The organism is Paenibacillus sp. BR2-3 (assembly GCF_046529485.1).
Lineage (GTDB): Bacteria > Bacillota > Bacilli > Paenibacillales > Paenibacillaceae > Paenibacillus_AQ.
Map to the genome: position 1 here is coordinate 3,114,262 of NZ_CP126311.1, position 57,671 is coordinate 3,171,932.

The following is a 57,671-nucleotide window of genomic DNA, read 5'->3' on the forward strand; positions in this document are numbered from 1 at the left end:
GCTGTTCGAGGACGAAGCAGGCGCTATGGTTTGATTGCTCCAGCTATAGGCAGGCTCACGCAAACCATTTAATTCACTCACCGCAGTCTGTACAGCCCGGATGCCTTGGGCCGTATTGGTCAGTTTGAGTTCGCGGGGAATGCTCATCGCGCTTCGCCAAGGCGTCGTCAAGGCGTCATTGGCATATTGCCAATTGCTCATCCACCCCAGCCACAAACGGCGTCCGTCCGCTGCAGGCACATCGCTCCAGGATACGGCGGCGTAGAAATCCTTGCCGTAATCGCTCCACAGTACATTACCGGCAGGGTTGCTGTTTACAAAGGTTTTACCGTCAAACGTTCCAACAAAATACTGCATGCCCGATCCGCCGCCCGGATTGCCGTTGCCAATGCTGACCTGCATCACCCATTTTTTGTTCTGGGGATTGCCGTCAACCGGCAGTTCAAACAAATCCGGGCACTCCCATACGCCGCCGTGCGAGCCCTGACCGACACCGAAGTCACTTTCAAAGGCCCAGCTTTTTAAATTGGCGGAGCTGTAAATTTTGACCCGGTCCCCCGCGGCCAGCAGCATAACCCATTTACTTGTCGGCTCATGCCAGAACACTTTCGGGTCCCGGAAATCCGCGATTCCCGGATTCGGAATCACCGGGTTGCCGCTGTATTTGGTCCAGATTCTACCCTTATCCGTACTGTAGGCAATGCTTTGCACCTGGGAATTGGAAACGCCGTCTTTATTCTGGGTATACATGGCGATCATGGCTTCCTTGCCAAAACCCGCCGTATTGTTCCAGTCAATCACTGCGCTCCCCGAGAAAATATCTCCCTTGTCATCCGGGTACAGCGCCATCGGCAGCTGCTCCCATTTCACCAAATCCTTGCTGACCGCATGTCCCCAATGCATCGGGCCCCACTGCAGACCGTAGGGATAGTATTGATAAAATAAATGATACTCTCCCGCGTAATAGACCATCCCGTTCGGATCATTCATCCAGTTCGCTTCCGGTGTAAAGTGAACCTGCGGACGATATTCCTCATCATAATAACCGGCATCCTTTGCATAGAGCTGTCCAGAGAACAGGGGAAGCAGGCTTAACAGAGCTGCAAGAACAGTAAGAACTAGCCTTTTTCTCAACATTGCACTTCCTTTCGCGGCTGTTTATTTTTTTGATAGCGTTTACAAATCCTGCAAAAAAACATCCCTGCCCAGACCCCTAAGTACGATGAAAGGCTGCGGCAAGGACGTGTTACGATTTAGTTGCGAAGCTTATCGAGCAGAACGGCAATAACGATGACCAGACCTTTGACAATCATTTGCCAATAGAAATCGACATTCAATAGAGTCAAGCCATTGCTTAGTACAGCCATAATCAGTACACCAATGATCGTGCCCTGAATTTTGCCGACGCCGCCGACAAAACTCGTTCCTCCCAGGATAACGGCGGCAATTGCATCCAGCTCGAAGCTGATGCCGGCATTCGGCTGACCGGAAATAACGCGTCCCGCCATAACCACGCCTGCTATTCCCGCCATCAGACCACTGATGGAGTATACATTGATTAACGTTCTCTCCACCTTGATGCCAGTCAGACGGGCCGCTTCCTCATTTCCGCCGATCGCATAGACATGGCGGCCGAACATGGTATACTTCAGGACGAAGAACATAACGGCATAGACTACGGCCATGATGTAGATGGGAGTCGGTATGCCGAGAATGGTGCCTGCTCCGAAAAAGATAAAGAATTTGCTCTTCAGTACGAGCGGCAGTCCTCCGCTGATTACAAAGGCGATCCCGCGTAAAAAGGTCATGCTCCCGAGCGTAACGACGAACGCGGGCAGCTTTGTTACCGCCGTAAAGTACCCGTTAATCACTCCTGCGAGATATCCTACACCTGCTCCGGACAGCATTGCGATCAGGGGCGGTACGCCGGCATTGGAAAGCATGACGGAAATAACACCCGATAACGCCAGAGTGGATCCGACCGAGAGATCGATTCCCCCTGTGAGTATAACCACAGTCATCCCGGCAGCCAGTACTGCGGTAATAGACGATTGCTTCAGAATATTGAGTATATTGTTGACCTCTGTAAAATACGGAGCGAATAACGCCATAATGATGCAGAGCAGAATCAATATAATGAGCATTCCAAGCTGGTTCCAGACCGGAAGCACTTTTTGTTTAAGCGTTAAGGGGCTCCCGGAGCTCAATTGAGTATTTGTATTCATTTTTTTATCTCCCCTGTTGCAAAGTACATGATTTTTTCTTGAGTGGCCTCTTCCCTTGACAGCTCGGCCTTCAGCTTGCCTTCATGCATCACCAGAACCCGGTCGCTGACCGCCAGTATTTCCGGGAGTTCAGAGGAAACCATCAGGACTGCCAGTCCTTTTTCCGCCAACTGACAGATGATTTTATGAATCTCCGTTTTTGCACCGACGTCTACTCCGCGGGTAGGCTCATCCAGCAGCAGCACCTTCGGGCCGATGGACAGCCATCTGGCGATAACGACCTTCTGCTGATTTCCTCCGCTGAGCCCCATAACATTTTGCTCGGGAGATGCCAAGCGGACACCCAAATTCTTAATGTACTTGTCAATTTCAGGATTCATGCTTTCATACCGAAGCACTCCCGCTTTCCGGTACGTATGCATTTGGTTCATGATAATATTCTCTTTGACCGACAAATTCGGGAATAAGCCTTGTTCCTTCCGGCTTTCCGGGACGTGGGCGATGCCGAGCTCCATAGCTTCAATCGGAGATTTGATCGTTACGGGACTGCCGTTCAGCCGGATTTCTCCGCTGGTCATTTTTCGGATCCCGAATATGGTCCGGAAAAGCTCCGTCCGTCCCGCACCGACCAGCCCTGCCAATCCCAAAATCTCTCCGGGATAAATTTTAAGCGATACCTTGTCCACGAAGCCATTATCCGATACGTTTATCAATTCAAGCACCGGTTCCCTGACCGAAGAATCCAGCGGGGTAAATGTCTTCTGAAACAAGTCGTTCAGTTCCCGTCCTACCATTTGCTTAACCAACTGCTCCGGATTAGTCTCGGCGATAGGATGGCTGGAAATCCACTGACCGTCGCGCAGTACCGTACACCGGTCTGATATCTTGAAAATTTCATCCATGCGGTGAGAAATATAGACGATGGCAACGCCTCTTTTTCTGAGATCGTTTATAATGACAAACAGCTTGTCGATTTCTTTATCCGTAAGCGATGCCGTCGGTTCATCCATGATTAATACTTCGGAGTTAAAAGAAAGCGCCCTGGCAATTTCAACAATTTGCTGCTGAGCAACACTCAAGTCGGAAACCTTTGTTCTCGGGTTCAGTGTAGAGCCGATGGATTCAAGAACGATTTTTGCCTGCTTGTGAATAGCGTCCCATTGAATAAGTCCCCATGAATTTTTCGGAAATTTGGTGCCCATCAGGATATTTTCACCTATCGTTAAATTGGGCGACAGGCTGATTTCCTGATGAATTACACTGATTCCTTTGCCTCTGGCCTCGAGTGGACTGTGCCAGACCATTTCCTGTCCCTGATAGATGATTTTCCCGGAATCCGGACGGTAAATCCCGGCCATGATTTTCATCAGGGTGGATTTACCGGCACCGTTTTCCCCCATCAATGCGTGAACTTCCCCTTTGTACAAATCGAGATGAATATCCCGCAGTACTTTTACGCCTGAAAAGGATTTATTGATAGAGTCCATCGTCAGTATTATTTCTTTCGCCTGGCCGCAAGGCGGCTTCCGGCCCGTTCTTGATTCCACAACAGAAGACACAGTTTATTCCTCCTTCACTCCCATGCTGCTTCTATAAACAATTTGGTTTCAGACCGGGAAGAAGGGGGATGGCTCCCTCCATAAGCAAAACCATCTCCCCGGGCTTCAGCCCGGTCTGAAGGATTACAGGAAATTACCAGCCTCTGTAAGAATCCACATTATCTTGTTTGATAAGCTCAACCGGAATAAGTATTTGCTCTTCTACTTTTTCGCCGTCAAGTACTTTCAGGCCGATTTCAACCGCTTTCAAAACCATTTCGTTAGGGAACTGGGCAGAAGTAGTAGCGAAAGAACCTTTAGCCTTAAGAGCTTCTACCGCTTCAGGAGCTCCGTCAACACTCGAGATAAAGAATTCGTCGCCGCGTCCCGCCTGTTCTGCTGCGATTTGAACGCCTACGCCTTCCTGGTCGTTAATTGTAAATACGGCATTGATATCTTTGTTAGCCTGAAGAATGTTCTCCATAACGCTCAGCGCCTTCTCACGGTTGCCTTCGCCGTTTTGCTTCGCGACTACTTTAATGTCCGGGAATGCCTTCATGGCTTCTTCAAATCCTTTGATGCGATCGGTTACTGCGGATACCGGAGGGCCATCAATTACAACAATGTTACCTTTTCCACCAAGACGTTCTGCCATATATTCTCCGGCAAGCTTACCAGCCATTACGTTATCGGACATAACTACGGAAGTAATGCCGCCTTCAGCGGAACCGTCGACAGCGATAACGGGAATACCTGCAGTTTTAGCCTGCTGCACGGCTGCCGCGATTCCTTTGGAATCGAAAGGGCTAAGAAGGATCAAATCCATCTTCTTCGTAATAAAGTCCTCGATTTGAGCTGTTTGCTTCGCCAAGTCATGATCCGCGCTCACGGTTGTAACTTCGGCGTTATATTTGGTGGCCACTTCCTGAGCCCCTTTGGACATCGCTACAAAAAAAGGATTGCCAAGTGTAGGAACGGTCAAGCCGATCTTCAGCTTCTTGTCTGCTGTGGCCGGTTCGGCATTGTTCGCAGGTGCTGCTGTCTCTTTTGATTTATTACCGCTATTACTCGCGGCTGTGTTTGTATTATTCGAAGAACAGGCGGACAGTACAAGCAAGAGAATTGCGGAAAGAATAAGCAGAAATGATTTTGATTTTTTCAAATGAATTACCCCCAAAAGTATAGTGTGTTCATGCGACCATCTTACGGAATCAGCCGTGAGTGAAGCCAGACGATATCTATTTAGCCGTAGTTCGTCAGGTTCGCTCTCTACCCTTGTACCATCCCCCTTCTAATCATTTTGTACTGCAACCCCCCGGAACGTTCCATGATTGTGTTTTTTTGAATCACCTCCTTAAAGATACTCCTCAGTATAGCGCTTACATTTTAGAACTTTGAATAAATGCCTTTCACTCGCCATGCTGGGTTAATGAATTGACATATTGATCGTTTGTGCGTGTATTTGATTGATTTAAACCATTTAATCGATTACCATGCTTAATTCGAATTATAATTTCCTTATTTTAGTCTGTCAATCAAAATTATCAGTCAAAAACTTTCAATTTCCTCTGATGAGTTGAATAATTTCTTCATAGCCCGGCATGGCAGGAATAGCTCCTTTTCTGGTGGTGGCCAACGCTCCCACGGCATTGCCGAATCGGACCATTTCTACATACTCATTTACGCCGGCCACTGCCGGGTTCACACCCTTTTCCATGAGCATATTCAGAAAACCCGCCAAAAAAGCATCGCCCGCGCCGGTCGTATCGATGGACTCTACCTTATAACCTAGTACAGAAGCCGTCTCTTCGCCAAACCGGATAAAGCAGCCCTGTTCGCCCAAAGTAACAAGAATAACCGGCAAATTTTCACAATGTCCGCATATTTCATACCTTTGGCTATGGCATCCTTAGCGGAAGTTTTGTCAGGCCAAAGATCACTGCGGAAATTAGGGTCGAACGAAATTAGCAACCCGTTGTCCCGGGCATACTTGCACGTTTCCAGAGTAGCCGAGGCTGCAGGTTCATGGGTCAAAGAAATAGATCCGAAATGAAACACCTTTCCGCCGTCGAATAGTTCCGTGTTCACCTCAGTGATCTCAAGCTCCATGTCAGCCCCGGGATTACGGTAAAAGCTGAAGCTCCGCTCTCCCTCGTCGTCCAGATGAACAAAGGCAGTGTCGTCCGGGTATCCTTCGAATACACGACTCCCGATGTCTCAATTTGGTTCAGCTTCAGGCAATGCACCAGAAATCTGCCAAATTCATCCTGGCCTACCTTTCCGATAAAAGCAGTCTTTCTCCCAAGTCTCGATAAAGCCGCCAGCACGTTGGCCGGGGCTCCTCCGGGGTTTCGCTCAAACCGGACATTCCCGTTCTCAGCCATCCCTGCGGGGGAAAAATCAATGAGTACTTCACCCAATGCAATTACATCAAACAAAGTTGTTAACCGCCTTCCTATATATAAATGCTTGTTAATCGATTACGTAATCGATTTCTTGCATTATAAATTCTTTCTTCCCCAAGTGTCAATCCATAATTTGCAAAAAAGCGGCGATACTCCCTGCAGTTGAACAGGAAAGCATCGCCGCCTAGTTTTAGGTTGCCGCAAGCAGTTCTATGTCTTCAATTGCCGCGAGGGAAGCAATCGCTCCTTTTCGTGTTGTAGCCAGAGCACCTGCAGCGTTGGCAAACGACAGCGCCCTCTTTATTCCCTCTTCCGTCCATTCTGTTACCGGCCGCCCCGCTTCAAGCATCTGATAAATAAATGCTCCCATAAAACCGTCGCCAGCTCCAGTCGTATCCACGGTTTGGACAGGATATGAGAGTACTCTGCCCGATAATGCCCGCGTACTGTAATAGGTGCCATTCGCCCCAAGTGTGACCAGCAGAAGCTTTACCGGAAACTGTTCAAGCAGCAATTCAGCCCCTTCTTCCAGATTATAGCTGCCTGTCAGAAAAACAAGCTCTTCCTCAGAAACCTTGACAATGTCTGCCGCTGCGAGTCCTGTTTCCATCGCCTGTTTACCGTGCAAATCATTCTTCCACAGTGCGGGCCGCCAGTTAGGATCATAAGTAATCCATGCTCCATGAACTCCAGCTTCCTTCACCGCTCGGATTGTTGCGCTGTAAGCAGGTTCTGATGTCATCGAAACCGACCCAAAGTGAAATACCTTAGTGTCGTGCAGAAGCGAAGCATCGATCTCCTCATAGGTAAGTCCTTCATCCGCACCGGGCTGGCGGCAGAAATGAAACGATCTTTCTCCCTGCGAATTCAGATGAACGAATGCCATGGTGGTATGTGCATGATCCGTAAGAACCAACCCTCTATCGTCAATTCCTTTCGCAATTAGCGTGTCCTTCAAATAATGTCCGAACGGATCATTTCCTACTTTACCAATAAAAGCTGTCTTTTTACCTAGCCGGGAAAGCGCCGCGAGTACATTTACCGGCGCTCCCCCCGCATTCCGCTCAAACAAAGGGTTTCCTGCGGGTGACAGGCCTCCCGGAATGAAATCAATCAGGAACTCACCGATTGCCACTACATCATATGCCATATCTATATCTCCCTATCTTTTTAGATTGAGCAGCTTTATAAAGTGAACTAAAGATTCTGGCAAAAGATGTTTGGTGATTGGCCGTAACTACGGAGAATGTTTGGACTTCCGGCCGCTGCCCATCCCCAGATGTTTTGGATTAAACCGCTTGCTGCGGTAAACATCAGGGGACAAAGGCGGTCGCTATCGCTCCTACAGTTCCAAAATTCCCCTCCGTTACTTTTTCACGCTGCACATCTTTTGTTTAATTCTTTAGTTCTTAATATATAGCCGCTCCTTTTAGCCCTTTACACCTGACATGGTGATTCCCTGAATGTAATAACGCTGCAGGAATAAGAACAGGACCACTATTGGAACCGTTGAGATGGTGCTTGCCGCCAGGATCTTCGACCAATCTGTTCCTTCCGCCGACGAGAATGCGGCAATCGCCACCTGAATCATCTGCTTCTTGTCGTCATTGATCACGATTAGCGGCCACAGATAGGAATCCCAGTTTCCAAGAAAGGTCATCAGACCCAGCGTGATCATCGGAGGAACGGCCGCCGGCAGCACAATATTGGCAAAGGTGCGCGGCATCGACGCTCCGTCGATTTTGGCTGCTTCAAGGATTTCATCCGGAATTTCCGCAAAAAACTGCCGGAGCAGAAAAATACCAAAGACAGACAGCATGGATGGAATAATCAGCGCCTTATAGGAGTTAAGCCAGCCGAAATTATGCATAAGAAGATAGTTGGGCACGAGCGTCACTTCACCCGGAATAATCATGGCTGACATGAACAGGGCGAAAATTACCGCTTTTCCCCGGAAACGCAGCTTGGCGAAGGCAAAGGCCGACATAGAGTTAATCAGCAGTACCATCACAGTAACAACCGAAGCCACCAGTAACGTGTTTAAAATATAACGGATGAACGGGTTGCGCTCATTGAAAATGACATCCTTGAAGTTTTGCAGGGTCGGATGCACAGGTACGAATAAATGAATATTGAAGCTGTTTGCGTATTTGAACAATTCCTCATAAGGACGTATCGCGCCTGTTATCATCCATATGATCGGAATGATGGAAATGACGGCCAGTACGATCATCACCGTATATTTAAAAAAGCTTTCGAAGCGATTCATGTCATTCCCTCCTCTTAATCCTCATTTCTGAACAGTCTCATCTGAACCAGAGAGATCGCCAGCACAATAGCGAACAGGACAAAGGCCGCAGCCGTTCCATAACCCATTTGCATTTGCTGGAAGGCCATTTTGTAGATATAGTACACTGCGGTTTCGGTCGATCCGTTGGGCCCGCCTGCGGTCAGTACGAACACAAGACCGGACATTTTAATGGCGTCAATCGTGGTAATGATGACCACAAACGCTGTGGTGCGTTTAAGCAGCGGAAGCGTAATGCGGAAAAATTGCTGTATTTTGGTTGCTCCGTCCACTCTTGACGCTTCATATAAATCCTGGGGAATGTTGTTCAGCCCCGCCAGAAAAATAATCATGAAAAATCCGACGGCTTTCCACATCCCGAGCATGATGACCCCGTTCATCGCCGTATCCGGATTGGACAGGAAATTGGTCGTCGGCAGATGGACCAGCTCCAGGAAATTGTTCAGAAGTCCGTATTCCTTGTTGTAGATCAGCTTGAATACCGTCGCCGCCACCGCCGTCGAAATGACCACAGGGATGAAATACAATGTGCGGAACAGGCCCGTCATAATGACCTTCTTCTGAATCAGAATCGCCATCCCCAGGGAAATGCAGGTCTGAATCGGGATGACGATAATCGCAAAATAGAAGGAATGCTTAAGGCTGTTAAGGAAATCCATGTCGGTCATCAACGACTTGTAATTGTCCAGGCCGACAAAAGTTTTCGTGGAGCCTACCAGATTATAGTTCTGAAAACTGATAAAAAACGCTTGCAGCATCGGATAAAACACAAAAATAAGCAGCAAAGCGAGAGAGGGAAGTACAAACCACCAGGCTGTCCATTCCTCACTTTTCAAAAAACGGAACGATCTTCCCGATGAGGCTTCTGTATTCGGTTTGGCTGCCGTTGCGCTACTTGCCATATAGTTCTCATCTCCAATCCGTCCTCGGCACCGGCGGTGCATTCCTGTACGTTCAAGAACACCCCGCCTGTGATAAGGACTTAGTTGCCGGAATTTACGGCTTATATACGAACACATTCATAGTGGAAAATACTTTGCCATCCGGTGTATATGCCTTAATCTCAGCCTCTCCTTCTTTCAGGCCCTTTACGATGGCGGTTGTTCCTCCGTCACTCTCTACCTTCGCGGTCGTATCATCGCTGGATTCCCAGACCAGCTTCTGCGGAGCCGTAAGCGGCAGTACCGCTGCCAGCGCTTCAGCGCTGCCGCCGGATGGAACGTCGATACTGCCTTTGTTCAGCAGCACCCGCAGCGGTTCCATACCATCCGGAGTCTCATCCCGCCAAACCGTCTTCATGGGATAGAACGTTGCTCTATCCAGCGTGACGCTTCCCTTGGACAAGAACAGCTCTAATCCGCTGCTGGTGGCATCCGGGAAAATAATGCTGGAAAGCACCGTTGTCCCGTCTCCGGAGAACACTTCCAGCGTAGATTCGTCCACATAGAAGCGCAGCTTGATTTTACCGTTCTCTGCCTTCAGAGGCATGCTGATCTGTTCCGCAAATCCCGCCTCAAAAGAACTGTCGCCCGATTGGGTGCGATCCACCGTCAAGGTTGAAGAGGCGGCGTCATAAGAGATAACCGTCTCCTGCCCGCCTCCTTTTCTTACCTTGAATCCGAACAACGCATCGGCTCCGACCGTAAATTCAGTATCCAGCTCATAGGAAGTGCCGCGAAGAGCGGAAAGGGGATTGCTGTCCTTTGCCAGCTCCTGGGTCCCCAATTCTATCGCCTTGCCGCGCAGGCTCTCCAGTTCCTTAACCGGTTCCTGTGCCAGCCGCAGGCCTTCGTCCGGAACATCCTTCAGCGTCAGTACACGCGGCACCGACATATTGCCTTTCCATGGATCAGTCGGCATGTTGAAGGGATAACGCCAGTTGGACATCCAGCCTACATAAATCCGGCGGCCATCCTTCTCCGGAATGTCAGAGTAGGAAACGGCGGCGTAGAAATCTTTTCCGTAATCGGTCCAGAGCACCTTGGATGAGTCATTCTCATTCTTGAAGGTCTTTCCGTCAAAGGAACCGACGAAATATTGCGCCGTCGAGCCTTTCGTCGCCGTATTGTTGCCAATGCTCACGGCGAGCACCCATTTCTTGTCCGAGGTTCCTTCAACCGGAAGCTCGAACAGGTCCGGGCATTCCCACACCGCGGCATGCGAGCCCTGATCCTCGCCGAATTCGCCGGTCAATTCCCAGGTCTTCAGATCCGGGGAGCTATAGAACTGAACCTTGTTGTCCACGGAGACGACCATTACCCACGATTTGGATTTCTCATACCAGAATACCTTCGGGTCCCTGAAATCTTTAAGACCGGGATTTGGGATGACAGGATTGCCCTCATACTTGGTCCATGTCCGTCCTTTATCGCTGCTGTACGCGAGACTCTGCGACTGCGTCCCGCCCTTGAAATGGGTGAATACCGCAACCAACCCCGACTTACCGCCAAAAAATCCGCTCGTATCGTTCCAGTCCACAACTGCGCTGCCCGACCAGATTTCCCCGAACGAATCGCGCAGAAGCGCCACCGGCAAATGCTGCCAATGAATAAGATCCGTACTTACTGCATGTCCCCATTGGCCGCTGTTCTGATAAAACTGGTGATACTCGCCTTCAAAATACACCATACCGTTCGGATCGCTCATATTCCCGGTCTCGGGGGACAGGTGATATTGTGGCCGGTACAACTCCGTATAATAATGGGGATCAGTATTATATTGAAATGCTGCCACCGCTTCGGACGGTTCCCCGTTGCCTCCATCTGCCGTATTCTGCTTTATCTGATCCCCATTCCCGCAGCCTGACAGAACAAGAAGCAGTACTGCGATGCTGAAAAGCTTGCTACGATTTCCGCTCATTCCGACCTCCTCCTAACTCCGGGTTAAACTCCAAATGTTCAGCGATTGCAATTTCACCGCTCCACCCTCGGGCTTTAAATGCAGCCCACCCCTAAGTGCAGCCGGGTATACACGGCTCGTCATAACAATGTCACCGTCATTAGCGAATACTTCCACGGAAGATCTGTCTACGAACACCTGAAGCTTCAGGTTCCTGCCGCCAGATTCCGGCAAGATGGCCTCGCTGACCTGAACGTCACCGCGGCCGGACCGGGTGCAATCCAGAATTAGCTTGCGCTCTCCCGGTACATAAACGATTACTGTCTCCTCGCTTCTGTCCTCGGCTGCCAGAAATGCGATCTCCAGCCGCTCTGCATCGCTTTCACACCAATCAAACTCCGCCAACCATTCGAATCCCTGGCCTTCCGCCGCCTGCCATGAGGCGGTTTGTCCGTCCTCCAGCAGCTTGCCGGAAACGGACTCGCCTTTCTCCCGCAGCTTCTCCAGCTCTGGCACCGGCTTCTGCGCCAACGTTCCATCCGGCTTCAGCAGCAGCTCACGGGGCAATGTCATCGCTCCGTACCAGCCGCGCGATTCTTTCGCCATCGCTGAACCCCATCGATCCATCCAGGCAATCAGGATTCTTCTGCCCTGGTCATCCACGAGCGTCTGTGCGGCATAGAAATCCGGCCCATGATCCAGCATCGCCTGCACCTGCGGCTTAAACTGGCCGGTGGCGTAATCCATTTCCCCGGCCATATATAAATTCTTCGCGCCTTCCATGTTCATCGGCGATAAGATCAGGGCATGCTTGCCTCCCAGTGGGAACAGATCGGGACATTCCCACATATCTCCTTGGGTTCCGTCGCTTTCGGCAGCGATCCCTTTGTAATCCCATTTCTCCAGATCCTCTGATTGGTACAACAGCGCCTTGCCTCTGCTTGACTGGCCGGAGCCGATAACCATATACCAGGTTCCTTCATGCCGCCACACTTTGGGATCGCGGAAGCCGACGTTTCCTTCATCGGGAGAACCGGGAATTACCGGGTTGCCGGAACGTTTGCGGAAAACAACGCCATCTGCGCTGCTGGCCGCGCATTGCACTTCCAAGGGCTGCCTTCCGTCAACATGTCCCGTATAGAACAGAGTCAACTCTTCGTCATGAACAACGGCACTGCCTGACCAGCAGCCGTAGCCGCCTGTTTCACCCAGCTCATACGGCTCCGTTGGAGCCAGAGCGACCGGTAAGTGGCGCCAATGCACAAGGTCTTTACTCACTGCATGCCCCCAATGCATCGGTCCCCATTTATCGCTGTAGGGATGGTGCTGGTAAAACAAATGGTATTCCCCTTTGAAATAGACTAGCCCGTTAGGGTCATTCATCCACCCCGACTGAGGCATAACATGATAGTGAAGCCTGTATTCGTCGCGTTCCGCCGTCTCCGACGCGGCAGCAACCGCCCCATCCGCCAGCCGGATTTGTTTCAGATGTTCTTGTACCTGATTTGAATCGTTCATGTTGTATGCTCCTATCCATTGATATTATTGAGATTATTGTAGCCGAACGGCATGCGGAAATATTTCAATATCATCGGGTGTTCACTTGCAATATCTTGATGTGTTATTCGGAAATTCCGGCATAAAAACAAAGAAGCCTTCCCTATAAGCAGTTAACGCTGCTAAAGGAATGGCTTCTGTAAGTTTCAATCGTGCGGTGAACATCCACATGCCGTTACCGTGTCTTCCGCAAGTAATCCACCCGGTATTCCTTCGGGCTTTTACCGGTGCTTTTCTTAAAGCATGTGCTGAAATAACTGGAGGTGGAGTAACCGACCAGCATCGCAATGTCGGTCAGCTTCAATTCATTCTCCTTAAGCAGCTGCTCGGCCTTCCCTAGTCTGAGACTGGTGACATACTCGCTGAAGGTAGTCCCTACATGCTGCTTGAACAGACCCGATAAATACGTTTCGTTCATATGGAACATGTCCGCCAGGGAGGAGAGGGTCAGCTCGTAACAGAAATTCTCCTCTACGTATTTACGAACCGCCTCTATCATATGCTGTCCGCTTGAAAAGCGCGTTTTTTTGACCTCATCCATCACCAGTCTGGAAAGCTCGTAGATTTGGCCCATAACCTCTTCCCGGGATTGATAATCCGAAATGGTCATTTGACAGTTCCATAAATATTTCTGCAGCGAGGACCCGCCGATTTCAAATTTCTTGGCTACAGAGCTGAACAGAAGCAGGAGCCGCAGCGCGAGAAAGGTAAAGGCGAACATGGGGGTGTCGCTTTCCGTGGAAAAGATGGCCTGAAGCTGCTGGCGAAAAGCGTTCATATCCAGGTTCTCGATGGCCTGAACAAGCCTGCGTTCCGCTTCCGGTGTAAAGGCATGCGTGAGCTCCAGAACTCCGTTATGTTCGTTTTCTCCCTGCTTATGCACCGTACTTTGGCTCCAGGACAGCATGCAAGAGGCATAACCGTTCTTCAGGCGATTCAGTCCCACCATGGTCTCCCCGATTCCAAGTACGCTTTCGAGCTTCAAATAATCGGAGATATTCCGCTTCAGTTCAGCCGCAAATTTCTCGGAGTGAGTGTTGTCCTGTTCGCCGTCCTCCCTCACAATCAGGAAATACATCATGGAAGAATGGGCGATATCAAGGAAGGGATAGATCCCTCCCCATTTGGAAGCCGTCTCCCGGCAGAGCATCTGGAAGGCCAGATGGAGCAAATCCCGGCGGTCCTGAGATTCGCTTATTCTGCCGGAAGGAATTCTCATTTCGACCGCCAGAAATTGAGCCTTTAAACCGTCAATGGCAAGCGATGCCAGTTGAAGCTGCTGCAGCCGTTCCTTGACGGCGAGCAGGCTGTACCATTCCTCTTTCACCAGCTGCAGCAAAAAATGCTCTTGCAGCCTACGCAGCTGCTCGTTCTTTTGAAGAAGCTCCAGCTGAGAGGCGTGATCATTTGCATGCTCTGTGCGGATATCGCCGGCCAGCTTCCCGAGCATCTCAGTCAATTCACCGCGGACCACGGGCTTCAGCAAATAGTCCTTCACTCCAAGCTGAATCGCCGCTTGTAAATATTCAAAATCCGAATAGCCCGAAAGCACGGCTGTCCGCAGACCCGGATAACGCTGCTTGCAAATTTTAATAAATTCAATTCCGTTCATCTGCGGCATGCGAATATCGGAGATGACCACATGCGGCAGCGGACCTTCTTCCAGAAGCTTCAGCGCTTCGCTTCCGCCGGAAGCCTCCGAGATAATACGGAACCCCGCTTCTTCCCAGTTGATTTTGGCCTTTATGCTGTTACGGACGCCCTTCTCATCATCGACAAGCATGATTGTATACATCACTTTCAACTCCTTATCTGCGGCAGCACCAGTGTAATGGATGTTCCTCTGCCTTCTTCCGATTTCAGCACCGCTTCAAATTGACTACCATAATACAAACGGCAGCGGGAGAGCACATTTCGCAGACCAATGCTGTTGCCTTTATCGCTTAGAATTCCGATGCTTCCCTTCAGTTCCGTATCCGCAAGTACACTGCGGATCAGCTCCTGCGGCATGCCGATTCCATTATCCTTCACCGTTAAGTAAAGACGCTCCTTCCGAAGGTTTGAAGACAGGGAAACCTCAGCCGTCCCTCCCTTTTCCAGACTGTATTTCACCGCATTCTCTACAAGCGGCTGCAATATGAATTTGGCAATATGAAGCGAATCGGCCGCAGGGTCCTGGGTAATATCAAGGATAAGATGATCCTCATGACGCAGCTTAAGAATGAATAAATAATCGCGGATATAGCCCATTTCCTCGTTTAACCTGACGAGATCGCTGTCCAGATTGAGAGCATATCTCATCATTTTAGCCAGCGCTTCCGTCGCATCCATGACCAGATCTTCCCTCTTCATCGCCGCCAGACCGCTGATAATTTCCAGGGTATTGTTATAAAAATGGGGATTGATCTGCAGCAGAAGCGCCTTGTATTCGGCATTTTTCCGACGAAGGTTCGTTTCAAATTCGGTTTCGATCAAATACTTCAGCCGGTGGGTCATCTGCTCAAATACGCTCGCCACATAATCCACCTCACTATGTTTGGCTTTGGCTTTCGGCATGTCTTTCAAGGCGAGATCGAACCGTCCATATTTAACATGCCTCATCGAACGCGCCATAGCACTCAAAGGTTTCGTGATTCCGGTAGACAGCCACAGCGCAACGATAATGACAATAATAAGAAGCACAAAGCTGGCATACAGCAGTGTCTCCTTAATATCGGTAATCGTGGCGTACAACTCCGCTTTTGGCACTTCACCAATGATTATCCAGTTTTGGGCCGGAAGCTTGCGATAAAACAGCAGGTAGTCCTCGTCCTTTTGCCGAAGTGGAAAAATTCCGCTCGTTTGACCGCCCGCATTCGCCTTCACATAAGCAAGTCCCTCAGTCAGTACTCCCTCATTTCCCTTGAGATCCTGATTCAACACGCTAATCCCTTCATCGGTTAACAAAAAGGCTTTGCCGCTGTCCCCGAATCTGATCTTATCTATGTCGCCGCGCAGAAGGCTGGTCGGATAATTGATCTTGATGACCCCGACATTGCTTAATGATTGAAGCTGGACGAGCGGAATAACAAGACTGTTCACCTCGCGTGTCCGCATGCTGTCGTCGCTTTGGTCTGTATCCGTGTGCGCCTGCGTCCAGCGTATATTCTTCTCCCTGTACTGCTTGTACCAGGCACTGCTCAGATAGCTCCGGTTCTGTGTCCACAGTCCTCCGCTTTCATCCCTGAAGGTGGAAATAGAGAGCAGATTGGAATTATTGATTGCATAGGAGGATAAATACTCGCGCATCCGCTGTTTGACCAAATACCGCTCCCCCGCCGGGCTCTCGCCGTTCAAATCGGTAGTAATCCAATCCTGGGTGATCCGGCTGCTGAGTACTTGTTTTCCCGCATCCTCAATCTGTATAAACAGCGTCCCGGCATGTGATGCGAACTGATCAATCGTTTGCAATGTGGAGGTCTCTATGGACGATTGAATCAGCGTCGCCGATTCCTTGCTAAGTATAAACACGACGGCGGTAAAAGGAATAATCAGCAATATCGAAAAAGCCAGCATCAACCGGCTTCGCAGCGAGTACAACATAGAAGCTTTGCCCCTCCTGACCATCATAATTATCTATTGGGCAATCTTAAGTCAGTATAGTAGTTAATTTACCCGAAGGGAATGTTTAGATAAGACGGTTTGCCTCATAAGCTTCAAAAAAGCCCAGAAAGAGACGCCCGGGTAACCGGTCGTCTCTTTGATAAAATCACCACCTGAAACATCAGTTATTTCTGCGGCAGATCGGCATAAGCCTTGTCGATTTTGTTGATCGCGTCGGATACGGCTGCATCGATGTTTCTTCCGCTGATCGTTACTTCTTCAATCATTTTGTTCACCGCTTCGGACATTTGCGGGAAGATTGGGGTAATCGGACGCGGTCTGCCGAATTTTTGGTTTTGCACCACAAAGATATTTTTCGGATATTCGTTCAACTCCGGGAATTCCTTGGCTACAGAGTATCGAGCCGGAATATCCTTGGTGATGGAGCAATAGATCTTCGACCCTTCTTGCCCGGTTACCCAGTTTACAAACTGCCAGGCGGCATCAGCATTCTTGCTTTTGGACGAAATGGCCAGCGACCAGCTTCCATTCGCCACGGCCTGGGTTACTACTTTTGGCAGCGGAGCAATATCATAATCTACGCCAAGTTTGAAATTGGGGAATTTGTCGGCATAATTGGCGAGCGACCACGAACCGTCAATGGTAATGGCAAGCTGGCCGTTAGGGAACGGATCGGGCGGGTATTCCAAAGAGGAAACCTTATCTTTATTATACAGGTCGGAAAAGAATTGCAGCGCCTTTTTCGTTTCCGGCTTATCCAGATAGCCCTTGGATGTCGTTCCGTCCGCGCTCATCACCTCGCCGCCAAACTGCCAGATAATCGGATATTTGAAGTAGGCCGTTCCGCCTGCGTTGCCAAAGCCCTGGGCAGGGTCGATGCCATAAACGCCATTACCTGGATCATTCACTTTTTTGGCGGCTTCAAGTACCTGATCCCAAGTCCAAGGCTCCTCTGGATTTTTGGACGGAAGCGGTATGCCTCTGGCTTCAAACAGCTTCTTGTTGTAGAACATGGCGATGGAAGATTCAGTCAACGGGGCCATGTAAATTTCATTCTTATAGGTATAGGTTGCGATGGTCGATTCCGGAATGTCTTCCAGATTGCCGTCCTTTTTAAAGAAGGCGGTCAGCGGCTGCAATGCGCCAGCCTGAGCGTAAGAGGCCATGTTCGGACCATCGATCGCCATGATATCCGGAGGATTGCCGGAAGCGATGGATGTTCTAAGTTTCGTATCATAATCCGCATAAGGAATTGGACTCATTTCCACCTTAATGTTAGGATGACTCTCATTAAAGGAAGCTACCAATTTATCGTACGCCGAGTTTTCCGCATCGTTGCCGGAGTTTCTCCAGAACGTCAGCTTGACCTTCTCATCTTTTGGAGCGGACGACGATCCCGGCGAGGATACCGAATCCCCTCCCTTGTTCACGCATCCGGCCAACAGGCCAGCAATTAACATTACGCTTAAGGCTATTTTTCTCTTGCTCTTCATTATTGTCCTCCCCTTTCTTGTAATTGGTTACCCTTACAATTGAAATGATATCAGACGGCTAACGCTATTAAATTCATTATTCTCTGCTCCTCACTTTTAAAATAATCGGCAATGCTTACAGGAACAAAATTAACAAAAAAGCCTGATTTCTCAGGCCTATTCCACTCTTTATCTGTTGATTTATGTTGATTGGCATCCACTAATCGTCAGTATAACCTACATACGTTCTACATATCTATCACTTATAATGAGTTAGGAGGCTCTGCAAGCAATGGATGAGAAACTGTCAAAAACGATAAGGAACAGATATAACCGCATTTCGGGCATCTTTGATGTTATGGAACGCATGATTAAAAAAAAATGGCGGGAAAATTTACTTAAAGGCTTACATGGAACAATCCTTGAGGTAGGAGTGGGAACGGGAGCCAATTTGCCCTATTATCCCGCGGAGATTTCCGCACTAACCGGCATTGATTTCAGTCCGGGCATGCTTCGTTATGCCAAGGTAAAAGCCCGGCATTCCGGACTTCCTGTCACCCTGCTCGAGATGGACGCTCAGACTATGACTTTCCCCGACGATTCCTTTGATTATGTCATAGCAACCTGCGTCTTTTGTTCCGTGCCAGACCCTGTAGCCGGTTTGACGGAAATACGAAGAGTCTGCAAAGCGGGCGGAAAAGTACTCCTGCTGGAACACATGCGAAGTGAGCAACCTGTTGTTGGCTTTCTGATGGATATCCTCAATCCGGTCACCGTAAGAATGAGCGGTGCCAACATTAATCGCCGAACACTGCAAAACATCGAGCAAGCAGGATTTATCATCGAAGAAAACACATCGTTGATGGGCTCCATCGTACGCAGACTGGTTTTAGTACCTAATAAGTAAATTGTAACAGCCATTACCTAAAATAGACCCTTCCCAAACTGTTTGACCAGTGTACGGGAGGGTCTATTTATTTTTTTATGTCATGGTTGCTGCCGGCAAGCATAAACTTAATGAGTAGGACTGGCATACCAATTCATTTCCATTTAGGGTGATTACCTGTGATATTTAAACCAAATCCAGTTTATTCTTTCAAGTTCCGCCGTTTATGCAAAAAGATCGCTCTTATCACCACAGGCTCTGTCATTCAAGGATTTGGAATGGCCGTCTTTTTGTTTCCTCATTCAATCCCATCCGGTGGGGCTGCCGGACTCGCGGTACTGCTTAATTACTGGTTCCACCTTCCGATGAGTATCGGGTTGTGGCTTATGAACATTATGTTCCTGCTAAGTACGGTCCATTATCTTGGAAAAGTCAGTGCTTTCGGTACGATCATGGTCATCACGATCACCGCGGTATCCGTTAACATCATAGACGTTTATATAAACTCGCCCTTCTCAAATATATGGATGGATCTGCTGGCCGGCTCCATATTCCTTGGTTCTGGAATTGCCGTCCTTTTAGGTCAAAGGGTTTCGAACGGGGGGATAGGCTATGTCGCTTTGGCGATTTACAAATTCAAGAAAATCAATCCGGGTAAAACACTATTTTGGATGAACGGCTGTGTGTTTCTAATCACTGCATATGTTATCGATTGGAAAATCATTATACAAGCCATCATTTGTCAATGGTTGTCTACAAGAATTGTCATTTGGATCTACAACCCTCCATTTCCAAGGAAAAATCAAATTTACAAATTGGAGCTACGTAAAAAGTAACGGATTAGTAACCCATATTATCTTCCATGCGCGGTTTCAAGAAAGCCTGAATGCTCTCCTTCCGGATGACTTTTCACCCGAATTAAGATCAATGCCAGCACCCCTACCAGAAAAGTAAATCCGGCAATGGATAAGAACATCCCTACTTTGGACCAATCCATTAACCATCCGAAAAGGGGAGGGCCGATTGCAACCCCAAAGAACCTCACGGAACCGTAAAGCGATGTGACAAAACCCCTTCTTTCCTTTCCCACTGCACCTGTTATGAAACTGTTGATACATGGAAGTATGAGCCCTGTACCCAAGCTGCTTAAAGCCAAAACCGCGATAAAAAGGCTCAAATTGCTTATAAAGGTCAAGCATCCATATGAAACGGTCATGAAAATAAATCCTAGTACAATCAGCTTTTTCATCAGCTTTTGGTCTTTTCCGATTTTACTCCCCGTCGTATACGAGGTAGTACACATAACCAACAGAGGGATCGCCAGAACGAGACCTTTCATTACCCCGTCAATTATATGCGTTTTCTCCAGTATTTCCGATAAATAAAAGAGAATGCCGAATAACGTAAACAAACAGGTTGCCCCCGCCAGGTAAGCCGTAAACAGCCATCTTCCCTCATGCTTGAATACGCTGAGCAGCCCCGAAACATACTTTTTGATTCCGGGTGCCTCTTTCTCTTTTTTCTTTTCCTTAATAAAAACCCATGTCAGAATAATGGATACAAGAACAACCACCGGGAAAGCGAAGAATACTCCGTACCATATAATTAATGCAATTAAAGAACCCAGAATCGGCGATATGACTTTCCCGAAACCGTTGGAGGCTTCTACCAGACCAAGCACTTTGCTCTCCTCCGAGCCTTTGAACAAATCACCGGTTAGCGCCATGGCTATGGGTGCGGTTCCTGCTGCCCCGATACCTTGTAACGTCCGTCCGACGAGAATCCATACATACGCGTTCGAAAATTGGGCTGCCGCAAACCCCGCCAATATCCCCCCGATCCCATAAAGGAATAAAGACGGAATAATCACAGCTTTTCGGGAGAAGCGATCCGACAAATAACCGAGAACCGGGATAGAAAACGCAGCGACCAAAGAGAAGACCGTTATAATTAGGCTCACCTGCAACGAGGATAGATGAAGCTCCGATTTTATTTTAGGTAAAACCGGGATTAGCATGGAATTACCCAAGGTCATAATTAACGGGATGGAACCTATGGCCACGATGGTCTTCCCCGAAGTATGTGATTCAGCCATGATGTCCAATATCCCTCCTTCGCGAAGTCAATCTAATTCCAAGTTAGAATGTCCTTTCCCAGATCACCTTATTCTTCAGAAAGAGGTAATACGCCGGGTATCATAGGGGGATAATAAAATGTAATATTCAGTGAACAATTACATCGGCTAAAGAAAGGAACAACTACGTGAAGCTATTTATTGAATATATTTTAGATGAGATTGAACAGATTGGAGTCCAAAACGGGTATCGGGTTTCGCTTTCGTCTAATAAGAACGAGGATAATTATGTCCGCGGCGTGATGCAATTTTTTGACAGCCTGTTCAATGTTCACTTTGTGATTGTCTTCAGCTTCCCTGAAGAGGAACCTAATCTTAATTATGTATTCTGGATTCTGAACCAGTTTGGCAATGAACGAGTGGTGGAGAAGGACGGTTCAAAGGAAAACATGCTCGATGCCGTCAAAGATGCCGCTATGAAAAAAATAAACGTTAATCTTGCGAAAGGGCCGGAAATTCGAAATCTGCTCAAGGAGATCGAACACATTGTTACTTCATACCCTACACCCACTAAAAAATAAACAGCAAAATCAGCGTAAAAGCCATTAGGGCTGCTACGCTTTGGCACACCCCAAAAAATTACGGGATGGAATGATAGATCAACACCAGAATCAGTTCTTGACAAAATGTTGCATGCGGGTATACGCGGATTTGAGCCGTTGGGCGGACTGCATAGCCCTTATATCGTGCTGGTGTACTAAAAGAGAACAGAAGCGGACTGAGGTGACGCTAATTGTGGATTCAACGCTTCTTTAGCCCGCTTTAAGCTAAATAAGGGCTTCTCTGTCCGCCAAATACGAAATCAGATGTATTTCAAGTACAGCCTCCCATAGGTCATTATTTTAGAGCCCGCCGGTATTAAAAGTATCTCCCCCGTCTATCGTTCCGGATTGGAAGCCTTTATAAAACCAACGTTTCCTCTGCTCGGAGGTACCATGTGTGAAGCTCTCGGGCACAACATAACCCTGTGCTTTTTTCTGGATGCTGTCATCGCCGACAGCGCTCGCTGCAGTCAACGCTTCTTCCAGATCTCCCTCTTCAAGCACATTCATTCCCTCGGCATGGTTGGCCCACACGCCGGCCAAGTAATCGGCCTGCAGCTCAAAGCGGACTAAATATTGATGAAAGGTTTTCGCAAACTTGTGACTTTTAGTCGTGAGTAAGAAAACTTCGGTCCAGGCGTGTCGATAGACACGTTAATGAACAGACATATGGTGTATTGAATTTGAGTGAGATAACACTTATATAAAGCATTATTCTTTCATTTTTAAGTAACATATGGTATGATTATTTTGGGTGATGAAAATATGGTAAACATCAAACATGGACGGGGATATGTTTACGCCATTGAGTACCACATCGTATGGTGCGTAAAGTACCGACACAAGATTCTTGTAGAAGAATTAGACGTAAGACTAAAAGAAATTCTTCTAAAAATTGCGTCCGACTATGCATTCACAATATCTGAAATGGAAAGCGACAAAGATCATATCCATCTGCTCGTTGAATGTACACCGCAACACGCAATACCCAGTATGATTAAAGTATTAAAAGGGATATCAGCGAGACTTCTTTTTAAAGAGTTCCCACATCTAAAGAAGAAATTGGGGGACGGTCATTTATGGAATCCGTCTTACTTTATTGCAACTGTAAGTGAACATACGGAAGAACAAATAAGGAAGTACATCCAAGATCAAAAAGTGAAATGAGGTGAAAATCAATGGTAGTGAACAAAGCCTATAAATTTCGCATCTATCCCACACCTGAACAAGCGACTCTCATTCACAAGACGATTGGATGTGCAAGGTTTGTATTCAATCACTTCCTTGGATTGTGGAATGATACATACCTGGAGTCAGGAAAAGGATTGTCCTATGGCTCTTGTTCTGCTGAACTCACTAAATTAAAGCAAGAAATAGAATGGTTGAAAGAGGCCGATAAATTTTCTCTGCAAAATTCGCTTAGAAACTTAGCGGATTCATACCATCGCTATTTCAAAAAACAAAACGATGCACCACGCTTCAAAAGCAAGAAGAATCCTGTACAGTCTTACCAAACAAACTACACCAATGGAAACATTGCAATTATAGATCACAACATCAAGTTACCTAAACTCGGACTCGTGAAGTTTGCCAAAAGTCGTGAAGTCGAAGGACGTATTCTGAACGCTACGGTTAGACGCAATCCGAGCGGCAAATACTTTGTATCTGTGCTTGCAGAAGTTGAAATCTGCGAGTTGCCCAAGACAGGCAATGAAGTTGGCATAGATGTTGGCTTGAAAGAATTTGCAACGCTATCGAGTGGCGTTGTGTTTGGCAACCCTAAATTCTTTCGCAGACTGGAAGAAAAACTGGCAAAGGCTCAGCGTAAACTTTCACGAATGATTAAAGGCAGCTCCAACTGGAACAAGCAACGCATCAAAGTTGCGCGAATACATGAAAAAATCAGTAATGCCCGTAAAGATTATTTGGATAAGGTCTCCACGCAGATTGTCAAAAACCACGACATCATTGCGATTGAAGATTTACAAGTAGCCAATATGGTCAAGAATCATAAATTAGCCAAATCCATTAGCGAAGTCTCTTGGTCGATGTTTCGCTCCATGATAGAGTACAAAGCGAAATGGTATGGTCGTATGGTTGTAGCAGTTGGCAAAACCTTTGCAAGCAGTCAACTATGTTCCTGCTGTGGCTATAAAAACAAAGACGTTAAAGACCTGAACTTACGTGCATGGGACTGTCCGGATTGTAGAACACATCACGACAGAGATTTCAACGCAAGCCTAAACATTCTTGCCGAAGGTAAAAGACTGCTTACCGTGTAAATGGGCCGTATAGCCATTATACAAACTGTCGGAACGACAGGGTTAGCTTGGTAAACTTCTCTTCGTTAGAAGGGACTACCCAAGAATCTCGTGACTTTAGTCATGAGAGGTTCAATGAATTCCTCTTTGCTTAGTTTCTGCTGCAGAGGAATAATCTGCTCCGTGGTTCCCAGGAGGGTCTGTATATGATGGCCCACCTCGTGGGCGATTACATAAGCCATGGCAAAGTCTCCCGGGGCCTGAAATTTCTGCTGCAGTTCATCATAAAAGCTCAGGTCAATGTAAAGCTTATGGTCACCGGGACAATAGAATGGCCCCACCGATGAACCCGATACTCCACAGGCCGACTCCACACTGCCCGAATACAAGACTAGAGTCGGCTTTTCGTAAACTTTGTTTTCCTGTTTAAACAACTCCGTCCATACGTCTTCTGTATCTGCCAGAACTACGGAAACAAAGTCCGCCAGCTCCTTCTCCTGTGCTGTCTCCGTGTATGGAGCGTTCGAAGTCGAATCTGTACCCGTCATAGTATTTAACAGATCGCCAGGGTTCATGGTGTGTCCCCCTTCGTCGTCTTTGTAAGTGTTATACCCGTGAATGGCAGAGTTCAACACTTTTTACGGCTGACAAATTTTATGTACAGGCGCAAGCTCATAATAAAAGGCAGCAGAACCTGTCCTGCTACCTTCTTGCAAGCTCATTTTTTTAAAGAATAGCGGCGGTATCTCATGACTTTTTTGTACATGGATTTATCCTTCAATTGATTGAAGATATAGGGGTCCGGATTCATATTCACCTCTATAATCCACGGAGTCAGAGTCTTGTCTAATCCAACATCGACGCCTATTTGATGAATTCTCGGATAGGTCTTGTGAAGCTGCGCCGCCATACGGATTCCAAGCTTATGGAGTTCCCCGGTCAGTAGCATTCTTTTCCGTTCCGACAGATGAGTAGACAGCAATTTCTCAATCGCCATCGGTTTTCCTCCGCTGTGATAATTCGTTACAATTTTTCGCGGGTGTCCCAGACGGCCGATAACCCCTGTAGCTTCCCAGGCTCCCTTGGGACTTAGCTGAACCATTACGCGAATATCGAATCGGCGCTGGTTATGCTTTAGGAGATGAATTCCCTTTTGAATCAAATAGCTTCTTCCGCCCGTCCGCTTTGCCAGACTCTTATAGAACGCATCAAAAGTCTCAAAGGTTCTGATAATCTCTTCGATTTGATAAGTATACCCGTGTCTGTCCCCCCGTTCGGCTCGGATTACCCCATTACCGTAAGTCCCCCGCTCCGGCTTTACATATACCATTCCATAGCTGTGAATCATCTGCTCCAGATTGCTTCTGTTAAATTTCCGGGTATCCGGAATAAACTTCTTGATAAAGCTGTTTTGAAGCAACAATTTGGTCTTAATCCATTTACTTTGCACTGCTCCTGCTGGTTTTGCCTTCACACCTGCACTCTCCTGTCCGGATAGGATCGACTCACTGATTCCAAATTTCACGGTCACTGCATCCTATGCAGAATGACGGTCAAGAGAATTAATCATATGCCCTGCTTTATAAGATAAACTTCACCCCTATCTTCGCCCTGTCAATATCAGTTTCAGTGACATAACCTAGTGCAGACGCATATTGCGAATTTGTGCATGGAGATGAAAATATGTCAGCAACCTTCGTAGGCCAATCGCCCCGCAAAACAGCTATAGACGTACTGATTCCGGCAATCGAAAAGGATCTGGGCACCCTGCCATTTGTTATCGACAGTCTCCGCCGCTATGTACAGCATCCAATCAGCCATATTTACATCGTCTCACCCAATAACAGCAAAATTAAGAGCCTTTGCTACCGGAAGGGCTGTACTTTTATTGATGAAACCACGGTCCTGCCTTTCACCAAAAAGGACATCCACTATTCCTCTCCACGATGGAACCGCTCCGGCTGGCTGTATCAGCAGCTGCTCAAGATGAATGGGGATACCCTTTGCAGGGAGAACTTTTTCCTGGTAATTGACGCAGATACGGTTCTGATCCGCCCGCACCGGTTCCGTTCCCAAGGGAAATCCATATTTTACTGCCGCAATTGGAGCCAGCCCGAGTACTTTCGGACCTACCGGAAGCTTCTCGGCACCAAAGCCCCTTCGCCCAAGTCCTTTGTTACCCACTACATGCTGTTTGAAAAAACAAAACTTGCCCAATTAAAAAGAAGGATTGAAGCCAGACACGGCATTTCTTGGCATGCCGCAATTATCCGCAGTATCGACAAGAGGAAGCAATTTGGTTTTTCCGAGTTCGAGACGTATGCCAATTATGTCTACAGCGGGAACAGTTCTTCCATCCTTTTAAAAAATGCCCGGAATAAGTCGCTCAAAACCTCTGTGTCCTCTCTAGGCAAAACGCAAACCCGGTCACTCGCCCAAAAATACCGTTCTCTTTCCTTTCATCAGCGTAAGGGGTATACCCGCGTATCCAAGCCCTAAGGAGGCAAAGACCATGCATACCATACTCTTGTGCGGCGGTTCCGGACAACGGTTGTGGCCGCTGTCAAATCATATCCGATCCAAAATGTTCCTGGAGCTGCTTCCGTCACCGGGCGGAGGCAGGGAGTCCATGATCGGCAGGGTTTCCCGGCAACTGGTTCGAAAAGGACTTGGATCATCGGCTCTTTTCGTGACTCACAAGGATCAGTTGGGTCTGACCAGAAGATACACGAAAGATTGCTTTCCGGTCATAGGCGAGCCCTACAAGAGGGGCACTTTCACCGCTGCGGCACTGGGGGCGGTCTATCTCCACTCCACAGGTCAGGCTAAGCTTGATGAAACCATCTGTGTGGCCCCGGCCGATATGTTTGCTGACGATGACTTTTTCGAACACTTCCGGGTCTTTCCTGATATATTGAAAACTTCACAGGCGGATATTGCATTGCTGGGGACAAGGCCAACGCATCCCTCTGATCAATATGGTTATATCGTGCCGGGACTGGCTGCTTCCTCAGAATACTCCTCTGTAATCCGCTTTGAAGAGAAGCCTGTCAAGCTCAGGGCACAAGCCCTGATACAAGACAACGCATTATGGAACTGCGGCGTTTTCGCGTTTTCTCTTCGTTTTATACTGTCCTATCTGGATCAAATGGGGTTGCCAACGGACTTTGCCGAGCTAACAGCCCAATATCCTGCTTTACCTGTTCGCAGTTTTGACAAGGAAGTGGTTGAACGCACCCCTAATATTGCCGTTATCCGGCATGAAGGCGAATGGCGCGATCTGGGGAGCTGGACATCGCTTACTGAGCAGCTGCACGAAACGGTTATCGGAAAAGGAGGCATTCGGGGGGAATCCCGCAATACGAATATTGTGAACGAGCTGGACGCTCCGCTGTATGTTCTTGGTGTATCTGACATCGTTGCCGTTGCGAGCCCCGATGGTATTCTTATCGCAAGTAAAGAAACTGCAAACGGGATTAAAGAGATTTTGGGAGGTTCTTCAGTGTATCCGGTGTATGGGGAAACCATTTGGGGGAGCTACTCTGTCCTAGACCGGTCAGGAAGTGAACTACATGCTGTTCTCACAATTAAATTGGCAATACTGTCCGATCACCATACAAAAGAACTTTTCAGCCGGGATTGCAGCAAGGTATGGACGGTTGTGTCCGGTGATGGAGATGTTATATTGAACGGTTCGGCTTATCCTGCTCGTGTTGGAGATGTGTTTTCCATAGCTGCCGGTGTTAGGCATGAAATTCGGGCTTTTACAGCCATGGAGTGGATTGAAGTTCGGATTGGCAAGGAGCGGGTGGATGAAGCGCTGTATGTGTCTTAAATTTGGGGAAGTCGGTCGATTAGCGGAAAAGCAGGAGCGGCATCGCTCGACTCGTCCTTGGATGCCGCTCGTTATTTACTATTTTGTGAATACCTGCGAAACAATATCCTGGATATCCTCTACCTGATAGGCGATATGATCCGCCCCGGCATTTCTTAGCTCCTCTTCAGAACCATAGCCGAACGTAACTCCAATGGATTCTACATGGCAAGCCTTGGCTCAAATAATGTCATGCTCCCGATCCCTTGATCGGAATGGTGACTTTTCTTTTTACAAATTTTTCCGTCTCAGGATCTGAAGCGATTCGTTAAGAAACTATACTTTTGGTTGTATTCTTCATCATTGATTTCACCCCGGACATAACGTTCATTCAACTGTCGTAACGGTGCATCCTCCACCTTGCATTTCTTGATCAATTGCCTGGCCACGATATACACGGTATAACCGGTGACTGCAATTATCACGATAATGCCGACCAGCATGATCAAACACATCCCCATCATATCCGTACCGTCCATCATCCAATCCATATTCAAGCTCCCTCCTTTGCTGGCGATAGTTTTTCCATAAGTTCTCCCATGTATGTATAGGGATGGCGAGATGGGTAAAACTACAAAACGAATTTCAAATCAAGGAGGAAAAATGAATGTCAACAGTTCATTGCAGTGTGAAAACAAAATGAATCAGTTCCTTGAATTATTCAAATCGGCAGAACAATCCATTACAGGATTTGCAGTTAGGGCGGTCGTTTCCGTAGTCCTGATTTATTTGATGAGCAAGTTTCTCATGAAACGGGCAGCGGGGCAATTCACCGCTTTCGACTTCGTCTTTTTATGGATGTTGGGCGCTTTGGCAGTCGCTCCTTTACTTGACGGTAAAATATTGTTCACCACTACGATCATCGCAACGGCTACCTTATATTTTTGGCACTATTTCATTTCATGGTTAGCCGTAAGAAGCAGACTTTGGTCCAGATTCATGACGAGAAAACCGGTTATTTTGGTTGAAAAAGGGATCATACACGAGCAAAATATGCGCCGCTCCTTTTTCAACATTGACCTACTCCTCTCCGAAATGAGGCTTGCGGATGCCTCTGACTTAGCAGAAGTCGAGCAGGTGATTTTGGAAACCAGCGGACATTTGAGCGTCGTGAAAAAAAACGAACATTTGCCGCCCACTCCGACCGAGTTTCAAATTCCCGTTCCACCCGGTGGATTGCCCACCATTCTTATTAATCGTGGCAAAGTGCTGTGTGATAATCTAATGTCCTTAAATCTTTCGGAAGAATGGTTGGAAAACCAATTATTCAAATATGGGGTTATGCATTTCAAGGATGTTTATTTGGTGACCATCAGCCCTGAAGGAGAATTGTATTATTCGGTGAAGAGCAGTTCGTAATGCCGCCAAACTGCTAAAGATGAAGCTGCTTGACTAATTCGTTATGTTGAAAGCTTCCGTGTTCGTGTCCTTCTTTGTATCGATATATAATTTTTGATCAGTACCCAGACAGGCATAGGATACTTCAGATATGTCGTATATACCCCGTCTGACCAATTCGTTCATTAGCCAGTTCTCAGATAGATGTTTCTGTTTAAAATTTTGCCGAATCATTTGCCCATCCATGATTAATTCCAAAGGCATGGTCTGGATGGCGGCTGTTTTCATCATATCTTGTCTTGTTACTTTTCGGTATTTTTTTGGCAAATTATCCTCATAATAAGAAAACATCTAATCCGGAGCATGATTTACAGCCAGTTTGCTGTAATGCCTGCACTGAAAAAAGCAGTAGGAAATAACAAGCTTCATGCTATAAGCGGTTTAATGATGAAGAGCTATTCTCCGCTGACCTGGACAAGCCTTGTCATTGTTGTGATTACTGGTTTTTATACCGTTTACGATAAAAAGGATGAGTTCACCACCTTGCAAAGCGGGCCGGGTGCTGTACTGCTTCTGAAATTGATTTTGGTTACAGCCCTGATCGTTATTTTTCTCCTGCAAGTTTTTTTGTACGGCCCGAAAATAAAGCAATTGATTATGCCCTCCACCCCAAAGACGAACGAAAATCAGTTGGAGATGGCGAAGCTTGAACAAACGACCGGCATCCTGTCATGGTGGCATTTGGGGATCGGCGTTGCGATTGTCATTTTCGGCGTGATTTTATCTCAGTTGCTTGAATAGAGGGATGGCAGATGAATTGGGACACTTTATGGAATGGCGGACCATCGTTAAATCCTCTGGAGATTTTCTTAAGAGTGACGATTCTTTACTTTAGCATTGTAATCATGACCCGATTGATGGGCCCGCGCCAGGTGGGAATTGTCTCGGCATTCAATTTTATCACTCACGCTGGTATGGCACATGTCGCGACGTCCCGAATGGTGAATCCGGAATCTTCACTCAACGCCGCGCTAGTCGTAATAGCGGTTGCCTATTCCTTGAGTCTGCTGCTTTCATTGATCGACTACGGATTTCCTTCGTGGGTAGGCACAAGCCCCGTACCCTTAGTACAAAACGGGCAGATTCTACAGAAAAATTTAAAAAGGGCTCAAGTAACGATGGATGATTTATTGGCCCAACTCCGCTTAAAAAAAGTACATAACTTATCCGATGTAGCTTCTGCTGTACTGGAACCGATGGGAGAACTCAGTGTACTAAAAACACCGGAATCCTCCCCTGTAACGAGAAGCATGTTGAAATTTCCGGAGAAACCAGCTGGAATGGGGACCGTGCTCATCTACGACGGTAAAGTGGAACGGCAGCATTTGTATGCACTGGGCTTAAGGGAAAACTGGCTGGAGGATGAGATCGCCAAAAGGGGATTTTCTATTTCTCAAGTGTTATTGGCAACACTCGAATCGACAGGCAATATCCATGTGAGCATTCAAAACAACTTAAATTAATTGGGAAAAAGGGAGCCGAAGAGGATGACCATGCTTTCAGAACAGGAAGTCTTGAATAACGCGTTTAAGGACATGCTGTTTCATGAACAAGTGCTGGCGGGCAAACTGGCTGAGCTGCATAAAGAAATAACGGAACCGCAGATCCAAAAAATGTTTCAAGGCATGGAGATGGCGGCGCGCACCCGCCAAAACATGTTGACCCAAAAAATGAGCGGCTTTGGCATTGTATAGCCGGGAGGAATTAACCGATGAATAAACTCGATAAAATGCACGATATCCTGGAGACGGAAATGGCGCATCAAATGCTGTACAACAAATACATGATGCAGATTACGAATGCGGAGACGAGACAGCTGTTCACCCAATTCCGGGACGAACATATGCAGCATGTTACCCAGATTCAGCAGCAAATTCAGCAATTGATGAAATACCCAACCAACTTACAATAAATTTTTCATATTTGGTTACTCTAAACAGGGATGAAAAGGAGGTGACCATCTTGGCGACTAAACAAGAAATCCAGCAGTGCATTACCGATTGTACGAACACGGCAAACATGCTACGTACAGCCACAAACGCCGTGCCTAAAGCTTCCATAAGAGACATGACGACGCAAGGAGCCGTTCATATCGAAATGTGTATTCGTCAATGTGAGCATGCTGCTGAGCATGCGCAGTAAAAACAACCCAATTCTTTGAGAGAGGTGTATGAATATGGAAGCGAATCCTGCTACCGATATACAGCAATGTATTCAGAAATGCCAACAAACCGCCGGACAGCTCCGGAGTTTGGCAAATCAAGAAACAAATTCGATGGTGAAGATGATGTTAAATGAAGGGGCGCATCATCTCGACCTTTGCCTCGTTGAATGCCAATATTCATTGCAAGAGCTACAAGCTCCCGCGATGGCTTCAAGGTGACGTAGATGACAGTATCAACAAAAATGCAGCAGACGGTCGCAAGCGCGGAATCGGTTATGGCAAGTCTGAAGTCGTTCGCATTGGAAACACAGGATCAAAATGCAAAACAGATGTTCCAATCCATGGCACAATCGCAGCAAACGATCGTTGACTCCCTGAATGCGCGGCTTCAGTATATTCAAAGTCAGGAACCCCAGTACAAGCAATAATCAGCACGAACAAGTGACACCGGGTTTCTCACGATGTCACTTGTTTTTATTTTCGATTAACTCTCGTGCTCCAAATAACCGTTCCATTCGAAAGTGGGGATTTATAAAATTTGGGGCCAATTTAAACATGAAGATACGGTGTTTCTTGTTTCATATGTTGTTGAAGTTCCGTCGTAAACGTGATTCCCATTCACATTCTTTGCAAAAATATAAACCAACACAAAACCCTTCAGTGTTCCTGTAAAATAATTTGTTCTTCAAGATGCACTTGTGTTTCATATGATATTGAATCGAAGTTCCCAAATACGAAAGCGTGCATATAGGGCGGCTGAGAGGATTTCTTCACGGGATTCAAATACCGCAGATAATTCTGTACCACTTGAGGAATCTTATTCCGATCAATGAGAAGCAAAGGAGCGTGCTTCCCCAAGTGCGAAAACAAGCCGGAGATGACGCCAAGCTGCCAGTCATTTGCCGGAACGCTTGAAAACGCATCTCCTTTCCCCGGTTGGTTGCGACCCCATCCTACTCCGGTATGCGGATCGAAAAAATAGGAAAAATTGACGGAAATCTCATACGGAGATAGACCTGATATTCGTATAACACTCCCCTTCATCTTTGCACGGATTTGGGCTTCCACCTCTCGTGAGATGGACGCTTCCGAACCGACAATAAAGACGTTCAGAGTCGGGTGTTCAATTAAAAACCGCTGCACTTCATGCGGTATCTCCATCCTCTTGGATAACAGGACGGGGAGTCCTTCATGCATCGCGTAACCAACCGCCGCCATACCTTCCGCGTATACTTCTCCCGATAAAAGAAACACATTTTTCCTGCCCTGCCCTGACATGGGCGAATGTGCCAAACGATATTCAGAAACGGAAACAGACGTTTCATAGGGTCGTGCATTTCCAATCCGAAGGGTAGTCAAGCCCATCGCTTTTAGTTGATGTTCGACGATTTCACTTACCGGTCCAATTAAGAACGTTTGAGCCTCTACATCTTTTCCAGCGGGGGAAAGCCGGAAAATTTCTTTGCTTAGGTCCTCCGTCAGTTTCTCAGGAACGAGAATTACAGGTGCGTTATTCGGATGGTGAACAAGTGAGGACGAAGTAAATGCAAATTGGAAGGCTTGGATTGGTGCAATAACAAGCGCATTGGGTCTCCAGGGAACTGTACTTTTGGGAAATCCGGGATATGCCATCTGTAGAGCATTAATCATAACGGAGATTGCATGATCTCCCCAAATTCGTGTAGTATCAACTGTATTTCCGCTAAACATTCGGTTCACCTCATCCATAGCCTATGCTTTTCTTATCGGCATGGTGCAAGAACTCAAACGGCCTCCTATGGACAAGTCACGAGCTATCTAATAATTGGCGCACAACTACAAACACCTGACAGTAGACTATATAAAACGAATAACACCCAAATCCACACCACACTTTTTACCATGCCAAATCCAAAGTAAACCGCTGCAAAGATAAAAAATCCGGAAATAAGCACTGATCGACGACCAATACGGTACAGCTTTTCTTTCGAAATATGAATTTTACGCCCGTATTTCTCCAAAAGAGGATAACCGAATTTTTGTCCCATAAAATAGCTGATGGACATTCCGGTAATGCTGCCTATCACCGAAACCATTATTGTTGGTATATAGTGAAACTTCCCTTGCGAAATCAGGTAACCTGCAAACGTCAGCAAGATCTCGTCCGGCACCGGCACGCCTATGATTCCAAGCACCAAGGCACCAAAGATTCCTATATACCCAAAATGGGCAATGAAAGCTAAAAGGTTATGCTGTATCAAATGATGAGTTCTCCTTACTTTATGAATACCCGCGAAACAATATCCTGGATATCCTGTACCTGGTAGGCGATATGATCCGCTCCGGCATTTCTTAACTCCTCCTCAGAACCATAGCCGAACGTAACGCCAATGGATTCTACATTACAAGCCTTGGCTCCAATAATATCATGCTTCCGATCCCCGATCATTATTGCCCGGTCCGGAGAAATATCGTTTTGGGTCAGCACATAGTGAATAACCTCTTGTTTTTTTGAACGGGTTCCATCTAAGTTGCTTCCGCCTATATGCTGGAAATAGGTGTCCAAATTGTAATGCCTGATTATCTGTTCTGCAAAAACCGTTGGTTTGGAGGTAGCCACATACATCTTGTAACCTTGGCACTGAAGAGCTTCAAGTAACTGCGGAATGCCCGCGATCACTCTGTTCTCGAACATCCCAAGCTCACGGTAACGCTCACGGTAATAATCAACCGCCAGGTGTGCATTTTCTTCAGAGAAAGCGCTAAGCTGGATAAAAGAATCAAATAGAAGATCTTTTACTCGTTCATTCACTCCTGTTTTGCTCCCTCCAGTTTCAATTACCAGTGTTTCTCAATAAGATCATCTCTCCCGGACTGCTCCCGGTCTTCCTTATTTAACACAACTTAGCCCTCTGAAGTCAACGTTCCTTGTGAATTAAACCATAGTTTGTAACTCATTAATGCAAGCAGAATACTTGTGAGTGCGGCCGAGGAAGCGAAGGCAAACATAATAAGGATCTGGTACCGTACCGCATCCAGTGGGCTTGCCCCGGCAATAATCATTCCGGTCATCATTCCTGGCAGTTGAACAAGTCCCACGGTCTTCATCCCGTCTAGGGTAGGAATCATGCTTGATTTCACAGAGCGCTTCAAAGAATCATGGATGGCCTGCCGAGGAGATGCGCCAAGAGCCAGCAATGTCTCTATTTCTCCTCTGGCCGCTTCAATCTCTCTGTTCATTGCATTGAGGAAAAGGCTTGAAACGACCATGGCATTCCCGATCGTCATTCCGCTGATGGTGATGATATACTGCGCGGAGAATGGAATGATCCCCAGTGTTAGAAGTAATCCGAGCGTTACAAAACCGGTTGCGGAGATCGCTATGCAAATAGGAATATAGATACCCCGGAGACCTCTTCCTCTTTTCCCGGCATTCCATGTCGCGACTGCAATCATGACCGATAGCATCAACAAAACAATTAGGGGATGATTCGACCGGAATACATACTGCAACACAAACCCGACAGCCAACAGCTGAATCGTGGATCTTAGCGTCCCAACAAAGATATCCTTTTCCAGACCTAACCGCTGCCAAAGCGAAATCAGCACTGCAACGGCAACAAAGACCAGTGTTGCACTTAACGCAATCAATGACATATAGTCGCTCCCTCTGAAAGTGTTCCCCCGGACAGCTGCCAGCAGCGTGATGAGACTCTTTCCGCCTGCTCCAGGTCATGTGTAATCCATAGAAATCCTGTTCCCTCCCCCTTATTCCAATCCAACAGAAGCTTCTCGGCTGCAAGCTTGCTATCCTTGTCGAGTGAAGCCGTAACCTCATCCAGGAGCAAAAGATTTGGCCGCAGCAACAGGGATCTCACCAGTGCGACTCTTTGCTTTTCCCCGCCGGAAAGCTCGGAAGCTGGTTTGCCCCAATCCAACGATTCTAGCCCAAGCTCTGTCATACATTTCATGGCCAGCTCTCTTTCAAAAATAGTTCCATGAAGGCTGCTGACCACCTTCAGATTGTCTTCCACCGAGCCGGGTAGCATCACAGAATGCTGGGAAACATAGGTAACGGCCTTCCGCCAGGATCTGAAGCCATAATTCGAGGGTGCTTTTCCATGCAAAAGAAGCTCGCCGGTATCGGGTGAATCCAGAAGCGCCAAGATGCGGAGCAGCGTGCTTTTGCCTTGGCCGGAGGGTCCCAATAATGAAATAGTATCCGCAGTAAAGATAGCTGATTCTGCATTTGTGAATAAAGATCGGGGTAACTTGCCGGATATGCTTTTACTTAATTTCCTGAACTGCAGTATGGGCTCCACTGGTTTCAATCATCTCCCTCTTACAAAGTATAAATTGATAAACTATACGATGCAAAACAGAAAAACGGATGAACCCTCCTCATAGGAGATTCCATCCGTTTCCACTCCATTTCTATATATTTTCACTCACCTTATTTAAACTGTGGGAGCCAGTCACCGTGAGCGGCTATCAGTTCGTCGCACATGCTCACAATATCGTCCATCGACAGTTCGGCTGCCGTATGCGGATCAAGCATTGCCGCATGGTAGATATGCTCCTTTTTACGGGTCATAGCCGCTTCAATCGTCAATAGCTGGGTGTTGATATTCGTACGGTTCAGTGCAGCGCACTGCGGAGGCAGGTCACCAACAAATGTCGGATTCACCCCGCTTCTATCTACCAGACATGGAACTTCGACACATGCTTCCCTCGGCAGGTTGGTAATCAATCCAGTATTCATCACATTGCCGCCAATCTTGAACGGAACATTGGTTTCTATGGCTTCTAAAATGTAGGATGCATACTCATGCGAGCGTTCATGCTGAAGGTCCCGGTTGTTCACCAATTCCTCACGCATTTGCTGCCAGCGTCCAATTTGGTCCACGCAGCGGCGCGGGTACTCGTCCAGTGGAATCTGGAACCGTTCGATGAGCTCCGGGTAATTGCGCTTGATGAAGTAAGGATGGTACTCGGCATTATGCTCTGACGACTCGGTAATATAGTAGCCGAATTTCAGCATCATTTCATAGCGTACCATATCCCCATGATGCTCCTTTTGCTTCTCCAGGGCACGGCGCTTAATTTCCGGATATAAATCTTCCCCGTCCTTCGTAACCTCCAGCAGCCAGGCCATATGGTTGATACCGGCGATTTTCGCTTGTACCCCACTCTGATCCAATCCGAGATGTTCAAATAATCCAGGGATACATTGCTGAACACTGTGACACAGTCCAACCGTCCGAACGCCGCCGTAGGTGTTCATTACATTGGTCAATACAGCCATTGGGTTGGTGTAGTTCAGAAAAAGTGCATCCGGGCATACCTCCCTTACATCGGCGGCAAAATCCAGCATCACCGGAATGGTGCGCAAGTTCCGAAAGATTCCCCCGATGCCGACCGTATCCGCAATCGTTTGCCGTAAGCCGTACTTCTTCGGAATTTCAAAATCCGTTATCGTACAAGGATCATAACCGCCAACCTGGATTGCATTGATTACATATTTAGCGCCACGGAGGGCTTCTTTGCGGTCGGAGTAAGCTTTTACCGTGCAGGTGCTGCCACTGCTTCTCTTAATATTGTTCAGCATGTTTTCCGAATCCGTGAGCCGCTGAACATCGATATCAAACAGTGCTAACTCGAAGCCCTGAAGGGCGGGTGTCCCCATGCAATCACCCAATACGTTTTTGGCAAATACGGTACTTCCAGCTCCGATAAATGTAATTTTGGACATGTCAAATATTCCTCCTTAGGTTGAGGCGGATTGCGCTGACCCAGCAATCATATGTTATGAGCATTGCGTTTATTAATGCTGAATTATCAGGCACTATCTGCGGCTCTCTTCACTAATTACTATAGTTTATAAATGTAATGGTGAGTATGGAGAAATACAAGAATGATATGGATGTTTGTTGCATCTTAACTCGTGTTGAGGTATCCTGAATGTAATTTTATCCGGAACGGAGGCAGCTATGAATCCCGACCATTTTGAGTTCACCGTAGGTATAAATTTGTCCCCGGAAGACCATGATCCTTCTGTATTGTTCAGTGGTGAAGGCAGACCGCTCCCAGGTCACAAAATAGGCCCCTCTGTGCATGATTTCTTTCTGATCCATACTGTGCTGGACGGAGAGGGCATTTTTCAGACCGGTAATTTCTCTGAAGCCTGCCGGACTGGCGATACGTTTGTTATTTTTCCAGGTACACTATTCAGCTATCAGGCAGATAGGAACACTCCCTGGCATTATGTCTGGGTTGCCCTGCAAGGAGAAGCTGCTTCGCAGTTATTAAGCGGGGTAGGAATAACACGGGATAAACCGTTGCTGCATTCAGAGAATATCACAGAAATTTACGCCTTTTATGAACGAATTCGTTTATCGTTTCAGCAGTCTTCTTATCCCCGGCTGGAAAGTCTGGAGGCATCAGGGTGGCTGCGACTTCTGTTTCATCAGTTTGGTCTGGCCAACAGAAGCTATCTGCACCAATCCCCCACGGAAATGCCGGATATCATCGACCGTCAGATCGATCAGGCCATCCGCTGGATATCACTTCAGTTTCACCAGCATATCAGCATAGATCAAATGGCCTCTACGCTGGGCTATCACCGGGCACATCTGTCCAAAGCCTTCAAACAGAAGACCGGAATGTCGCCCAAACAATATCTGATGAAGGTACGAATGGACAAAGCAAAGGAGCTGCTGGGAGGCTCGCTAACCATTGATCATGTTTCTTCATCGGTCGGCTTTAATGACGCGCTCTATTTCTCCCGGCAGTTCCATCGATGGAGCGGAATATCGCCTAGTGAATACCGGAATGTCCTTCGTGACAGATAGATAACTTCCGTCTACTTGTAAAATCGATGTATCCCCCAAATGATGAAAGCAGCAGCAATGAACGTTCCGCCGGTCCAGCATACGCCAATCCAGCCCCATGACTGCCAGGCATAGCTCCCCAGCGTAGATCCAATGGCGCCGCCTGCAAATGTGCTAACCATAAATACCGTGTTAATCCGGCTGCGTGCCGCCGGCTCCAGTGCGTAGATCCGCGCTTGATTACTAACCTGCGTTCCCTGTACTCCCAAATCCAATATAATTACCCCGGCAACCAGACTCCAGATGGACAGACCGGACAACCCAAACAATCCGTAGGAGACTCCTGTAAGAATGATGAGGATTCCGATGATCTTCTTCGGCGCGATCTTATCCGCCAGCCGTCCAATAACAGGAGCGCCAGCTGCCCCGGCTACACCGATAAGTCCGAACAACCCTGCAATCGAGCTGCTGTAGTGGTAAGGAGGTCCCTCCAGAAAAAAAGCCAGCGAGGTCCAGAACACACTGAAGCCACCAAACATGCAAGCGCCTATTAGTGACGCTTCACGAAGTGTCGAATACTTGCGTACCAGTTCACCCATGGATTTCAGCAGTTCTGTATACGAGGAAGTGGCTTCGGGCCGGGTCTCAGGCAGCAAACGGTATAAAATCACTGATAATAACAGCATCATAGCTGCTGCAATCCAATACATAGCCCTCCAGCCGAAGGCATCGCCTAATATTCCTGAAACCGTTCTGGAGAGCAGGATACCAAACAATAACCCGCTCATGACCGTCCCGATGACCTTCCCGCGTTCTTCCGGCAATGCAAGCTGCGCCGCTAGAGGTACAATAATCTGCGGAACAACGGTTGTGATACCAACAGCGAAGCTGGCGATATACATCCATATGAGGCTCTGGGAAATTGCAAAGCCAACCAGAGATAGCGCTACTGCAATAAGGAGAGCGGATATTAATGTCCGTCGTTCGCGGATATCTCCTAAAGGCACGAATAAGAGCATTCCGAGCGCGTAGCCAATTTGGGTTAACATCGAGACATAGCCCACAGCATTAGAGGAAGCATGGAACGTACGCCCTATATCAGCCAACAGCGGCTGGTTATAGTACAAGTTAGCTACGGCAAGTCCTGAGGTTGCGGCCAAAATCATAATGAGACCTTTGGATAAGCCTCCTCCTCCGGTTTGGGCTGCAGCAGCTGCGATGGGTTGTGACATCTGTTACCTTCCTCCGATCACGGATGCTGTATCAACAGCAATCTTGAATTTTTAAATATATTATAGCAGCACTTGTCAAATTAGATTTTTCACAATCTGATTTAACACTTGGGAAACGAAACAGCTTTTATGCAAAAATACACAGTATCTCTTTTGGCTCAACACCAGAATGAGTGCTTGACAAAAGGTTGCATGCGGGGATACGTGGATTCAACACCTTCCAACATTTTAGCGCCTGAGGCACCTTAAATACGCTAATTCCTGCACTCTCTGCAACATTTCAGCACTTGAGGTACCTTGAATACGCTAATTCCTGCACTCTCTGCAACATTTTAGCGCCTGAGGCACCTTGAATACGCTAATTCCTGCACTCTCTGCAACATTTCAGCGCCTGAGGTACCTTGAATACGCTAATTCCTGCACTCTCTGCAACATTTCAGCGCCTGAGGTACCTTGTACACACCTATTCCTGCACTCTATGCAACATTTCAGCGCCTGGGGTTCCTTGAATGTACTAATTACTGCACACTCTGCAATCCCTTCTATAGCCCTCTTTCAGTTAAATAAGGACTTCTCTGTCCGCCAAATATGAAATCGGGTGTATTTCAAGTCGGATAGCGTCTCCTGGGTCCGCCAAAACGGTCTTGTGGATTTGACTTCCCCCCACTCAGTATCCCTCTCCGTCAAGAACCGATATTGGTGTGGAGCCTCTCTTTTCTGGAAATATTATAATATCGAATAAGCAGCCAGTCATTCTGCCAAAATCGCTCATATTCTTTTAGGGGGAATGAGAATCAACCGTACGGATATCAGGAATACTATCCACCTTCACCCACTCCGATACATACGAACGGCAAGTCGGTCGCCGCGTTAGTACTCGATATCTTATCAGTTATAGTCCCGTATATAGGCTTGCTGATCGGGATTATCGACATTATCCTCGCATCCATCTCGCTGAAGGAAATTAAAATACGCCATGAACAAGAGCGCGGCCTGGCTATTGCCGGACTGGTCTGCGGAATTGTTGGCACTCTCATTTGTAGTAAGCATGTAGTTTTAAAAGCCTTTCACCGAATTAACAATACAAAGAGACCGCCTTTTGAACATGCAAAGGCAGTATCTTTTTTATGGCTTAGGGTTCTCTATGAGTTAAACTATGCAGTTACGTGGCCTTGGCTGGACAAATACGAGATTACGGCAGCTTCGGCTTCATCCAAGTTGTTTGCCGAGATTGAAATGCGTTCCGCTTCGTCATACTGGCCGGATGTGTAATCGTATTTGGGATCATAATAATGCTCCAGAAGCAGTGCTACGGCCTCTCCGAACAAATCAGCCTGCAGGGTTCGTTCGATCTCTGCGGCTACCGGAACATGAATCCGGGACTTAATATTGCGAAAAGCAGTGATGCATTGCTCTTTATATAATTCCGGCTTGTAATCCTCAAGGATTTGCTTCACTCTGGACTCCAGCGGCATATCAATCCATATCTGTGTTCCGGTTTCTTTTTGATGAGCCATGAACTGGGGCATTACAACCTTGCCAATCCTTTTGCTCTCTGCTTCGAACAGAACGTAGGGGGAATCCTCAAGAGTAATCAGTTCCTCCAAAAGCAGACTATCGAAGGTTTTCTGATTGTTGGCCTGGAGCCCGATCTGTCCAAATATGGACCCCCGGTGACCTGCCATCCCCTCCAAATCCAGTACTGGATGCTCTAGACCCTTCAGGCGGTGCAAGAGCATGGTTTTACCTGTACCTGTATTCCCATGAATAACATAAGACTTCTGCTTGAAGTCATAAGTCTCCAGTTCATCCAGCACCCATTTCCGGTAAGCCTTGAAGCCGCCTGTCAGCCGGTATGCATGAATATCCATTAAGGAGAGTACGGTTGCAGTCGTGCGGCTCCGCATGCCTCCTCTCCAGCAGAAAACAACCTTTTCCCCTTCAATCGCCCCGAACTCTTTAATGAAAGCAGGGAGCTTGGCGGAGACAATCTCCAATCCCCGATCCTTTGCGGCCTGAACACTGGTCTGCTTATACAGCGTACCGACTTCCGCACGCTCCTGATCATCAAATAATGGAATATTCAGACTATTTGGCAGTGTTGATTCCTGATATTCGGAAGGTGACCGGACGTCTATGACCGTAATTCTCTTTCTGTCTCTAAGCGCTCTTAACTCTTCAAGTGTAATATCCTGAAACAATAGTCTCTCTCCTCTTATCTCTAACTGTCCTCAGCAATGCTCTGATCAGATTCCAATTCTTATTGTGCAGAAGTTATAACCTTAATCTGACCTGGATGGTCATTGGTTACTTCTCCAATCCATGCGGCTTCCACACCAGCGTCCTTAAGCTCCTGCAGCAATTGTCCGCTTTGTTCAGAGGCTACGGAAATCAGCAGTCCGCCTGAGGTCACTGCATCACATAAAATGTAGCGGTCAATCTGATCCATTTCTTCCGGATAGAGAATGGAACCCTCCAGATGGGCAAAGTTGTTCTTGGTACCTCCCGGTACAAACCCCTTATCAGCAAGCTCTCTTACTCGCGGAAGCATGGGGACTGCGTCTTGACGGATAATCAGCCCCAGGCTGCTGCCCTTTGCCATTTCAGAAGCATGTCCCAACAGTCCAAAACCGGTAACGTCTGTACAGGCATGAACATCATAAGGGGCCATAATTTCAGCAGCAGTCTTGTTAAGTGTTGACATTACTGACGTAAGGCGTGCAGTCTCCTCTGGAGACAGCTGGTCCTTCTTAATGGAAGTAGTCAAGATTCCCACACCGATGGGTTTCGTCAAAATAAGCTTGTCACCCGCGCGTGCGGCGGCGTTCGTTCTTACTTTGTCCGGATGAACAAGTCCTGTTACAGCTAATCCGAATTTAGGCTCTTTGTCGTCAATGGAATGGCCGCCTACGAGTGTAGCACCTGCTTCCTGAACTTTATCGGCTGCGCCGCGCAAAATATCTCCGAGTATGCTTTTGTCCAGAACAGAAATAGGAAAGGCAACAATATTAAGGACGGTCAGCGGTTTTCCGCCCATCGCATAAATGTCACTCAACGCATTGGCTGCGGCAATTTGTCCAAATGAATAGGGATCATCCACAATCGGGGTGAAGAAATCAACGGTCTGCACCAAGGCCAGCTCATCACTTAAACGATACACTCCTGCATCGTCACTGGTATCCAGTCCAACTAATAAATCGGGATTATGTACGGTTGGTGGCAAACTGCGTATAACTTGCATCAGATCGGCCGGACCGATTTTGCAGCCGCACCCTCCTTTAGAAGATAATGAAGTTAGCTTTATAGTTTCAGCTTGAGACATTATTGCCCAGCTCCTTTAGTATGATATGAACATCACTCTTAATCTTACACGATGTAGCTGACAAAGTACAAAAAAATGAAGTTACTTCACTTATTGCCTTATGCTATAATTATAGCCTTGAGAATTATTGAATATTGGGGGTATCACTAATTATGTCACCTGTTTCTAACGGCTCTTCGCTTGACAATAAGCGTATTGACGGCACAAAAGCAATTATTTTAGCGGTAATTTTTTTATTGATCGCGGTTGCTGGACTATCTTATGTCAAGTGGTGGCCCTACTATCACAAAGCCATAAAGGCTGCCACCGAGCATACCATCGGTTCTTCCATTTTGACCGGCGACCAGGCCATTGCACCTGACCCTTCTGTTCAGGCGGCGTGGGATTATGCCATGGCCTATTTTAAATCGGTGTGGAAAGCAGCAGTTCTTGGTATTTTACTGGGCTCATTGGTACAGGTGCTTATTCCTTCGCAGTGGCTGCTGCGGGCTCTTGGTAAATCGAATTTCAAAAGCACCGCTTTAGGCGCTCTCGCATCCATCCCGGGTATGATGTGCTCCTGCTGTGCTGCTCCAATTGCTGTAGGGCTGCGTAAAAAGAACGTCTCCGTAGGTGCGAGCCTGGCCTTCTGGCTCGGAAATCCGGTGCTTAACCCGGCTACGCTTATCTTTATGACCTTCGTGCTATCGTGGAAATTCACATTAATGCGTGTAGTGTTTGGCTTAATACTAACTCTCGCTGTAAGTTATTTTGCAAACCGGTTTGCCGGTAATTCCACGGTTCCGAAAGCAGTCGGCGAGACGGTTGATAAGGTTGCCGTAGTCGAAGCTGAAGGACCACTGGTAACACGTTGGTTAAAAAGTGCAAGTTCTATGCTGCTGAGCGTGGTTCCTGCCTATTTCATCAGTGTACTTCTACTCGGTGCAGCGCGTGCGTGGTTGTTTCCTTCACTTGGGGAAGGCGCAATGAATGGCATTCTCGCTGTTGTTATCTTCGCGATTGCCGGAACGTTGTTCGTCATTCCGACTGCAGCTGAAATCCCGATTATTGCGACGTTCCTATCTTTCGGCTTCGGTACGGGTGTTGCAGGAGCCCTGCTGGTCACACTGCCATCCATCAGCCTGCCTTCCTTGCTTATGGTAACCCACTCTTATCCGCGCCGGGTGGTCTGGTTCGTACTCTTATCTGTCATAGCATTAGGATTACTTAGTGGTGCCGTAGGTTCTTTAATCTTATAGAACAGAAGGAAAAAGGCTCTTCTTCACCAAAAGTGAAGAGAGCCTTTTTGTTGTCCCCGATCACATATGTACTGAACGCTTTCGGTATTAATGAACAGAATTATCCGTGCAGGTATATGGAGAGCAATCCTAATACTATCGTTATTATCGCTACCACTCTTTTTATCACCTCACGAGACTTTACGAAATCTTTACTAAGAACCTGCAGCAGGCGCTTATCGGTCAGTATTAATGCAAAAATAAGTACAGGGGCTATGAATCCGACATTATAAATGAGTAGTGCTGTGTAACGCTCTACAATGGAATGAGACTGAAGAATTAATATGATCGCGATATAAATGGCACCGCTGCAAGGAACACTGCAAAGTCCAATGGCGACCCCGCTTCCGAAAGCGGCAAGCTTTGTTGTAGGCTCGCTGTATTTTTTTACAACGGGATATAGAAATTTAGGCATTTTAACCCAATGAGCCGTAAACTTGCGGAATGAATCCATATACATCACGACGCCTAGAATGACCACTATGAAACCGAAAAATTGAATCACCAAGCTGATATCATGCACATGAATTAAATCTCTAACGGAAAGAAGTCCAAAGCCCAATAGTAAATATGTAAGAAATATACCCGCGGAATAAACCCAAACATAGCCAAAGATAAACCTTCGTTTTTGAGCAACAGTTGCTTCTTCCGAAAGTTGTGTACCGAATCGGTTAATTAAAAATCCCGACCAAAGTAGCAGCGTACTAAAGGCACATGGATTAAAACCGTCCAATACGCCGGCAAATATCAATAAACCCAAGAGGAGGAGGAATGTACTGCCGGCTATCGCGGGAACAATGCTGCTTTGTTGTAATGTAAATGCTGCTATAAAGAGAACTGTTAAAAAGGCCGTCCATAGCACAAGTGGTTTCATTAATTTCACGAAATAACGATCCTTCCCTGCATAGATGGATTCTTTTTACCGCCGCAGCATACATCACAGAAGAAAAGGTAATCACCAGCTTTGTCTACGACCAGCTCTACAACTACAGAAGAATTTGCAGGAACCTTATAACTAAAATTCAATTCATCACTTCCGAAATGATGCTCGATGTCTTCATTATTCACCAATTCAATAGATATGGTCTGCCCTGCCTTAGCCTTTATCTTATAAGGATCGAAGCCTGCCATGGAAGTAATTACTTTAAAATTTGCCACTTTTGACGGCGAACCGACAGATAACTTTTCTTTAAGACTCGAAAACAAGGGTATTGCAGCTATTAAAAAAATTCCAATGATACTGAGGATTAATAATTTCGATTTGATTTTATTGTTCATTTACTCCTCTACCCCGCATGTGTTTATTTTCTGACTCCATCATTTTACCAACTAAGTGTTCCTGCCCTCCATTCGGGAAACCGACCTTAATTCCACATAATAACAGATTTGCAGTAGGAGATAATATGAAAAATTCCCTCGACTTATTCACATTCCTACTTATCACATTGAATTCTAGTCAATTTAAAAAGGAACTGAAATTAAGGCTCAAAACCAAAATCCACGGTGACCGCTCGTGAACCAAGCCGCTACGGGTTCGGAGGGTTCTTCCACCCTTCGCTGTATCCACACGTTAAATCAACCACTAAGATAGAGCCGAAATTAATAGGCTAAAATATAGCCCAAGGACACCCTTTATCTATTTAAAAAGACGACTTTACATTCGAAATCCAAATGTGAAGTCGTCTTTTTTTGATATCAAAAGAAGGTTTTTCCGAGTTCTACTTTATTAAAATATCTTCCCAATTCTCAGGAAAACCTATTAGTTCCAACTCTACGACTTCTTCGTAACCAGAAATCAATGCTTCCAAACGAATCACAAAATCACTCCATTTATCTCTGTCGGGGATCAATTGTTTGAGAACATAAATGTTAGCAAATATCTTGTTTTGTTGAATACCCAACTTTTTAGATCGATCATTCAATCTCGGCTTACTTGTGAGTGTTCGGTTATATAGTCGGCCATAGTGAGCACATATATTACGTATATAAGATAAACATTTAAGCCAACTTTCAAGATAGACTGATGGAACTTGATAATTCGTCTTAGCAATATGATTTTTATCTACATTCTTCATATTGGAGAACAACTTCGAAAGTGTACCAAATGAAAGAACTTCAACAGCTACCCAAACAGGAATTAGTCCCTCATACTTATCAAAATGATGTTTGATAAATATCTCTTGAGATCGCCTAACTTCCTTTTCCAATTCATTAACAAAAAACAAATGATATCCTTCATTTTCAAAATGTGCTGGTTGTAAATGTCCCAACACCCCGTATGTATGAGCAATATGGTATGAAATATGGGTACGAAATGCGATTTCCACCTGTTCGGTCATGTCCATAATTAAATAGCGAAACCGATGATCAAATTCATATAGTGCATGGATTTGTGAAAATGTAACTCCTTGAAAAAACTGGTCATTCCTCTTAAGACTTAATCCATATGCACTCAGGCGATAATAATTGATCCGTTGTAATGCTCTGATTGCGATATCTTCATCTTCAATAGTGAGACCGCGACTTTTCATTATTTGAAGCTGGTTTTCGAATGTTGCAGGTGCCTTTATTTTCGGAGAAGCCTGATGATCCATTGAATTCCTCCTAAATAACAAAAGGCCCACCTTGGTACGCATTGTTAAGAGGCGTGGTGGGATCTGTTACCATAATAATACATGAAATTTATGACAAGGTCAACGGAAGTATGGTGGTTTTACGGGGATCTCTTTTTGTGACCTGCCGTTACGACTACAAAGAAATCAAGATCCGAATACTCATCTATCCGATCCGTCTCAATACCTACAGAGCCAAGTGCTAATTATAATAAAACATTACCTTTCTTTTCAAGCACTTTCCCAACTTCATCGAGCCTTTGAAGCAACAACTCTTTTCTTAGCATAATAAGCCTCCTAATGTTACGTGTGATTAATTATTTGCTGGTATCCCGCGTATGCAATATCGCATAACCGAAAGGCGGAAGCTCCAAGCTCAATTGACCTTGTGCTGTTGTAACTGGTGTACCGGACACAATGTCCATCCAGGCTTCCTCCGCTATGGTTGAACGGAAAGTAGAGGGGCTTTTTGAACTGTTAATGAGAATTACGAACCGATCCTGAGCATCCCGGCGCTCGTAGATTAAATTCCGTTCGTTCACATGATCCTGTAGAAAGGTGAGCGTTCCGTCCTGCAGAGCGGAATATTTGTGTCGCAAGTGGATGGTCTGCTTGAAAAATTGAAGTAATTCACCGTTCTGCTTCTGCGGATCCCATTCCATACATTTGCGGTTATCGGGATCATACCCCCCGTCCATACCAATTTCATCACCGTAATAAATACATGGAGCGCCTGGGAATGTAAGCTGGAACAAGGTGGCGAGCTTCAGCCGTTCCGTGCTGCCCCCGCACAACGTGAGCAGCCGAAAGGTATCGTGACTGCCAAGTAAATTAAAGGCAACTTCATTCACTTGCTTCGGATAGCCGATCAATTGCCCGCTGAGCCGATTGGCGAACTGACCTGCTCCGATCAGATCGTGTGCAAAAAAGTCCAGGCATGCCTTCGTAAACGGATAATTCATTACCGCGTCGAATTGGTCGCCTAGTAGCCATGGCAGCGCGTCGTTCATAATTTCACCAAGAATATAGGCATCCGGATTGACATCCTTCACTGTCTTGCGGAACTCCCTCCAGAAGGCATGATCAACCTCGTTCGCCACATCGAGTCTCCAGCCGTCGATTTCGACTTCCTCAATCCAATATTTTGCCACCTTAAGCAGGTAGTCCTTCACTTCAGGGTTTTCCGTATTCAATTTTGGCATGATCGGTTCGAAGCCAAACGTATCGTAAGTCGGTACGCCATCCTTCACCGTGAGCGGCCATTCACGTACGTGAAACCAATCGACATAAGGAGAGGAAACACCATTTTTCATCACATCGACAAAGGGTTCAAACGTGTGACCGCAATGATTGAACACCGCATCAAGCAACACGCGCATTCCTCGCTCATGACAGACTTTAACTAGCTCCTTTAATTTGTCATTCGTACCAAAATGCGAATCAATCTTGAAGTAATCCTTGGTATCGTATTTATGGTTGGTGGTTCCTTCGAAGACCGGATTCAAGTAAATCGCATTAATGCCGAGCGAGGTCAGGTACTCAAGATGATCGATGATGCCCTGCAAGTCCCCTCCGAAAAAATTAAATGGGGTAGGCTTTCCTCCCCATTGCTCTGTTCCTTCAGGATCGTTAGTCGGATCACCATTCGCGAACCGTTCTGGAAAGATTTGATAGAACACCGCTTTCTTTACCCAGGCCGGAGGCGTATGCACGTCAGCGGGATTAAGGAAAGGAAAATCGAAAAAGCCTTCATAAAAGACTACAGGTGGATCGTAAAACAAACCTGTCTCCTGCAAGTAGGCCGTTTTTTCTCCGTCGTTCAAGGCAAAATAATAAAACAATCTGCGGAATTTAGGCTGCACAGCTGCTTCCCAATAATCGAACAGGGCGTCGGAAACCCATAGTGCCATGGGGATAACAGTGTTTGTCTTGTCCCAGCCATACTTGTCGCCGCAATGAAGATCAATCTGTTTGATATCGGCTTTCTTCGTCCGAATCCGGATATGAAGAGTGCGATCGTCATAAGCATAGGACCAATTAAACTTTGAACGGTGATAAACAGCTTCTAAATTCATATTCGTATCATTCTCCTTTTCCCGGGTCAATGCAAAAAGGGCCCAACCCCATGTATACACGAGGTTGAACCCTAAGGCTGCATTGCCCTTTAATTACCATAAACATAACACTGCATAGTTGTTTCGTCAATATAAATTCGAACTACAAAACTTGATGTAAAAATCGACCTGTGCACCTTGAACGTAGCGGTCTCTATCGCTCCTAATGTTCCAAACTTCCCCTAGTTACTTCTCACCCTGTTGTCGTTATCTTTAGTTCATCTTATATATCAACAAAAAGGCTTTCTTCACCAATAGTGAAGAAAGCCTTTTTGTTGTCCCTTAAATCAGTTTGTTGTCTCCCAGGAGGGGTTGTGATGCTTTGGAGGTTTATCAAGTGCTGTCACTGATGTTCATGTTTGGCATGTTCATTATTGCTTTATGCTTCTAAAGAATTTACCCTCAAGATTTTTATCAGATTGCCGATGCCCGAATAATTAGAACGTCGTAAGTCGCAGTGACACCTCCCGAGGTGCTGAACTTACTTTCGTACTCTTTATACATGTTGGCGAACAGCCGCCGTGATCCGAAGCCGTGCGAAGAGGCGGCTTCGGAAGTGCTGGCTCCCAGCGCTTTGACAGATAGAAGAAAATCCCGTGCAGAAGCATGCTCTTCCGTTTGAAGCAAACGCTCAACTTGGATATTTGAAAACCCTGTTTCCTCTAGCATATTTCTCCACTGATCTGCAGTTAGAAAAGACAGTCCGTGCCGCTGGGGCTTCATGCCGCCAGCACGATAAACTGCATCAAAAGCCGTATGCAGCTCGCGGAACGTATCCGGCCCGAACGTCGCGAATGCTAACAAACCTCCGGTGCGAAGCAGTCGGTGAAGGTGCTCTAGCGTTTGCTTCGGACGGCTCAACCACTGAAAGCAAGCGTTAGAAATAATGAGATCGAACGAGGATGAAGGAGCATTTGCTGCCCACATTTCGACATCGGCATGCAAAAAGTGAACGCAAGACGGTTGCCGGTTGTTGTGGCACAAATTGTTTTCAGCACTTGACCTAACACGTTGTTCAGCCGCTAGTATCATTGTGGGTGCAATGTCAAGTGCAGTTATAGACAAGCATGGCCACTGGTTTATAACAATTTCGGTCAGAGTACCGGTACCGCAACCGATCTCGAGAATATCAGGTCTATTGGAATCACCCTCATACGTCCATTTTTCGAGAGATTTTACAAGCTTATTTGCCATGATGCGCTGCACATGGGCATGAATATCATAGGATCCTGCGGCGCTCCGGTTAAATTGACGTCCTATAGCTGTTTTTCTATTGATCATGCCACCAACTCCTCAGTGATTCTGCCAAGTGGGTTTCCCTTCCCAGAAACGGAGCATGCCCACTGCCGGGTATTGTTAGTAACTTCGCCCGAGGTAATTGCGAGAGTAACTCTTCTGCCGCTGCGTAAGGACAAATCTTATCCTCGGCACCATGCACAAGAAGAACCGGACAAGTGATTTCCGGCAGTCGGGACAGGCATTCCACACCACGGAGGATCTCAAGACCAGCAATTAGCGCAGAGGTTGTCCAATGGCCAATGAGGGGGAGGATTTCCCTGTGGTCCATTTCTGATTTCGACTCCATAAAAACGGTCTGCGAAAATTTGTTTACTATAGCTTGCCGATCTTTCCTTATTCCAGTGATCATCTGTCTAACATATGCGTCGGCCCAACCGCGATCCGTCTGTTCTTTAGGACGGGTAAATCTCGCTGTTGCTGAGAGCAGTACAAGGCCGTCCGCTAACTCTTGAGCCGCGAGTCTCAACGCCAATAACCCGCCAAGTGACCAGCCGCCTATCAGGAGCGGACCAGAGTGAGAAGATAATATATTTTTTGCTGCCGTTTCCGTCAAATGCAATATTTCCTCAGAAGAAACGGCAGAACTGTAATCTAAGGAAACATGGTTAAAGTCAGGAAGTAAGTCACGAAGACGATCGAACACCCTATCCGACATACTCCATCCAGTCAACCATAAGATCGTGCCGCTTTGCTCTGGTCTCATGAATCCAGTACCCCCTGTTGAATGCCAATGCTGCGAATTCGCCCAACGGCATCTGTCAGTTCCTCGAAGGTATGAGCTGCTGATAGGGAGAAGCGGATTCGTGCTGTACCGTCAGATACAGTAGGCGGACGAATGGCTACCGCTGCGATACCTTCCATTTCTAGAGCACTACTGAATCTTAGGGCCGTAACGTTATCACCCACGATTAAAGGTACTATCGGAGAATCTCCTTCACCGACCTTAAAACCCGCCTTACATAACGAGGAACGAAAAATACCGCTTGCTGTCAACAGCCGTTCACGGCGCCAGTGTTCTGTCTGTACCAGGTCCAGTGCCTTCGAAATACCAGCAATAAGAGAAGGTGGCAAGGCCGTTGAGTACATAAGGGGTCTTGCTTTATTCACCAACCACCTGATTAGCATGCTGCTTCCACAAACATAAGCCCCGTAGACACCGAACGATTTGCTGAATGTTCCCATATGAACATCCACATCATTCTCCAGCCCGAGCTCAAGGCCCAACCCCTGCCCGCGCATCCCGTAAATCCCTCCGCTGTGTGCCTCATCAACCATCAGGATTGCACCGTATCCCTTTTTGAGCGCAGCGAGTTCAAGCAAGTGCGCCTGGTCACCATCCATTGAAAATACGGCGTCGGTAACGATCAACTTACGCCGTTTATCACGGTGCTTATTCAATAACGTACGCAAATGTTCCATATCGTTATGGCGGTAGCGGGCATGTTCAGCGCGGCTCATTGCGATGCCATCGACAATGCTCGCATGGTTGAACTGATCACTGAAAACCACATCACCCCGGCTCACAAGCGCGCTAATGACACCGGCATTAGCCATATATCCATTTGCGAAGACAAGTGCCGCATCACAGTTCTGCCATTCTGCCAACGCTTTTTCAAGATGCATATATGGCGGCCGGTTGCCGGTCACATGCCGTGAGGCGCCAGCGCCGGCTCCTTCGATGAGCAGGGCATTGCGCATCGCTTCAATAATAGCAGGATGTTGGGCCAGTCCCAGATAGTCATTCGAGGACAAGTTGAGCAGCACTCGTTCTCCGCGCACCGTATAACCAGGCCTGTCGAGAACTGGAGCACTAACTCGCAATTGGCGTTCCAATGATGCGAGTTCCAACACTTCAAGTTCTTTTTCCAACCAATCCATGATCAGCCCACCTTATAACGCATTTAACTCAATTTCAAAGCCTAAATCTTCAATGATTTGATGATCGGCCGAAACGTCTTGGCCTTCCGTTGTTAAATAGTCGCCCACAAAAAGTGAATTTGCTGCGTACAGAGATAGAGGCTGCAGGGTACGAAGGTTAACCTCTCGACCGCCTGCCACACGGATTTCTTTGGACGGACAGATGAACCGGAATAATGCCAGTACCTTTAGCGCTTGTATTGCCGGCGTACGGCCTGATTGTTCAAGCGGAGTTCCCGGAATCGCATTGAGAAAATTGATTGGAATCGAATCGGCATCAAGCTCGCGCAATGCATAAGCCATTTTAACAATTTCCCTATTCGTCTCACCCATTCCGATAATGACACCGGAGCAGGGAGACATGCCGTGCGTCTTTACCTTTTCTACCGTTTCAACACGCTGATCGTAGGTATGGGTTGTGGTAATAGATGGGTAATTCTCTTTGCTTGTGTTCAAATTATGGTTGTATCGGTGTACGCCTGCTGCAGCAAGACGTCCGGCTTGATCACCCTTAAGAATTCCAAGGCATGCGCAAATTTTGAGCGGCATCGTTGCACGAATTTCTTTAACCGCCTCCATCACTTGATCCAGTTCCTTTTCTGTCGGTCCCTTACCAGAAGAAACAATACAATAAGTCCCTGCCTTACGAGCCATCGCTTCACGTGCACCTGCTAGTATCGTCTCTTTGTCGAGCAACGAATATTTTTCTACGGGCGCTGTCGATACGATGGATTGCGAACAATATCCGCAGTCCTCAGGGCAAAGACCGCTTTTGGCGTTAATGATCATGTTCAGCTTCACTTTTTTGCCGTAAAAATGTTTTCTTACCTGAAAAGCAGCTTGCATCAGTAAAAGTATTTGGTCATTATCACTTTCCAATACGGCAAGCCCTTCTTCTACTGTTAAACAATCCCCACTGAGTGCTTTTTGGGCAAGCAATTGCCACTGCAAATCGTTTTCCATTGTTTTCATCTCTATCATCCCTTTAGATTATATTAAAAATACCTGTCTGACAGGCGTTAACTGAATCGTTTCTCTAACGATATGTATCAATGTTTCTGTATTCGCCTCACCATGCAAGCGAGGAAACCGACCAAGGACTTTCAGGCCGCCGTAACGTTCGATGAGTTTTGCATTCTCCGTAATACTCGGATCGTCATGAGGTTCCGCGAATTCGCCGTCGTTTAAAATTACGCCTACGATCGGGATTCCGCGTTGCCGTAAGAACGATACTGTCAGAAGTGTGTGATTAATCGTGCCGAGACCGGATCGGGCTACGATCAGAGCTGGTATGCGAAGTTCGGAGATCAAGTCAATCACGAGAGAATCCTCGGTCAGCGGTACAGCTACGCCACCTGCACCTTCGATGAGCAGTGCTTCATAACGTTTGATTAGCGGTCCCCCCGCGGCGATGATCTCCTTAAGCGTAAGGGTCACGCCCGCATGCTTGGCTGCCAGCATAGGGGTAAGCGGCTCTTGAAAAGTAAAAGGCGCCACGGCCTCTGGCCGCTCATCGATACCCGTGATTTTGAGCAAACGTTCAGCATCCGTAACTCCATTGCCAAGTAGCGCACCGGACTGGACGGGCTTCCAAACACCGGCATTCAGGCCTTCAGCACGTAGCGCAGCGGTAAGAGCTGCCGTCACTATCGTCTTCCCAACGCCGGTGTCCGTCCCGGTCACAAACAATCCGCATACTTTGCTCAAGTCGTTGATCCTCCTTCGGTAACATCAACAATCGATGCTGCCAAAATATCCGTCATGGAATCCAGCTCATCTTCCGTGCTGGCAAGAGGTGGGATAAATACGACAACATGGCCAAGTGGCCTTGTAAGCATTCCAAGTTCTCTCGCACGTGCGGCCGCGCGAACCCCGATACGATCTGCCCAATCATAAGGTTCTCGCGACCCCTTATCACGTACGAGTTCGACCCCAATCATCAGGCCCTGTTGCCGAATTTCACCGACATGCGGACGTTCCTTAAGTGCTGCGAGCTTCTGCTCAACAAATGAAGATTTTGCTATTACTCCTTCTAGCATATTCCGCTCTTTGAATAACTTTAAGCTGGCCAAAGCGACGGCACAGCCAAGAGGATTGCCCGTGAAGGAATGTCCGTGGAAAAATGTTTTCTGCTCTCCGTAATCGGCATAGAATGCTCCGTACACTTCATCTGTCGCAAGCGTTGCGGCGACGGGCAAGTAGCCGCCAGTCAAGCCTTTTCCGACAACCATCAGATCAGGTGAAACACCTTCCAGATCACAGGCAAACATGGCGCCCGTCCGCCCGAATCCTGTCGCTACCTCGTCCGCGATTAGAAGCACATCATGCTTACGGCAAAGCGCCGCCATCTCGCGTAAACAGCCTGGAGGCATGACGATGATTCCCCCTGCTCCTTGCACAATCGGTTCCACTATGAGCGCTGCGATCTCATCACTACGAGTCTCGAGTAAAACGCGAAGAGCGGTTAATGTATCTTCCATAGCACCCGCCGCACCGTCCTTATGGCGATAAGCATAAGGATATGGAATGACATGCGAAGGAAATAACATAGGTTGAAACACGTCATGATACAACGGAATTGCGCCTACACTAACCGCGCCAATTGTATCTCCGTGGTACGCTTGCTTCATCGTAATAAATGTCTTTTTACCCTGTAGCCCAAGGTTATGCCAATATTGAAAGGCCATTTTGATCGCGATTTCAACACCAGTTGCTCCTGAATCAGAGTAAAACACCTTGTTTAAGCCTTTCGGTGCTATCTCCACCAGCTTCTCAGCAAGTTCAATGGCAGGTATATTCGCCATTCCGAGAAGCGTAGAGTGAGCGACTCGTCCTAACTGATCCGTGATCGCCTGATTCAGCTCCGGCACGTTGTGTCCGTGTACATTCAGCCAAACAGACGAGAACCCGTCATAATAAGAACGACCCTGGATATCATACAGCTTAATACCTTCACCGCGTTCAATAATTAAAGGGTCGGAGTTGTTGTAGTCCTTCATTTGAGTAAAGGGATGCCATAGGTACGCCTTATTCATGGTGGTAAGACGTTCAATATGGGTTGACAAAAATGATCACCATCCATTAACGTTTTATTGTGCAACTAAATTCTATTCTTCTAGTTGTACAATTAGCTGTAGCCAATCCTAGCAGACCGATACGCCTGTGTAAAGACAATTCGTAGTATACGAACAAGACTGACACCTTATAGTACAATCCGGTCTTTTTTGCTTTTATACAGCGAAACTTTGGTGTCACAAACTGTAAATACTATGATCAAACAACCCTTCTGCTTGATTCACAGGAAGGGTTTATATTTTGGATTTCCACCTGCTAAACTTCACAAACTGGCTTGGACCCACCAAAAGTTGAGTTCCTTACTCTGGAAGCTGATTTCTTTACTTTGGCTGCCGCCATTGCTTCAGGACTTCAATCAAACCTGGTACATCCAGTCCATCCAATGAAAATGCCTTTCGCAAAAGCTCATGCGGAATGAACTCATCATACTTGCCAAGGTAAGGGGCTTCATCCGGAGTCAGCAGGGTTAAGGGTTCAGCTGCGGCAGCAGCCTCCGCGATGATTTCCGCCTCCAGTGTTTCAGCATCAACGCTTCCGGCGACGACCATATAATAGGGCTCCATCGGGACAATTGAACGCAGACCTAGCGGGCTCTTCAGATTATTCTTTAGGAGCCGCTCCAATGTCCGGAACTGGCGGCTTCCTGCCCAAGGCAGGATGAACATCGAATCACCGCCCGCCGGTAAAACAGACCGTACAAGAAGTCCGCTTTCACGGGCCAGGCGGCGGGCGCGTTCCAGTCGTGCTGCCGCACTCGGGGCCAAATACGGATACAGGGTGGTTTCACCCAGAATATCGCGTATTTTTGCCAGAATGCGGGTATGCACGTCCCCACCCGCTCCGAGCCACAGGGTATCGACCTTGCCGCGTGAAGTCTTGACGTATACCGCTTTATGGCGGCTGTCCACCTCCTCCACCTTCCACAGCTTGCCTGCCAGTGTAAAGCAGTAGCCCGGAGGCGGAACGGTTGTAATTGAACCGATTTCCTCCGTACCGTTATAGACAACATGCTCCTCATCATCTTTGAAAACAGCATAGAAGCGGAAGTTATTTACGATCTTCTCTCCGGCCATACCGATAAGCAGGCTTCCTTCGTCCATCCGCTCAATATGACCCATTCCCAGCATGTACGTCATAAAAGCATCATAATCCGCCGGATCGATGCCTTTGAAGGACGGCAGACTTAATACAGCCTCTCTTAAATCGTCCGGCTCGGCTTCGCCCATGCTCTTTAATATGCTCATGGTCTGATGGTACAGCAGTCCAACCGGCAGCTGGCGCACGACAAGGGGCTCAACCCATTTCTCCCGCACGTACAGCTCGATGACCGCAATTGCCCGGAGCAGGCTCCAGGGCATACGTGCAGGGAGCTGCGCTTCCTCGTCCTCCTCCGGCGTAACGAAGATCATCTCGGAGGCCGCGTCCCCTCGCCTGCCGGAGCGACCCAGCCGCTGTACAAAGCTGGCGCAGCTGTAGGGTGCGCCGAGCTGCAGCACCCGCTCCAGCTCGCCAAGATCTATACCCAGCTCCAGAGTCAGGGTTGCTGCGGCAACCGCAGGACCGGGCCCTTGCCGCAGTGCGGCTTCCGTCTCTTCACGAAGCATCGCGGAGATACTGCCGTGATGAACGTGAAAGACATCCCGTTCCCCGCGTTTCGCCGCCGTACGCCGCAGCTCCAATGTGGCCGTCTCGGCATCCGAGCGGCTGTTCGTAAAGATGAGCGCTTTTTTTAGATGGGTATGGTCGTAGATATAGTCGTAATAAGCCTGTCGCGCCCGCTCCAGATGCTCCGCCTGCTTCTCATCCCGTGCATCCGGGAAAGAGAAATGCTCCACACTCAAACGGAGCTTGCGTCCCCCTTGCGGGGCTGACACCTCAACGCTTTCCCGGGTTCCCGCCGCCAGCCACTCCGTAACGGATGCGTAATCGCTAAGTGTGGCAGAGAGCCCGATTCGACGCGGAGAGCATCCGGCCATACGGGAAATTCTCGCCAGCTGGCTCAGCACTTGAATCCCGCGGTCCGCACCCATGAACGCATGAACCTCATCGACTACAATAAAACGCAGATCATGGAACAGCGCGGGAATAGCATTCGGGCGGTTCATCAGCAGTCCCTCCAGGGATTCCGGGGTAATCTGCAGCACGCCTGAAGGATTCTGCATCAACTTGGTCTTGTCCGCTTGAGGCACATCCCCATGCCAATGCCAGACCGGTATCCCGCCTTCACGCAGCAAATCGTTCAACCTCGTAAATTGATCGTTGATCAACGCCTTTAGCGGCGCAATATATAATATGCCTACAGAGGTTGAGGGACGTTCATACAACTCGGTAAGCGCAGGGAAAAAAGCCGCCTCCGTCTTCCCGGAGGCTGTACCCGAAGCGATCAGCAAGTGATGAGACGTATCGAAAAGAACCCTGCATGCATCAACCTGCGCCTCCCGCAGAGTCTCCCAGCGATTTTTATAGATAAACTCTTTGATAAAAGGAGCCAGCCGGTAAAACGGATTGCCGCTCATAACTCAAACTCCGCCAGGAACCCGTCCAGCTCGCCTTCCACAGTCTCTGCAGGCTTCGAGGTTCGCTCGCCTACAAGCTTCTCAAAGCTAATCTCCGGGTGCTGCCGCAAGGTATGCAGCAGATCCATGAAATCGCGCACCACCTCGCGGGGTGTCAGAAGCTCGTCCGCACCCAGTCTGCCAACGGCTTCCTCCATAAAATGCACCAGCTGCCCCTGAGTCAGATTGGCCTCGTAGCTATAATGCAAGGCGTGGATATCTCTCAATTTTTGCAGCAGAACCAGAATTTCCTC

The 57,671-nt window shown here is 47.4% G+C and carries 54 protein-coding genes and 4 pseudogenes (2 of these 58 only partly in view); 18 read left to right on the forward strand and 40 right to left on the reverse strand.

Translation table 11 applies throughout. The features are described from left to right. The 13 genes and pseudogenes from PaeBR_RS14765 to PaeBR_RS14825 all read right to left on the reverse strand — a co-directional run. Positions 1–1,134: pseudogene (locus PaeBR_RS14765) on the reverse strand (GH32 C-terminal domain-containing protein) (its annotated part extends 900 nt beyond the left edge of the window); the annotation flags it as partial. A 119-nt stretch (positions 1,135–1,253) separates the two neighbouring features. Then, positions 1,254–2,225 carry an ABC transporter permease subunit gene (locus PaeBR_RS14770; RefSeq protein WP_410511329.1) on the reverse strand — a complete coding sequence of 324 codons (972 nt, stop codon included), beginning with the start codon at positions 2,223–2,225 and terminating at the stop codon, positions 1,254–1,256. After that, entirely contained in the window at positions 2,222–3,784 is a 1,563-nt protein-coding gene (locus PaeBR_RS14775) for a sugar ABC transporter ATP-binding protein (protein ID WP_410511330.1), read from the reverse strand. The genes PaeBR_RS14770 and PaeBR_RS14775 overlap by 4 nt, the downstream gene beginning before the upstream one ends. 133 nt (positions 3,785–3,917) lie before the next feature. After that, positions 3,918–4,925 (reverse strand): ABC transporter substrate-binding protein, encoded by a 1,008-nt coding sequence (locus PaeBR_RS14780; protein ID WP_410511331.1) that lies wholly within the window; start codon positions 4,923–4,925, stop codon positions 3,918–3,920. A 396-nt stretch (positions 4,926–5,321) separates the two neighbouring features. Continuing rightward, positions 5,322–6,147: pseudogene (locus PaeBR_RS14785) on the reverse strand (carbohydrate kinase family protein). Positions 6,148–6,358: 211 nt separating this feature from the next. After that, positions 6,359–7,318, reverse strand: coding sequence for a carbohydrate kinase family protein (locus tag PaeBR_RS14790; protein WP_410511332.1), 960 nt, complete (start codon positions 7,316–7,318; stop codon positions 6,359–6,361). Positions 7,319–7,597: 279 nt separating this feature from the next. Further along, the gene (locus PaeBR_RS14795; protein ID WP_410511333.1) at positions 7,598–8,437 is read right to left on the reverse strand and encodes a carbohydrate ABC transporter permease; all 840 of its coding nucleotides are present in this window, start codon (positions 8,435–8,437) and stop codon (positions 7,598–7,600) included. A 14-nt stretch (positions 8,438–8,451) separates the two neighbouring features. Continuing rightward, positions 8,452–9,378: a carbohydrate ABC transporter permease gene (locus PaeBR_RS14800; RefSeq protein ID WP_410511334.1), complete on the reverse strand. Its 927-nt coding sequence runs from the start codon at positions 9,376–9,378 to the stop codon at positions 8,452–8,454. Positions 9,379–9,472: 94 nt separating this feature from the next. Further along, positions 9,473–11,335 carry a glycoside hydrolase family 32 protein gene (locus PaeBR_RS14805; RefSeq protein WP_410511335.1) on the reverse strand — a complete coding sequence of 621 codons (1,863 nt, stop codon included), beginning with the start codon at positions 11,333–11,335 and terminating at the stop codon, positions 9,473–9,475. A gap of 12 nt (positions 11,336–11,347) precedes the next feature. Further along, positions 11,348–12,832, reverse strand: coding sequence for a glycoside hydrolase family 32 protein (locus PaeBR_RS14810; RefSeq protein ID WP_410511336.1), 1,485 nt, complete (start codon positions 12,830–12,832; stop codon positions 11,348–11,350). 214 nt (positions 12,833–13,046) lie between these two features. Then, on the reverse strand, positions 13,047–14,666 hold the full coding sequence (locus PaeBR_RS14815; RefSeq protein WP_410511337.1) for a helix-turn-helix domain-containing protein: 1,620 nt from the start codon (positions 14,664–14,666) through the stop codon (positions 13,047–13,049). A 5-nt stretch (positions 14,667–14,671) separates the two neighbouring features. Beyond that, positions 14,672–16,453: a sensor histidine kinase gene (locus PaeBR_RS14820; protein WP_410511338.1), complete on the reverse strand. Its 1,782-nt coding sequence runs from the start codon at positions 16,451–16,453 to the stop codon at positions 14,672–14,674. 185 nt (positions 16,454–16,638) lie between these two features. After that, entirely contained in the window at positions 16,639–17,967 is a 1,329-nt protein-coding gene (locus PaeBR_RS14825) for an ABC transporter substrate-binding protein (protein ID WP_410511339.1), read from the reverse strand. Positions 17,968–18,238: 271 nt separating this feature from the next. Here PaeBR_RS14825 and PaeBR_RS14830 point away from each other — a divergent pair, with 271 nt between their 5' ends. Both PaeBR_RS14830 and PaeBR_RS14835 read left to right on the forward strand, forming a co-directional pair. Further along, positions 18,239–18,853 carry a class I SAM-dependent methyltransferase gene (locus PaeBR_RS14830; RefSeq protein WP_410511340.1) on the forward strand — a complete coding sequence of 205 codons (615 nt, stop codon included), beginning with the start codon at positions 18,239–18,241 and terminating at the stop codon, positions 18,851–18,853. Between the two features lie 158 nt (positions 18,854–19,011). Then, complete coding sequence (locus PaeBR_RS14835; protein ID WP_410511341.1) at positions 19,012–19,668, forward strand: YitT family protein; 657 nt, start codon at positions 19,012–19,014, stop codon at positions 19,666–19,668. A gap of 17 nt (positions 19,669–19,685) precedes the next feature. Here PaeBR_RS14835 and PaeBR_RS14840 read toward each other — a convergent pair whose 3' ends face one another. Then, positions 19,686–20,927 carry an MFS transporter gene (locus tag PaeBR_RS14840; RefSeq protein ID WP_410511342.1) on the reverse strand — a complete coding sequence of 414 codons (1,242 nt, stop codon included), beginning with the start codon at positions 20,925–20,927 and terminating at the stop codon, positions 19,686–19,688. A 167-nt stretch (positions 20,928–21,094) separates the two neighbouring features. On the opposite strand from PaeBR_RS14840, the gene PaeBR_RS14845 reads away from it, so the two are divergent. Then, complete coding sequence (locus tag PaeBR_RS14845; RefSeq protein ID WP_410511343.1) at positions 21,095–21,487, forward strand: hypothetical protein; 393 nt, start codon at positions 21,095–21,097, stop codon at positions 21,485–21,487. Between the two features lie 321 nt (positions 21,488–21,808). Here PaeBR_RS14845 and PaeBR_RS14850 read toward each other — a convergent pair. Then, positions 21,809–22,093 (reverse strand): annotated as a pseudogene (locus tag PaeBR_RS14850) (neutral zinc metallopeptidase); the annotation flags it as partial. Positions 22,094–22,273: 180 nt separating this feature from the next. On the opposite strand from PaeBR_RS14850, the gene tnpA reads away from it, so the two are divergent. Both tnpA and tnpB read left to right on the forward strand, forming a co-directional pair. Then, positions 22,274–22,675, forward strand: coding sequence for an IS200/IS605 family transposase (tnpA, locus tag PaeBR_RS14855; RefSeq protein WP_410515190.1), 402 nt, complete (start codon positions 22,274–22,276; stop codon positions 22,673–22,675). An 11-nt stretch (positions 22,676–22,686) separates the two neighbouring features. Next, positions 22,687–23,790, forward strand: a complete 1,104-nt coding sequence (gene tnpB, locus PaeBR_RS14860) for an IS200/IS605 family element RNA-guided endonuclease TnpB (RefSeq protein ID WP_410511344.1) — start codon at positions 22,687–22,689, stop codon at positions 23,788–23,790. A gap of 116 nt (positions 23,791–23,906) precedes the next feature. Here tnpB and PaeBR_RS14865 read toward each other — a convergent pair. Both PaeBR_RS14865 and PaeBR_RS14870 read right to left on the reverse strand, forming a co-directional pair. Next, positions 23,907–24,341 (reverse strand): annotated as a pseudogene (locus tag PaeBR_RS14865) (neutral zinc metallopeptidase); the annotation flags it as partial. 146 nt (positions 24,342–24,487) lie between these two features. Continuing rightward, positions 24,488–25,294: a YheC/YheD family protein gene (locus PaeBR_RS14870; RefSeq protein ID WP_410511345.1), complete on the reverse strand. Its 807-nt coding sequence runs from the start codon at positions 25,292–25,294 to the stop codon at positions 24,488–24,490. 158 nt (positions 25,295–25,452) lie between these two features. Between PaeBR_RS14870 and PaeBR_RS14875 the strand changes: the two genes are divergently transcribed. After that, on the forward strand, positions 25,453–26,268 hold the full coding sequence (locus tag PaeBR_RS14875; RefSeq protein WP_410511346.1) for a DUF6492 family protein: 816 nt from the start codon (positions 25,453–25,455) through the stop codon (positions 26,266–26,268). 13 nt (positions 26,269–26,281) lie between these two features. After that, positions 26,282–27,604, forward strand: coding sequence for a sugar phosphate nucleotidyltransferase (locus tag PaeBR_RS14880; protein WP_410511347.1), 1,323 nt, complete (start codon positions 26,282–26,284; stop codon positions 27,602–27,604). Between the two features lie 287 nt (positions 27,605–27,891). On the opposite strand, the gene PaeBR_RS14885 is transcribed toward PaeBR_RS14880, so the two are convergent. Beyond that, positions 27,892–28,134, reverse strand: coding sequence for an SHOCT domain-containing protein (locus PaeBR_RS14885; protein WP_410511348.1), 243 nt, complete (start codon positions 28,132–28,134; stop codon positions 27,892–27,894). 70 nt (positions 28,135–28,204) lie between these two features. Between PaeBR_RS14885 and PaeBR_RS14890 the strand changes: the two genes are divergently transcribed. Beyond that, positions 28,205–29,002: a YetF domain-containing protein gene (locus tag PaeBR_RS14890; RefSeq protein WP_410511349.1), complete on the forward strand. Its 798-nt coding sequence runs from the start codon at positions 28,205–28,207 to the stop codon at positions 29,000–29,002. Positions 29,003–29,035: 33 nt separating this feature from the next. On the opposite strand, the gene PaeBR_RS14895 is transcribed toward PaeBR_RS14890, so the two are convergent. After that, positions 29,036–29,272, reverse strand: coding sequence for a YetF domain-containing protein (locus PaeBR_RS14895; protein WP_410511350.1), 237 nt, complete (start codon positions 29,270–29,272; stop codon positions 29,036–29,038). Positions 29,273–29,344: 72 nt separating this feature from the next. Between PaeBR_RS14895 and PaeBR_RS14900 the strand changes: the two genes are divergently transcribed. The 6 genes from PaeBR_RS14900 (at position 29,345) to PaeBR_RS14925 (ending at position 31,633) form a co-directional block, all read left to right on the forward strand. Continuing rightward, complete coding sequence (locus tag PaeBR_RS14900) at positions 29,345–29,782, forward strand: hypothetical protein (RefSeq protein WP_410511351.1); 438 nt, start codon at positions 29,345–29,347, stop codon at positions 29,780–29,782. An 11-nt stretch (positions 29,783–29,793) separates the two neighbouring features. Then, positions 29,794–30,504, forward strand: coding sequence for a DUF421 domain-containing protein (locus PaeBR_RS14905; RefSeq protein ID WP_410511352.1), 711 nt, complete (start codon positions 29,794–29,796; stop codon positions 30,502–30,504). A gap of 24 nt (positions 30,505–30,528) precedes the next feature. Then, positions 30,529–30,735 carry a hypothetical protein gene (locus PaeBR_RS14910; RefSeq protein WP_410511353.1) on the forward strand — a complete coding sequence of 69 codons (207 nt, stop codon included), beginning with the start codon at positions 30,529–30,531 and terminating at the stop codon, positions 30,733–30,735. Positions 30,736–30,752: 17 nt separating this feature from the next. Further along, a complete protein-coding gene (locus PaeBR_RS14915) occupies positions 30,753–30,953 on the forward strand; it encodes a hypothetical protein (protein ID WP_410511354.1) in 201 nt (66 codons plus the stop codon). 50 nt (positions 30,954–31,003) lie between these two features. Beyond that, positions 31,004–31,183 (forward strand): hypothetical protein, encoded by a 180-nt coding sequence (locus tag PaeBR_RS14920; protein WP_410511355.1) that lies wholly within the window; start codon positions 31,004–31,006, stop codon positions 31,181–31,183. A 246-nt stretch (positions 31,184–31,429) separates the two neighbouring features. Next, positions 31,430–31,633 carry a DUF1657 domain-containing protein gene (locus PaeBR_RS14925; RefSeq protein ID WP_410511356.1) on the forward strand — a complete coding sequence of 68 codons (204 nt, stop codon included), beginning with the start codon at positions 31,430–31,432 and terminating at the stop codon, positions 31,631–31,633. A gap of 229 nt (positions 31,634–31,862) precedes the next feature. Here the strand turns inward: PaeBR_RS14925 and PaeBR_RS14930 are convergent, their stop codons facing one another. The 6 genes from PaeBR_RS14930 to PaeBR_RS14955 all read right to left on the reverse strand — a co-directional run bounded on the left by PaeBR_RS14930 (position 31,863) and on the right by PaeBR_RS14955 (position 36,936). Continuing rightward, complete coding sequence (locus PaeBR_RS14930) at positions 31,863–32,933, reverse strand: cell wall-binding repeat-containing protein (protein WP_410511357.1); 1,071 nt, start codon at positions 32,931–32,933, stop codon at positions 31,863–31,865. A 65-nt stretch (positions 32,934–32,998) separates the two neighbouring features. After that, entirely contained in the window at positions 32,999–33,445 is a 447-nt protein-coding gene (locus PaeBR_RS14935; protein WP_410511358.1) for a DedA family protein, read from the reverse strand. Positions 33,446–33,459: 14 nt separating this feature from the next. After that, on the reverse strand, positions 33,460–33,996 hold the full coding sequence (locus PaeBR_RS14940; protein ID WP_410511359.1) for an HAD-IA family hydrolase: 537 nt from the start codon (positions 33,994–33,996) through the stop codon (positions 33,460–33,462). Between the two features lie 92 nt (positions 33,997–34,088). Next, positions 34,089–34,841, reverse strand: coding sequence for an ABC transporter permease (locus tag PaeBR_RS14945; RefSeq protein WP_410511360.1), 753 nt, complete (start codon positions 34,839–34,841; stop codon positions 34,089–34,091). Beyond that, entirely contained in the window at positions 34,832–35,506 is a 675-nt protein-coding gene (locus PaeBR_RS14950) for an ATP-binding cassette domain-containing protein (protein WP_410515191.1), read from the reverse strand. The genes PaeBR_RS14945 and PaeBR_RS14950 overlap by 10 nt, the downstream gene beginning before the upstream one ends. A gap of 131 nt (positions 35,507–35,637) precedes the next feature. Beyond that, positions 35,638–36,936: an alpha-glucosidase/alpha-galactosidase gene (locus tag PaeBR_RS14955; RefSeq protein WP_410511361.1), complete on the reverse strand. Its 1,299-nt coding sequence runs from the start codon at positions 36,934–36,936 to the stop codon at positions 35,638–35,640. Between the two features lie 238 nt (positions 36,937–37,174). Between PaeBR_RS14955 and PaeBR_RS14960 the strand changes: the two genes are divergently transcribed. After that, positions 37,175–38,035 (forward strand): AraC family transcriptional regulator, encoded by an 861-nt coding sequence (locus PaeBR_RS14960; RefSeq protein ID WP_410511362.1) that lies wholly within the window; start codon positions 37,175–37,177, stop codon positions 38,033–38,035. Positions 38,036–38,046: 11 nt separating this feature from the next. On the opposite strand, the gene PaeBR_RS14965 is transcribed toward PaeBR_RS14960, so the two are convergent. Continuing rightward, positions 38,047–39,246, reverse strand: a complete 1,200-nt coding sequence (locus PaeBR_RS14965; protein ID WP_410511363.1) for an MFS transporter — start codon at positions 39,244–39,246, stop codon at positions 38,047–38,049. 912 nt (positions 39,247–40,158) lie between these two features. Between PaeBR_RS14965 and PaeBR_RS14970 the strand changes: the two genes are divergently transcribed. Then, positions 40,159–40,518, forward strand: coding sequence for a DUF4190 domain-containing protein (locus PaeBR_RS14970; protein WP_410511364.1), 360 nt, complete (start codon positions 40,159–40,161; stop codon positions 40,516–40,518). Here the strand turns inward: PaeBR_RS14970 and mnmH are convergent. Then, positions 40,401–41,447 (reverse strand): tRNA 2-selenouridine(34) synthase MnmH, encoded by a 1,047-nt coding sequence (gene mnmH, locus PaeBR_RS14975; protein ID WP_410511365.1) that lies wholly within the window; start codon positions 41,445–41,447, stop codon positions 40,401–40,403. The genes PaeBR_RS14970 and mnmH overlap by 118 nt on opposite strands. 59 nt (positions 41,448–41,506) lie before the next feature. Continuing rightward, the gene (gene selD / locus PaeBR_RS14980; RefSeq protein ID WP_410511366.1) at positions 41,507–42,568 is read right to left on the reverse strand and encodes a selenide, water dikinase SelD; all 1,062 of its coding nucleotides are present in this window, start codon (positions 42,566–42,568) and stop codon (positions 41,507–41,509) included. Positions 42,569–42,720: 152 nt separating this feature from the next. Here selD and PaeBR_RS14985 point away from each other — a divergent pair, with 152 nt between their 5' ends. After that, positions 42,721–43,806, forward strand: a complete 1,086-nt coding sequence (locus tag PaeBR_RS14985; RefSeq protein WP_410511367.1) for a permease — start codon at positions 42,721–42,723, stop codon at positions 43,804–43,806. A 100-nt stretch (positions 43,807–43,906) separates the two neighbouring features. Here PaeBR_RS14985 and PaeBR_RS14990 read toward each other — a convergent pair whose 3' ends face one another. The 4 genes from PaeBR_RS14990 to PaeBR_RS15005 all read right to left on the reverse strand — a co-directional run bounded on the left by PaeBR_RS14990 (position 43,907) and on the right by PaeBR_RS15005 (position 48,532). After that, entirely contained in the window at positions 43,907–44,719 is an 813-nt protein-coding gene (locus PaeBR_RS14990) for a cytochrome c biogenesis CcdA family protein (protein ID WP_410511368.1), read from the reverse strand. 5 nt (positions 44,720–44,724) lie between these two features. After that, the gene (locus PaeBR_RS14995; protein ID WP_410511369.1) at positions 44,725–45,123 is read right to left on the reverse strand and encodes a cupredoxin domain-containing protein; all 399 of its coding nucleotides are present in this window, start codon (positions 45,121–45,123) and stop codon (positions 44,725–44,727) included. A gap of 440 nt (positions 45,124–45,563) precedes the next feature. Then, positions 45,564–46,439 (reverse strand): Abi family protein, encoded by an 876-nt coding sequence (locus PaeBR_RS15000; RefSeq protein ID WP_410511370.1) that lies wholly within the window; start codon positions 46,437–46,439, stop codon positions 45,564–45,566. A gap of 335 nt (positions 46,440–46,774) precedes the next feature. Then, on the reverse strand, positions 46,775–48,532 hold the full coding sequence (locus tag PaeBR_RS15005; RefSeq protein WP_410511371.1) for an alpha-glycosidase: 1,758 nt from the start codon (positions 48,530–48,532) through the stop codon (positions 46,775–46,777). 361 nt (positions 48,533–48,893) lie between these two features. On the opposite strand from PaeBR_RS15005, the gene PaeBR_RS15010 reads away from it, so the two are divergent. Further along, on the forward strand, positions 48,894–48,962 hold the full coding sequence (locus tag PaeBR_RS15010) for a putative holin-like toxin (RefSeq protein ID WP_410515192.1): 69 nt from the start codon (positions 48,894–48,896) through the stop codon (positions 48,960–48,962). Positions 48,963–48,985: 23 nt separating this feature from the next. Here the strand turns inward: PaeBR_RS15010 and bioC are convergent, their stop codons facing one another. From bioC to PaeBR_RS15050, 8 genes are all read right to left on the reverse strand, one after another. Further along, positions 48,986–49,852, reverse strand: coding sequence for a malonyl-ACP O-methyltransferase BioC (bioC, locus tag PaeBR_RS15015; protein ID WP_410511372.1), 867 nt, complete (start codon positions 49,850–49,852; stop codon positions 48,986–48,988). Continuing rightward, complete coding sequence (locus PaeBR_RS15020; RefSeq protein ID WP_410511373.1) at positions 49,842–50,573, reverse strand: alpha/beta fold hydrolase; 732 nt, start codon at positions 50,571–50,573, stop codon at positions 49,842–49,844. Before PaeBR_RS15020 ends, bioC begins: the two co-directional genes overlap by 11 nt. Beyond that, positions 50,570–51,748, reverse strand: coding sequence for an 8-amino-7-oxononanoate synthase (gene bioF / locus PaeBR_RS15025; protein ID WP_410511374.1), 1,179 nt, complete (start codon positions 51,746–51,748; stop codon positions 50,570–50,572). The genes PaeBR_RS15020 and bioF overlap by 4 nt, the downstream gene beginning before the upstream one ends. A 12-nt stretch (positions 51,749–51,760) precedes the next feature. Then, the gene (gene bioB, locus PaeBR_RS15030; protein WP_410515194.1) at positions 51,761–52,750 is read right to left on the reverse strand and encodes a biotin synthase BioB; all 990 of its coding nucleotides are present in this window, start codon (positions 52,748–52,750) and stop codon (positions 51,761–51,763) included. A 27-nt stretch (positions 52,751–52,777) separates the two neighbouring features. Further along, entirely contained in the window at positions 52,778–53,494 is a 717-nt protein-coding gene (gene bioD / locus PaeBR_RS15035) for a dethiobiotin synthase (protein WP_410511375.1), read from the reverse strand. After that, positions 53,491–54,822 carry an adenosylmethionine--8-amino-7-oxononanoate transaminase gene (bioA, locus tag PaeBR_RS15040; RefSeq protein ID WP_410515196.1) on the reverse strand — a complete coding sequence of 444 codons (1,332 nt, stop codon included), beginning with the start codon at positions 54,820–54,822 and terminating at the stop codon, positions 53,491–53,493. The genes bioD and bioA overlap by 4 nt, the downstream gene beginning before the upstream one ends. Positions 54,823–55,182: 360 nt before the next feature. Beyond that, positions 55,183–57,378, reverse strand: a complete 2,196-nt coding sequence (locus tag PaeBR_RS15045) for a DEAD/DEAH box helicase (RefSeq protein ID WP_410511376.1) — start codon at positions 57,376–57,378, stop codon at positions 55,183–55,185. After that, positions 57,375–57,671: the 3' portion of an ATP-binding protein gene (locus tag PaeBR_RS15050; RefSeq protein ID WP_410511377.1), read on the reverse strand. Its footprint extends 1,023 nt past the window's final position; the window shows 297 of its 1,320 coding nt (coding positions 1,024–1,320); its start codon lies beyond the right edge, outside the window — the gene reads right to left on this strand; it ends in the stop codon at positions 57,375–57,377. The genes PaeBR_RS15045 and PaeBR_RS15050 overlap by 4 nt, the downstream gene beginning before the upstream one ends.

Excerpts from the sequence above, each read along its gene's own strand:
- bioF (WP_410511374.1), bottom strand. The coding sequence starts at position 51,748 with ATGGATTGGTTGGAAAAAGAACTTGAAGTGTTGGAACTCGCATCATTG.
- PaeBR_RS14795 (WP_410511333.1), bottom strand. The coding sequence starts at position 8,437 with ATGAATCGCTTCGAAAGCTTTTTTAAATATACGGTGATGATCGTACTG.
- PaeBR_RS14960 (WP_410511362.1), top strand. The coding sequence starts at position 37,175 with ATGAATCCCGACCATTTTGAGTTCACCGTAGGTATAAATTTGTCCCCG.
- PaeBR_RS14770 (WP_410511329.1), bottom strand. The coding sequence starts at position 2,225 with ATGAATACAAATACTCAATTGAGCTCCGGGAGCCCCTTAACGCTTAAA.
- PaeBR_RS14990 (WP_410511368.1), bottom strand. The coding sequence starts at position 44,719 with ATGAAACCACTTGTGCTATGGACGGCCTTTTTAACAGTTCTCTTTATA.
- PaeBR_RS14830 (WP_410511340.1), top strand. The coding sequence starts at position 18,239 with ATGGATGAGAAACTGTCAAAAACGATAAGGAACAGATATAACCGCATT.
- PaeBR_RS14810 (WP_410511336.1), bottom strand. The coding sequence starts at position 12,832 with ATGAACGATTCAAATCAGGTACAAGAACATCTGAAACAAATCCGGCTG.
- bioC (WP_410511372.1), bottom strand. The coding sequence starts at position 49,852 with ATGATCAATAGAAAAACAGCTATAGGACGTCAATTTAACCGGAGCGCC.
- tnpB (WP_410511344.1), top strand. The coding sequence starts at position 22,687 with ATGGTAGTGAACAAAGCCTATAAATTTCGCATCTATCCCACACCTGAA.
- PaeBR_RS14945 (WP_410511360.1), bottom strand. The coding sequence starts at position 34,841 with ATGTCATTGATTGCGTTAAGTGCAACACTGGTCTTTGTTGCCGTTGCA.
- PaeBR_RS15005 (WP_410511371.1), bottom strand. The coding sequence starts at position 48,532 with ATGAATTTAGAAGCTGTTTATCACCGTTCAAAGTTTAATTGGTCCTAT.
- bioA (WP_410515196.1), bottom strand. The coding sequence starts at position 54,822 with ATGAATAAGGCGTACCTATGGCATCCCTTTACTCAAATGAAGGACTAC.
- tnpA (WP_410515190.1), top strand. The coding sequence starts at position 22,274 with ATGGTAAACATCAAACATGGACGGGGATATGTTTACGCCATTGAGTAC.
- PaeBR_RS14820 (WP_410511338.1), bottom strand. The coding sequence starts at position 16,453 with ATGTTGTACTCGCTGCGAAGCCGGTTGATGCTGGCTTTTTCGATATTG.
- PaeBR_RS14800 (WP_410511334.1), bottom strand. The coding sequence starts at position 9,378 with ATGGCAAGTAGCGCAACGGCAGCCAAACCGAATACAGAAGCCTCATCG.
- PaeBR_RS15000 (WP_410511370.1), bottom strand. The coding sequence starts at position 46,439 with ATGGATCATCAGGCTTCTCCGAAAATAAAGGCACCTGCAACATTCGAA.
- PaeBR_RS14930 (WP_410511357.1), bottom strand. The coding sequence starts at position 32,933 with ATGGATGAGGTGAACCGAATGTTTAGCGGAAATACAGTTGATACTACA.
- bioB (WP_410515194.1), bottom strand. The coding sequence starts at position 52,750 with ATGGAAAACGATTTGCAGTGGCAATTGCTTGCCCAAAAAGCACTCAGT.
- PaeBR_RS14910 (WP_410511353.1), top strand. The coding sequence starts at position 30,529 with ATGACCATGCTTTCAGAACAGGAAGTCTTGAATAACGCGTTTAAGGAC.
- PaeBR_RS14890 (WP_410511349.1), top strand. The coding sequence starts at position 28,205 with ATGGGTAAAACTACAAAACGAATTTCAAATCAAGGAGGAAAAATGAAT.
- PaeBR_RS14875 (WP_410511346.1), top strand. The coding sequence starts at position 25,453 with ATGTCAGCAACCTTCGTAGGCCAATCGCCCCGCAAAACAGCTATAGAC.
- PaeBR_RS15020 (WP_410511373.1), bottom strand. The coding sequence starts at position 50,573 with ATGAGACCAGAGCAAAGCGGCACGATCTTATGGTTGACTGGATGGAGT.
- PaeBR_RS14905 (WP_410511352.1), top strand. The coding sequence starts at position 29,794 with ATGAATTGGGACACTTTATGGAATGGCGGACCATCGTTAAATCCTCTG.
- PaeBR_RS14915 (WP_410511354.1), top strand. The coding sequence starts at position 30,753 with ATGAATAAACTCGATAAAATGCACGATATCCTGGAGACGGAAATGGCG.
- PaeBR_RS14825 (WP_410511339.1), bottom strand. The coding sequence starts at position 17,967 with ATGAAGAGCAAGAGAAAAATAGCCTTAAGCGTAATGTTAATTGCTGGC.
- PaeBR_RS15045 (WP_410511376.1), bottom strand. The coding sequence starts at position 57,378 with ATGAGCGGCAATCCGTTTTACCGGCTGGCTCCTTTTATCAAAGAGTTT.
- PaeBR_RS14995 (WP_410511369.1), bottom strand. The coding sequence starts at position 45,123 with ATGAACAATAAAATCAAATCGAAATTATTAATCCTCAGTATCATTGGA.
- PaeBR_RS14790 (WP_410511332.1), bottom strand. The coding sequence starts at position 7,318 with ATGGCATATGATGTAGTGGCAATCGGTGAGTTCCTGATTGATTTCATT.
- PaeBR_RS14955 (WP_410511361.1), bottom strand. The coding sequence starts at position 36,936 with ATGTCCAAAATTACATTTATCGGAGCTGGAAGTACCGTATTTGCCAAA.
- PaeBR_RS14900 (WP_410511351.1), top strand. The coding sequence starts at position 29,345 with ATGATTTACAGCCAGTTTGCTGTAATGCCTGCACTGAAAAAAGCAGTA.
- PaeBR_RS14925 (WP_410511356.1), top strand. The coding sequence starts at position 31,430 with ATGACAGTATCAACAAAAATGCAGCAGACGGTCGCAAGCGCGGAATCG.
- PaeBR_RS14985 (WP_410511367.1), top strand. The coding sequence starts at position 42,721 with ATGTCACCTGTTTCTAACGGCTCTTCGCTTGACAATAAGCGTATTGAC.
- PaeBR_RS14895 (WP_410511350.1), bottom strand. The coding sequence starts at position 29,272 with ATGATGAAAACAGCCGCCATCCAGACCATGCCTTTGGAATTAATCATG.
- PaeBR_RS14885 (WP_410511348.1), bottom strand. The coding sequence starts at position 28,134 with ATGGATTGGATGATGGACGGTACGGATATGATGGGGATGTGTTTGATC.
- PaeBR_RS14815 (WP_410511337.1), bottom strand. The coding sequence starts at position 14,666 with ATGTATACAATCATGCTTGTCGATGATGAGAAGGGCGTCCGTAACAGC.
- PaeBR_RS14880 (WP_410511347.1), top strand. The coding sequence starts at position 26,282 with ATGCATACCATACTCTTGTGCGGCGGTTCCGGACAACGGTTGTGGCCG.
- PaeBR_RS14965 (WP_410511363.1), bottom strand. The coding sequence starts at position 39,246 with ATGTCACAACCCATCGCAGCTGCTGCAGCCCAAACCGGAGGAGGAGGC.
- PaeBR_RS14805 (WP_410511335.1), bottom strand. The coding sequence starts at position 11,335 with ATGAGCGGAAATCGTAGCAAGCTTTTCAGCATCGCAGTACTGCTTCTT.
- selD (WP_410511366.1), bottom strand. The coding sequence starts at position 42,568 with ATGTCTCAAGCTGAAACTATAAAGCTAACTTCATTATCTTCTAAAGGA.
- PaeBR_RS14840 (WP_410511342.1), bottom strand. The coding sequence starts at position 20,927 with ATGGCTGAATCACATACTTCGGGGAAGACCATCGTGGCCATAGGTTCC.